52 protein-coding genes and 1 pseudogene (1 of these 53 running past the window's edge) are annotated in these 56324 nt (G+C 70.4%); 26 read left to right on the forward strand and 27 right to left on the reverse strand.

Features of this window, described 5'->3' with window-relative positions; genetic code table 11:
* Positions 1 to 1382: MmgE/PrpD family protein (locus BLQ39_RS05840; RefSeq protein ID WP_092322476.1), on the reverse strand; the 1382-nt coding region annotated here is incomplete at its 3' end.
* A 74-nt stretch (positions 1383 to 1456) separates the two neighbouring features.
* Here BLQ39_RS05840 and BLQ39_RS05845 point away from each other — a divergent pair.
* Positions 1457 to 2095: a LysE family translocator gene (locus BLQ39_RS05845; protein ID WP_092322477.1), complete on the forward strand. Its 639-nt coding sequence runs from the start codon at positions 1457 to 1459 to the stop codon at positions 2093 to 2095.
* A gap of 25 nt (positions 2096 to 2120) precedes the next feature.
* On the opposite strand, the gene BLQ39_RS05850 is transcribed toward BLQ39_RS05845, so the two are convergent.
* Positions 2121 to 3179, reverse strand: coding sequence for an alpha/beta hydrolase (locus BLQ39_RS05850; protein WP_241982841.1), 1059 nt, complete (start codon positions 3177 to 3179; stop codon positions 2121 to 2123).
* A gap of 70 nt (positions 3180 to 3249) precedes the next feature.
* Positions 3250 to 3774, reverse strand: coding sequence for a YbhB/YbcL family Raf kinase inhibitor-like protein (locus tag BLQ39_RS05855; protein WP_092322479.1), 525 nt, complete (start codon positions 3772 to 3774; stop codon positions 3250 to 3252).
* A 95-nt stretch (positions 3775 to 3869) separates the two neighbouring features.
* Here BLQ39_RS05855 and trhO point away from each other — a divergent pair, with 95 nt between their 5' ends.
* From trhO to BLQ39_RS05880, 5 genes are all read left to right on the forward strand, one after another.
* Positions 3870 to 4799, forward strand: a complete 930-nt coding sequence (gene trhO, locus BLQ39_RS05860; RefSeq protein ID WP_092322480.1) for an oxygen-dependent tRNA uridine(34) hydroxylase TrhO — start codon at positions 3870 to 3872, stop codon at positions 4797 to 4799.
* A 95-nt stretch (positions 4800 to 4894) separates the two neighbouring features.
* Entirely contained in the window at positions 4895 to 6121 is a 1227-nt protein-coding gene (locus tag BLQ39_RS05865) for a cysteine desulfurase-like protein (protein WP_092322482.1), read from the forward strand.
* A gap of 48 nt (positions 6122 to 6169) precedes the next feature.
* Positions 6170 to 7069 (forward strand): ATP-binding cassette domain-containing protein, encoded by a 900-nt coding sequence (locus tag BLQ39_RS05870; RefSeq protein ID WP_092322483.1) that lies wholly within the window; start codon positions 6170 to 6172, stop codon positions 7067 to 7069.
* Positions 7069 to 7911, forward strand: a complete 843-nt coding sequence (locus BLQ39_RS05875; protein WP_092322491.1) for an ABC transporter permease — start codon at positions 7069 to 7071, stop codon at positions 7909 to 7911. The genes BLQ39_RS05870 and BLQ39_RS05875 overlap by 1 nt, the downstream gene beginning before the upstream one ends.
* 106 nt (positions 7912 to 8017) lie before the next feature.
* The gene (locus tag BLQ39_RS05880) at positions 8018 to 8413 is read left to right on the forward strand and encodes a DUF1304 domain-containing protein (protein ID WP_092322492.1); all 396 of its coding nucleotides are present in this window, start codon (positions 8018 to 8020) and stop codon (positions 8411 to 8413) included.
* A 53-nt stretch (positions 8414 to 8466) separates the two neighbouring features.
* Here BLQ39_RS05880 and BLQ39_RS05885 read toward each other — a convergent pair whose 3' ends face one another.
* The 12 genes from BLQ39_RS05885 to hemE all read right to left on the reverse strand — a co-directional run bounded on the left by BLQ39_RS05885 (position 8467) and on the right by hemE (position 19061).
* Positions 8467 to 8811 carry a hypothetical protein gene (locus BLQ39_RS05885; protein WP_092322494.1) on the reverse strand — a complete coding sequence of 115 codons (345 nt, stop codon included), beginning with the start codon at positions 8809 to 8811 and terminating at the stop codon, positions 8467 to 8469.
* Positions 8812 to 8905: 94 nt separating this feature from the next.
* Positions 8906 to 10243: a glutamate-1-semialdehyde 2,1-aminomutase gene (hemL, locus tag BLQ39_RS05890; protein ID WP_092322495.1), complete on the reverse strand. Its 1338-nt coding sequence runs from the start codon at positions 10241 to 10243 to the stop codon at positions 8906 to 8908.
* Positions 10240 to 11229 carry a porphobilinogen synthase gene (hemB, locus tag BLQ39_RS05895; RefSeq protein ID WP_092322497.1) on the reverse strand — a complete coding sequence of 330 codons (990 nt, stop codon included), beginning with the start codon at positions 11227 to 11229 and terminating at the stop codon, positions 10240 to 10242. Before hemB ends, hemL begins: the two co-directional genes overlap by 4 nt.
* A gap of 104 nt (positions 11230 to 11333) precedes the next feature.
* Positions 11334 to 12128, reverse strand: a complete 795-nt coding sequence (locus BLQ39_RS05900; protein ID WP_241977244.1) for a uroporphyrinogen-III synthase — start codon at positions 12126 to 12128, stop codon at positions 11334 to 11336.
* On the reverse strand, positions 12125 to 13090 hold the full coding sequence (hemC, locus tag BLQ39_RS05905) for a hydroxymethylbilane synthase (protein WP_092322498.1): 966 nt from the start codon (positions 13088 to 13090) through the stop codon (positions 12125 to 12127). Before hemC ends, BLQ39_RS05900 begins: the two co-directional genes overlap by 4 nt.
* On the reverse strand, positions 13087 to 14199 hold the full coding sequence (locus tag BLQ39_RS05910) for a ferrochelatase (RefSeq protein ID WP_166804932.1): 1113 nt from the start codon (positions 14197 to 14199) through the stop codon (positions 13087 to 13089). The genes hemC and BLQ39_RS05910 overlap by 4 nt, the downstream gene beginning before the upstream one ends.
* Positions 14199 to 14951 carry a hydrogen peroxide-dependent heme synthase gene (gene hemQ, locus BLQ39_RS05915; protein WP_174775361.1) on the reverse strand — a complete coding sequence of 251 codons (753 nt, stop codon included), beginning with the start codon at positions 14949 to 14951 and terminating at the stop codon, positions 14199 to 14201. The genes BLQ39_RS05910 and hemQ overlap by 1 nt, the downstream gene beginning before the upstream one ends.
* A gap of 43 nt (positions 14952 to 14994) precedes the next feature.
* Complete coding sequence (locus tag BLQ39_RS05920; RefSeq protein ID WP_092322500.1) at positions 14995 to 15354, reverse strand: DUF3618 domain-containing protein; 360 nt, start codon at positions 15352 to 15354, stop codon at positions 14995 to 14997.
* Positions 15344 to 15760: a phage holin family protein gene (locus tag BLQ39_RS05925; protein ID WP_092322501.1), complete on the reverse strand. Its 417-nt coding sequence runs from the start codon at positions 15758 to 15760 to the stop codon at positions 15344 to 15346. The genes BLQ39_RS05920 and BLQ39_RS05925 overlap by 11 nt, the downstream gene beginning before the upstream one ends.
* 26 nt (positions 15761 to 15786) lie before the next feature.
* Positions 15787 to 16272 carry a hypothetical protein gene (locus tag BLQ39_RS05930; protein WP_092322503.1) on the reverse strand — a complete coding sequence of 162 codons (486 nt, stop codon included), beginning with the start codon at positions 16270 to 16272 and terminating at the stop codon, positions 15787 to 15789.
* A 69-nt stretch (positions 16273 to 16341) separates the two neighbouring features.
* Entirely contained in the window at positions 16342 to 17898 is a 1557-nt protein-coding gene (locus BLQ39_RS05935; protein WP_092322504.1) for a protoporphyrinogen/coproporphyrinogen oxidase, read from the reverse strand.
* Positions 17899 to 17903: 5 nt separating this feature from the next.
* Positions 17904 to 19061, reverse strand: coding sequence for a uroporphyrinogen decarboxylase (gene hemE / locus BLQ39_RS05940; protein ID WP_092322506.1), 1158 nt, complete (start codon positions 19059 to 19061; stop codon positions 17904 to 17906).
* Between the two features lie 52 nt (positions 19062 to 19113).
* On the opposite strand from hemE, the gene BLQ39_RS05945 reads away from it, so the two are divergent.
* The 3 genes from BLQ39_RS05945 to BLQ39_RS05955 all read left to right on the forward strand — a co-directional run bounded on the left by BLQ39_RS05945 (position 19114) and on the right by BLQ39_RS05955 (position 22329).
* Positions 19114 to 20565, forward strand: a complete 1452-nt coding sequence (locus tag BLQ39_RS05945; RefSeq protein ID WP_092322507.1) for a glutamyl-tRNA reductase — start codon at positions 19114 to 19116, stop codon at positions 20563 to 20565.
* Positions 20562 to 21158 (forward strand): GNAT family N-acetyltransferase, encoded by a 597-nt coding sequence (locus BLQ39_RS05950; protein ID WP_092322509.1) that lies wholly within the window; start codon positions 20562 to 20564, stop codon positions 21156 to 21158. Before BLQ39_RS05945 ends, BLQ39_RS05950 begins: the two co-directional genes overlap by 4 nt.
* 115 nt (positions 21159 to 21273) lie before the next feature.
* A complete protein-coding gene (locus BLQ39_RS05955) occupies positions 21274 to 22329 on the forward strand; it encodes an alcohol dehydrogenase catalytic domain-containing protein (RefSeq protein WP_092322510.1) in 1056 nt (351 codons plus the stop codon).
* 218 nt (positions 22330 to 22547) lie between these two features.
* Here BLQ39_RS05955 and BLQ39_RS05960 read toward each other — a convergent pair whose 3' ends face one another.
* Positions 22548 to 23933, reverse strand: a complete 1386-nt coding sequence (locus BLQ39_RS05960; protein ID WP_092322512.1) for a glycine--tRNA ligase — start codon at positions 23931 to 23933, stop codon at positions 22548 to 22550.
* Positions 23934 to 24064: 131 nt separating this feature from the next.
* Between BLQ39_RS05960 and BLQ39_RS05965 the strand changes: the two genes are divergently transcribed.
* The 4 genes from BLQ39_RS05965 to BLQ39_RS05980 all read left to right on the forward strand — a co-directional run bounded on the left by BLQ39_RS05965 (position 24065) and on the right by BLQ39_RS05980 (position 28417).
* Positions 24065 to 26365: a carbon starvation CstA family protein gene (locus tag BLQ39_RS05965; RefSeq protein WP_092322513.1), complete on the forward strand. Its 2301-nt coding sequence runs from the start codon at positions 24065 to 24067 to the stop codon at positions 26363 to 26365.
* Complete coding sequence (locus BLQ39_RS05970; protein ID WP_092322515.1) at positions 26362 to 26592, forward strand: YbdD/YjiX family protein; 231 nt, start codon at positions 26362 to 26364, stop codon at positions 26590 to 26592. The genes BLQ39_RS05965 and BLQ39_RS05970 overlap by 4 nt, the downstream gene beginning before the upstream one ends.
* Before the next feature lie 240 nt (positions 26593 to 26832).
* Positions 26833 to 27351: a pyridoxine/pyridoxamine 5'-phosphate oxidase gene (locus BLQ39_RS05975; RefSeq protein ID WP_092322516.1), complete on the forward strand. Its 519-nt coding sequence runs from the start codon at positions 26833 to 26835 to the stop codon at positions 27349 to 27351.
* A gap of 25 nt (positions 27352 to 27376) precedes the next feature.
* A complete protein-coding gene (locus BLQ39_RS05980) occupies positions 27377 to 28417 on the forward strand; it encodes an NAD-dependent epimerase/dehydratase family protein (protein WP_092322518.1) in 1041 nt (346 codons plus the stop codon).
* A 10-nt stretch (positions 28418 to 28427) separates the two neighbouring features.
* Here BLQ39_RS05980 and BLQ39_RS05985 read toward each other — a convergent pair whose 3' ends face one another.
* From BLQ39_RS05985 to BLQ39_RS06000, 4 genes are all read right to left on the reverse strand, one after another.
* Positions 28428 to 28769 (reverse strand): DUF5655 domain-containing protein, encoded by a 342-nt coding sequence (locus tag BLQ39_RS05985; protein ID WP_092322519.1) that lies wholly within the window; start codon positions 28767 to 28769, stop codon positions 28428 to 28430.
* A gap of 110 nt (positions 28770 to 28879) precedes the next feature.
* The gene (locus BLQ39_RS05990; RefSeq protein WP_092322521.1) at positions 28880 to 29788 is read right to left on the reverse strand and encodes a serine hydrolase; all 909 of its coding nucleotides are present in this window, start codon (positions 29786 to 29788) and stop codon (positions 28880 to 28882) included.
* Positions 29789 to 29875: 87 nt separating this feature from the next.
* Positions 29876 to 31840: a M13 family metallopeptidase gene (locus BLQ39_RS05995; protein ID WP_092322522.1), complete on the reverse strand. Its 1965-nt coding sequence runs from the start codon at positions 31838 to 31840 to the stop codon at positions 29876 to 29878.
* Positions 31841 to 31968: 128 nt separating this feature from the next.
* Positions 31969 to 32199, reverse strand: a complete 231-nt coding sequence (locus tag BLQ39_RS06000; RefSeq protein WP_134574941.1) for an efflux permease Rv1217c-related protein — start codon at positions 32197 to 32199, stop codon at positions 31969 to 31971.
* Between BLQ39_RS06000 and BLQ39_RS06005 the strand changes: the two genes are divergently transcribed.
* The 5 genes from BLQ39_RS06005 to BLQ39_RS06025 all read left to right on the forward strand — a co-directional run bounded on the left by BLQ39_RS06005 (position 32195) and on the right by BLQ39_RS06025 (position 37404).
* Positions 32195 to 33547, forward strand: a complete 1353-nt coding sequence (locus tag BLQ39_RS06005; RefSeq protein ID WP_256332714.1) for an MATE family efflux transporter — start codon at positions 32195 to 32197, stop codon at positions 33545 to 33547. The two genes, BLQ39_RS06000 and BLQ39_RS06005, sit on opposite strands and share 5 nt — an antisense overlap.
* Positions 33548 to 33601: 54 nt before the next feature.
* Positions 33602 to 34873, forward strand: a complete 1272-nt coding sequence (locus BLQ39_RS06010; protein WP_241982838.1) for an MFS transporter — start codon at positions 33602 to 33604, stop codon at positions 34871 to 34873.
* Positions 34874 to 35017: 144 nt separating this feature from the next.
* The gene (nucS, locus tag BLQ39_RS06015) at positions 35018 to 35713 is read left to right on the forward strand and encodes an endonuclease NucS (protein WP_092322525.1); all 696 of its coding nucleotides are present in this window, start codon (positions 35018 to 35020) and stop codon (positions 35711 to 35713) included.
* 103 nt (positions 35714 to 35816) lie between these two features.
* A complete protein-coding gene (locus tag BLQ39_RS06020; protein ID WP_134476275.1) occupies positions 35817 to 36485 on the forward strand; it encodes an HAD hydrolase-like protein in 669 nt (222 codons plus the stop codon).
* A gap of 163 nt (positions 36486 to 36648) precedes the next feature.
* The gene (locus tag BLQ39_RS06025; protein ID WP_198417099.1) at positions 36649 to 37404 is read left to right on the forward strand and encodes a class I SAM-dependent methyltransferase; all 756 of its coding nucleotides are present in this window, start codon (positions 36649 to 36651) and stop codon (positions 37402 to 37404) included.
* Positions 37405 to 37651: 247 nt separating this feature from the next.
* On the opposite strand, the gene BLQ39_RS06035 is transcribed toward BLQ39_RS06025, so the two are convergent.
* Positions 37652 to 39733: a hypothetical protein gene (locus BLQ39_RS06035; protein ID WP_092322528.1), complete on the reverse strand. Its 2082-nt coding sequence runs from the start codon at positions 39731 to 39733 to the stop codon at positions 37652 to 37654.
* Between the two features lie 327 nt (positions 39734 to 40060).
* Between BLQ39_RS06035 and BLQ39_RS06040 the strand changes: the two are divergent.
* Both BLQ39_RS06040 and BLQ39_RS06045 read left to right on the forward strand, forming a co-directional pair.
* Positions 40061 to 40387, forward strand: a pseudogene (locus BLQ39_RS06040) (GntT/GntP/DsdX family permease).
* 155 nt (positions 40388 to 40542) lie between these two features.
* Positions 40543 to 42195, forward strand: coding sequence for a peptide chain release factor 3 (locus tag BLQ39_RS06045; RefSeq protein ID WP_092322531.1), 1653 nt, complete (start codon positions 40543 to 40545; stop codon positions 42193 to 42195).
* Between the two features lie 153 nt (positions 42196 to 42348).
* On the opposite strand, the gene BLQ39_RS06050 is transcribed toward BLQ39_RS06045, so the two are convergent.
* Positions 42349 to 44049, reverse strand: coding sequence for a ribonuclease J (locus tag BLQ39_RS06050; RefSeq protein ID WP_422386370.1), 1701 nt, complete (start codon positions 44047 to 44049; stop codon positions 42349 to 42351).
* Between the two features lie 133 nt (positions 44050 to 44182).
* The gene (locus tag BLQ39_RS06055; RefSeq protein WP_241982837.1) at positions 44183 to 44596 is read right to left on the reverse strand and encodes a MerR family transcriptional regulator; all 414 of its coding nucleotides are present in this window, start codon (positions 44594 to 44596) and stop codon (positions 44183 to 44185) included.
* 113 nt (positions 44597 to 44709) lie between these two features.
* Here BLQ39_RS06055 and BLQ39_RS06060 point away from each other — a divergent pair, with 113 nt between their 5' ends.
* The 3 genes from BLQ39_RS06060 to BLQ39_RS06070 all read left to right on the forward strand — a co-directional run bounded on the left by BLQ39_RS06060 (position 44710) and on the right by BLQ39_RS06070 (position 50203).
* Positions 44710 to 46233, forward strand: a complete 1524-nt coding sequence (locus BLQ39_RS06060) for a SulP family inorganic anion transporter (protein ID WP_092322534.1) — start codon at positions 44710 to 44712, stop codon at positions 46231 to 46233.
* 64 nt (positions 46234 to 46297) lie between these two features.
* Entirely contained in the window at positions 46298 to 47581 is a 1284-nt protein-coding gene (locus tag BLQ39_RS06065) for an ATP-binding protein (RefSeq protein ID WP_092322536.1), read from the forward strand.
* 51 nt (positions 47582 to 47632) lie between these two features.
* Positions 47633 to 50203 (forward strand): excinuclease ABC subunit UvrA, encoded by a 2571-nt coding sequence (locus BLQ39_RS06070; RefSeq protein ID WP_092322537.1) that lies wholly within the window; start codon positions 47633 to 47635, stop codon positions 50201 to 50203.
* Positions 50204 to 50207: 4 nt separating this feature from the next.
* Here BLQ39_RS06070 and BLQ39_RS06075 read toward each other — a convergent pair whose 3' ends face one another.
* From BLQ39_RS06075 to BLQ39_RS06090, 4 genes are all read right to left on the reverse strand, one after another.
* On the reverse strand, positions 50208 to 50924 hold the full coding sequence (locus tag BLQ39_RS06075; RefSeq protein ID WP_167738551.1) for a M23 family metallopeptidase: 717 nt from the start codon (positions 50922 to 50924) through the stop codon (positions 50208 to 50210).
* 312 nt (positions 50925 to 51236) lie between these two features.
* A complete protein-coding gene (locus BLQ39_RS06080; protein WP_092322540.1) occupies positions 51237 to 51563 on the reverse strand; it encodes a DUF7882 family protein in 327 nt (108 codons plus the stop codon).
* Positions 51556 to 51930 carry a hypothetical protein gene (locus BLQ39_RS06085; RefSeq protein ID WP_092322541.1) on the reverse strand — a complete coding sequence of 125 codons (375 nt, stop codon included), beginning with the start codon at positions 51928 to 51930 and terminating at the stop codon, positions 51556 to 51558. Before BLQ39_RS06085 ends, BLQ39_RS06080 begins: the two co-directional genes overlap by 8 nt.
* Positions 51931 to 51939: 9 nt before the next feature.
* Positions 51940 to 53433 carry a hypothetical protein gene (locus BLQ39_RS06090; protein ID WP_198417100.1) on the reverse strand — a complete coding sequence of 498 codons (1494 nt, stop codon included), beginning with the start codon at positions 53431 to 53433 and terminating at the stop codon, positions 51940 to 51942.
* Between the two features lie 170 nt (positions 53434 to 53603).
* Between BLQ39_RS06090 and mvaD the strand changes: the two genes are divergently transcribed.
* The 3 genes in view from mvaD to BLQ39_RS06105 are tightly spaced (at most 2 nt apart) and all read left to right on the forward strand, a layout consistent with a single transcriptional unit that may run on beyond the window.
* Complete coding sequence (gene mvaD / locus BLQ39_RS06095) at positions 53604 to 54596, forward strand: diphosphomevalonate decarboxylase (RefSeq protein ID WP_092322544.1); 993 nt, start codon at positions 53604 to 53606, stop codon at positions 54594 to 54596.
* 2 nt (positions 54597 to 54598) lie between these two features.
* The gene (locus BLQ39_RS06100; RefSeq protein WP_092322545.1) at positions 54599 to 55618 is read left to right on the forward strand and encodes a mevalonate kinase family protein; all 1020 of its coding nucleotides are present in this window, start codon (positions 54599 to 54601) and stop codon (positions 55616 to 55618) included.
* Positions 55615 to 56324 carry the start of a hydroxymethylglutaryl-CoA reductase, degradative gene (locus BLQ39_RS06105; RefSeq protein ID WP_092322547.1) on the forward strand. The gene runs 1573 nt beyond the window's last position, so the window shows 710 of its 2283 coding nt (coding positions 1–710); its start codon is at positions 55615 to 55617; the stop codon falls past the right edge of the window. The genes BLQ39_RS06100 and BLQ39_RS06105 overlap by 4 nt, the downstream gene beginning before the upstream one ends.

Below are 56324 nucleotides of genomic sequence, written 5' to 3' on the forward strand. Positions count from 1 at the left end.
AGGGTGCGGAACTTGTTCACGTACTCCGCACGACCGAACGGACGGGCGCCCAGCGGATGCGCATCCGCGACCGCGATCTCGTCGGTGATGGTCTCGCCGGTGCTGAGCGTGATGACGACGCGGCCGCCGAAGGCCTTCTCGCTGACATCGAGCGAGTGGTACCGGCGGGTCCACTCGGGGTCTTCGACCGTGGTCACGCTGTGCCAGAGGGCGACGGTGTCGGCCCGGCCGGCGCGCTCGGGCGAGTAGGAGTCGACGTGGTGCCAGCTGCCGTCCTGCAGGGCGACCGTGAAGATATACGGGATCGAGTGGTCGAGCGTCTCCCGGCTCGCGGTCGGGTCGTACTTCTGCGGGTCGTTCGCGCCGGACCCGATCACGAAGTGCGTGTGATGGCTGGTGTGGATGACCACCGACGCGATCGCGCCGGGGGCGGCCAGCTCCGGGTGCTGGTTGTGCAGCTTCCGGGCGAGGTCGATCCAGGCCTGCGCCTGGTACTCGGCCGAGTGCTCCTTCGTGTAGCTGTCGAGGATGGCCCGCTTGGCTTCCCCGCGCTCGGGCAGCGGCACGCTGTACGCGGCATCCGCACCGTCGAGCAGCCAGGCGATCACGCCGTCCTCGCCCTCATAGATCGGGGTGGGGCTGGTCTCTCCGCGCACGGCCCGGTCGACGGCTTCGACCGCCAGCTTGCCGGCGAACGCCGGGGCATGCGCCTTCCAGCTGGAGATCTCGCCCTTCCGCGACTGCCGGGTGGCCGTCGTCGTGTGCAGCGCCTGGCCGACGGCCTGGAAGATGGTCTCGGCGTCGAGACCGAGCAGCGAACCGATGCCCGCGGCGGCCGACGGGCCGAGGTGGGCGACGTGGTCGATCTTGTGCTCGTGCAGGCTGATCGCCTTGACCAGGTCGATCTGGATCTCGTACCCGGTGGCGATCCCGCGCACGAGGTCGCGCCCGGTCAGCCCCCGCGACGCGGCGAGGTGCTGCGCCACGGCGGTGATCGGCGGGATGTTGTCGCCGGGGTGGGAGTACTCGGCCGAGAGAAACGTGTCGTGGTAGTCGAGCTCGCGCACGGCCACACCGTTGGCCCAGGCCGCCCATTCCGGGGAGACCCGGATGGCGGCATCCGTGCCGAAGGTGTTGGCTCCGTCGCCGCCGATGGACCGCGGGTGGGAGAGCGCCTGCGACCGGGCGGACACGACCGGACGCCGCGTGAGCGACGCCGCGGCCACGGAGGCGTTGTCGATCACCCGGTTGATCACCATCTCGGTGACCTCCGGGGTCACCTCTACCGGATCGGTTGCCACCTCGGCGATCTTCCAGGCAAGCTGGTCGCGGCGGGCAAGGTTCTCGTCGCTTCTGTGGACGCGCACATCATGGAGCTTCACAGGGGAAAACCTACCGGCTGCGGCTGTGAGTTGCGAAAGCGTCCGGCGGCGGCGCACTGGATTAGCATCGAAACATGGTCCCCCTGCCCAACCTGCTGACGTTCATGCTGGCCTCCGTCGCCCTGATCGCGCTGCCCGGCCCGTCGGTGCTTTTCGTCATCGGCCGCTCGCTCGCCCTCGGCCGGGTGGGCGGCTTCCTGAGCGTGCTCGGCAACGCGATCGGAATGGCGCCGGTGATCGCCGCGGTCGCCCTCGGGCTGGGCGCGCTCGTCACCAACTCGATCGTGTTGTTCACGATCATCAAGTTCGTCGGCGCGGGCTACATCGTCTTCCTGGGCGTCCAGGCCATCCGGCACCGGCGCACGGCCACCGCCGATATCGGGGTGAGCATGCGGGCGAAGTCCCGCTGGCGCCTGGTGAGCGAGGGGTTCGTCGTGGGACTGAGCAACCCGAAGTCGATCGTCTTCTTCGTGGCGGTGCTGCCGCAGTTCGTCGACTACCGGGCCGGGGCCGTGCCGCTGCAGATGGCGACCCTCGGCCTGGTCTTCCTCGTGCTCGCGCTGCTCGGTGACAGCGTGTGGGCACTGGCCGCCGGCTCGGCGCGGGACTGGTTCGCCAGCTCGCCCAAGCGGATGGAGCACCTCGCGATGACCGGCGGCGTCATGATGATCGGTCTGGGCGGCGTGCTGGCCGCCGCGGGCGCGAAGGCGTAGCCGGCCCGTGCGCGGCCGGGCCGGCTCAGGCCTGGGCGGCGGCCATCAGGGGCCGGGCGGGGGCGACCTTGCGCACGAAGGCGCCCAGCTGGCGGTAGACCTCCTGCGATTCCGGGTGCTTCGCATCCTGCTGCCAGGTGTGGTGCGTGTTGGCGCGCTTGCGGTCGTAGATGAGCGTGTCGACCTGGATCGACCGGCGCCGCAGTGCCGCGATGAAGTTGAGGTTCGCCCGGTAGAAGTAGTCCCGTTCCGAGGTGGTCACGAACACCGGCGGGAAGCCGCTGTCGAGCCACTCGATCGGCGACATGAAGCGGGCGGCGGCGCGGAGCGCGAGCCCGCGGCCGCGCTCGGGCAGCAGCATCTTCAGGAAGTTCAGGCTCAGCACGAACCCGCGCTCGAACATCACCGAGAAGTCGGCGATGCTGCAGTGCTGCACGAGTCCGCGGAGGTTCTCCGGGGCGACGTGGGGCTCGATCCCGTAGTAGGCGGCCAGCTCCGGTTCGTACGCGGATGCGGCGAGGAGCGCGGCGATGTGGCCGCCGGCGGAGTCGCCGCCGAGCACGATCCGGGCCGGGTCGCCCCCGAAGTCGGCGATGTTCTGCGCCACCCAGTCGAGCACCGCGTTACCGTCTTCGAGCATGTGCTTGAGCTGGAAGCGGGTGGCCATCCGGTAGTTCGCGTTGACGACGATCATGCCGTCCGCGGCCTGGCTGGCTGCGTACTTGGTCAGCGGAGCCTTGTCGCCGGAGGTCCAGCCGCCGCCGTGGAAGTAGATGTAGACCGGGAGGGGACGGTCCGCGTCGTGGGGGACCATGACGTCGAGGCGGTGCTCGCGGAGGCCGTCGCCGTCGTAGTCGATGTCGAAGGTGTAGTCGACGGTGTCGATCGGTTCGGCGTTGAACTTGTGCAGCTCGCCGGGGAGGATCCGGTGCATGATGGCCCGCCACATCCAGACCGGAACGCGGGCCAGCGCCGTTTCCTTGTGGGCCTTGCGCTTCTGCGGCCGGGGGGCGGTCACGGCCACGGTGTTGCGGGGAAGGGCGGTGTTGCGGGGAAGTGTGGTGTTGCGGGAAAGGGCGGTCATGCGGCGGAGCTGCGGTTCTTTATCACAGAATCACTGTAAACAATGCATCCGTGAGCAAGCTGGGAGCAGCTCAGGCCGGGCGCGCTGCGGAGGCGGCTCCCCCGTGCACACCGATGACCTGCAGCAGGGCGCGCGCGAGCGTATGGTCCCGCAGCGCCGCGCCCAGCTCGGCCGGCGTCGCACCCGGGGCCAGGCCGAGCTCGGCGACGTTGACGGCGTGCACGGCGAACTGGTAGCGGTGCGGTCCGGTGCCCGCCGGCGGCCCCGCGCCGAAGAAGGCCCGCTGCCCCGCGTCATTGGACAGGGTGCTCGCGCCGCCGGGCAGCCGGCCGCCCGCCGCGCCGGCACCGGCCCCGAGGGAGGTGACGGACGCCGGGAGGTCGGCGACGGCCCAGTGCCAGAACCCGGGACGGGCGGCATCCGGATCGAAGACGGTCACGGCGAAGCTCCTGGTCTCCGGCGGGAAACCCGACCAGGACAGCTGTGGGGATACGTTGGCACCCCCGGCACTGAGGTTGTACTGGGCGGTTCCGAGCGGGCCCCCGTCGGTCAGGTCGGCGCTCGACAGGGTGAACTGCGGGTCTGTCGTGGTCATGCCGGCAGCCTAGGCCCGCGTGGCCACTCCGCGAAGTGCTCGGCGGCCGCTCATCGTGCCTGCTCACTCGCAGGCGCGACGCGTAAAATGAGGCGGTGGCCATCCCGAAGATCCTCCTCTACTACGTTTTCACCCCGCTGGCCGACCCGGAAGCCGTTCGCCTCTGGCAGCGCGACCTCTGCGATTCGCTCGGCATCCGCGGCCGCATCCTCATCTCCCGGGACGGGCTCAACGGCACGGTGGGCGGCGACCTCAAGGCCCTCAAGCGCTACGTGCGCAAGACCCGCGACTACCCGGCGTTCAAGCAGATCGACTTCAAGTGGAGCGAGGGCACGGCGCTGGACGCCGACGGGCAGAGCCTCGACTTCCCCCGGCTGGTCGTCAAGGTGCGCGAGGAGATCGTGAGCTTCGGCGCACCGGGCGAACTGAGCGTGGATGCCGGCGGTGTGGTGGGCGGCGGCCGAAAGCTCGCCCCGGCGGAGCTGCACCAGCTGGTCGCCGAACGCGGCGACGACGTGGTGTTCTTCGACGGGCGCAACGCCTTCGAGGCCGAGATCGGCCGGTTCGCCGGCGCGGTGGTTCCGGATGTCGCCAACACCCGCGAATTCGTGGCCGAACTCGACAGCGGCAAGTACGACCACCTCAAGGGCAGGCCCGTCGTGACCTACTGCACCGGCGGCATCCGCTGCGAGGTGCTGAGCTCTCTGATGGCCTCGCGCGGCTTCGGCGAGGTCTACCAGCTCGACGGCGGCATCGTGCGCTACGGCGAGGCGTTCGGCGACGACGGCCTCTGGAACGGCTCGCTCTACGTCTTCGACCAGCGCATGTCGGTCGACTTCAGCGACCACACGAGCGTGATCGGCCACTGCGCGGCCTGCGGCGAGCCGACGAAGAACATGCTCAACTGCCTGGATCTGTCCTGCCGGGAGCAGCTCGTGGTCTGCCCGGGCTGCGTGGCCGAGGCCGCGCCGGCCTGCGCCGCGCACGCAACGTCCCTCTCCTCCCCCAGCTCAATCGCAGGGTGAGTCGCGGCCCTTCGTTCGCGTCGCGAAGGTACTTTGTCCGCAACTCACGGGGCGGGCCGGGACCCGCGCGGGCGGGGCTGTGATGTGATGCTGGGGTGACCTACGACGTCGAAGCCCTGCGCTCCCACTTTCCCTCCCTCGCCACGGGCCTGGCCCATTTCGACGGCCCCGGCGGCACGCAGACCCCGCTGCAGGTCGGCCAGGCGATTGCCAGGGCGCTCACCGGGCCGCTGTCCAACCGCGGCAGGGCCAGCCTGCCGGAGCGGAACGCGGATGACGCGGTCACCGGATTCCGCCAGGCGATGGCCGATCTGCTCGGCGCCGACCCGGGCGGCATCGTCTACGGACGCAGCGCCACGCAGCTGACTTATGACTTCTCCCGGGCGCTGTCGGCCGGCTGGGCCGTCGGCGACGAGGTCGTCGTCACCCGCCTCGACCACGATTCGAACATCCGGCCGTGGGTGCAGGCAGCCGAGCGGGCGGGGGCCGTGGTGCGCTGGGTGGACTTCGATCCGGAGACCGGGGAGCTTCCGGCCGCCGCAGTGGCCTCGGTGCTCAGCGAGCGCACACGCCTGGTCGCCGTCACCGCCGCATCCAACCTGATCGGCACGCGGCCTCCGATCGCCGAGATCGCCGCGGTCGTGCACGCAGCGGGGGCGCTGCTCTACGTGGACGGCGTTCATTACGCGGCGCACGCCTCCGTCGATCTGGGCGCCCTCGGCGCGGACTTCTTCGTCTGTTCGCCGTACAAGTTCCTCGGCCCGCACTGCGGTGTGCTCACCGCTGCGCCCGAACTGCTCGAGACGATCCACCCCGACAAGCTGCTCCCGTCGAGCAATCAGGTGCCCGAGCGGTTCGAGCTGGGAACGCTGCCCTACGAGCTGATGGCGGGCGCGACGGCCGCCGTCGACTTCCTCGCCGGGCCGGGAGCCGGCGCGACCGGAGCGGGGAGCCGGCGCGAACGCCTCGTGGCGTCGTCTATAGCCCTGGCGGAATATGAGGACGGGCTCCGGGCCGAGCTCGAACGAGGGCTGGCCGCGCTCCCGGGCGCGACCGTGCACTCGCGCGCCGCGGAACGCACGCCCACCCTGCTCGTCACCTTCGCGGACCGGGTAGCCGCGGACGCCTCGCGGTTCCTGGCCGACCGCGGCATCCTCGCCCCGGCCGGCTCGTTCTACGCCCTCGAGGCCTCCCGCCACCTCGGGCTCGGCGAAGCGGGAGGCTTGCGGATCGGCCTCGCCCCGTACAACACGGAAGGCGAGGTGTCGCGCCTCCTCGCGGCCCTCGGGGATTTCGCGCTGACCAGCCTGCCCTCCCGGTGATCACGGGCCGCCCGGCCTAATCTGGGGAGAGACAAAAGGAGAACCCGGATGCCCGTCGGTGCCGTGATCGAGTTCAGCAACATCACGAAGACGTTCGGCCCCGTCACGGCCGTGAACGACCTGTCGTTCACTGTGCAGCCGGGGCTGGTCACGGGCTTCCTCGGCCCCAATGGGGCCGGAAAGACCACGACGCTGCGGATCCTCCTCGGCCTGGTCGCCTCCACGCAGGGCACGGCGACCTTCGGCGGCATCCGCTACCGCGACCTGCCGAAACCGCTGGAGACGGTGGGAGCGGCGCTCGAGGCGGCCAGTTTCCATCCCGGCCGCACGGCGCGGAACCACCTCCGCGTGTACGCGATCGCCGCCGGGCTCCCCTCGGAGCGGGTGATGGCCGTGCTCGAAAAGGTCGGCCTCGCGGAGTTCGCCGACCGCCGCGTCGGCGGGTTCTCCCTGGGCATGCGCCAGCGCCTCGGCCTCGCGTTCACCCTGCTCGGCGAACCCGGCGTGCTCGTGCTCGACGAACCGATCAACGGCCTCGACCCCGAGGGCATCAAATGGATCCGCGGGTTCCTCCGCGACATGGCCGCCGAGGGCCGCACGGTCCTGGTCAGCTCCCACCTGCTCTCCGAGGTGCAGCAGAGCGTCGACGAGGTCGTCATCATCGCCAGGGGCTCGCTCGTGCACCGCGGGCCGCTGTCCAGCCTGGACGCGCACGCCACGCCTCACATCGTCGTCGACTCGCCCGACCGGGAAGCCCTCGCGGCCGCGCTCCGCGCCGCGGACGTGCCTTTCACGACCGGGCGAAGCGGCCTGGTCGCCGTGGCGGACGACCCGGCTCGGATCGGCCACATCGCATTCTCGGCCGGCGTCGAACTCAGCGCGCTTCACCGGCGGAAGTCGGGGCTCGAAGAGTCCTTCCTCGCCCTCGTCAACGGAGCGGACTCGTAATGGCCACCTTCATCCGGTCCGTCTCGGCGGAATTCGCCAAGCTCCTCACCACACGCATGTGGTGGGTGCTCGCGCTCGTGCTTTTCGGCTACATCGGCCTGCTCGCCGGAGGCCTCGCGGCCCTGTTCGCCGGCCTCCAGAGCGGCGCCATCGACCCGAGCGCCGCGGGCACCGGCGGCCAGGGCGCCCCGCCGCTCGGCAGCATCCCGCCACTGATCTACAGCTTCGCGTCCTCGGTCGGTTACGTGTTCCCCGTGCTCCTCGGCGCCCTGGCCACGACCAGCGAGTTCCGTCACCAGACGCTCACGCCGACCTTCCTGGCCACTCCGCGCCGGGCGGGCGTGCTCGGCGCGAAGAGCCTCACGCTGTTCGTGGTCGGCGTGGGCCTGGGCGTGGTCGCTCTGCTGGCATCCGTCGGCATCGGCGCCCTGGTGATGAACGCCTTCGGCGTCGATCCTCTGCTCGGCGACGGCGAAACCTGGACTCTCATCGGGCGCACCCTGCTCGCCATGGGGCTGTGGGCGATCATCGGCGTCGGGCTCGGCGCCCTCGTGCCCAGCCAGGTCGCCTCGATCGTGATCGTGTTGGCGTTCACCCAGTTCGTCGAGCCCCTGCTGCGGCTCGCCTCGTCCTTCCTCGACTGGACCGCGCAGATCGCGCAGTTCCTGCCGGGGGCCGCCTCCGACGCACTCGTCGGAGCCAGCATCTTCACCGGGATGAACCCCACGGCCACGGCGGCCGTGGCCCTCGACTGGTGGCAGGGCGGGCTCGTGCTGCTGGCCTACGCCGCCTGGGCCACCGCGGGCGGGTACTTCGTGAGCTGGAAGCGCGACGTCACCTAGAACGGAGCTATCGAGCACTGAGTTGCGGACAAACGACCTTCGCGGCGCTGGGGAAGGTACGTTGTCCGCATCTCAACTGCAGGCGCGACGGGTTTATGCTGCCCGCATGGTCATCGCCGCCGCGGTCTTCGTCGCCCTCGCCGCCGTGCTGCACGGCTTCATCTTCCTGCTGGAGAGCGTCTGGTGGACCCGGCCCTCCACCTGGCGGCGGTTCGGCCTGACCAGCCAGGCCGACGCGAACACGACCCGGCCGATGGCGTACAACCAGGGCTTCTACAACCTGTTCCTCGGCGTCGGCGCGGCGCTCGGCCTCTTCCTGTACTTCACCGGCGAGGCGGATGCCGGGGCCGTCCTCGTGCTCTTCTGCTGCGGCTCGATGGTGCTGGCGGCCATCGTGCTGCTGAGCACCGGCGGAGGGTACCTGCGGGCCGCGCTGATCCAGGGCACGCTGCCGCTGATCGGCTTCGCGCTGTTCCTGCTGGGTTCGGTCTCGACCGGCTAGGTCGAGGCGGCCAGGTCGACGCGGCTGCGAGAGACGCCCTGGCGGCAGACGCCCTAAATCTTGAGCGAGGCGATCAGGTCGCCGGCATGGCTGGTGGAGAGCACGACGCGGGCGAATTCTTCGTCCACGAGGTCGATCACCACGGCCTGGCGCTTGCCCTTGATCGCGAGGAAGTCCTTACCGCCGTGGAACTTCCAGGTACCCACCGCCAGGACGAGCGGCACCTCGATGCCCGGGGCACGGATGCCGCGGATCCAGATCCACGGGTCATCCGTGATGGCCACGGACCGGATGTTCTCCCGCTGCACGACGATGTCGTCGCGCCGAAGGGAGAGGGTCCTCTCCGCAGGGGTCAGGTGGATCTCCAGCCGGTCAGGGTGCACGCGCAGGGAAGCCATGCCCCCCAGTCTGCCCGGTCGCCGGGGGTTTCGGCTCGTAGAAACCTCACAAAGCCGTAACGCCCGGGCCGGCGATGGACGCGCTGCCTCGTGCTTACGCCTCCGGGCGCGCCGCAGCAGCGGCCTTCGCCGCGGCGGGAAGCGCGTCGAGAATGCGCCCGACGGCCGTGTCGTCGTGCGCGGCCGAGACGAACCAGGCCTCGAACACCGACGGCGGCAACGACACGCCGGAGTCCAGCATCGAGTGGAAGAACGGCGCGTACCGGAACGCATCCTGGCGCTGCACCTCGGCGTAGGTGCGGGGTGCCGTTCTCACCGCCTCCTCGCCGAAGACGAAGCTGAACAGGTTGCCCGCCCGCTGAACGCGGTGAGCGACGCCCTCGGCCCCGAGGGCCGCCGAGACCGCCTCCGAGATGATCGCGGATGCCGCGTCGAGGCGCGCGTACACGCCCGCGTCGGCCGCCTTCAGCGTGGCGATGCCGGCGGCAACGGCCACCGGGTTGCCGGAGAGCGTGCCCGCCTGGTAGACCGGGCCGGCTGGCGCGAGGTGGTCCATCACGTCGCCGCGTCCGCCGAGCGCGGCGACCGGCAGCCCGCCGCCGATCACCTTGCCGTAGGTGAACAGGTCCGGGGCGTAGCTGCCCTCGGCCTCGGCTGCGAGGCCCTCATTCTCGAGGCCCCAATAGCCGGCCGGGCCGACCCGGAACCCGGTCAGCACCTCGTCCAGGATGAGCAGCGCACCCTGCTCGCGCACGAGCGCTGCCAGCTCGGCGTTGAAGCCGGGGTCGGGGGCGACGACTCCCATGTTGGCGGCTGCTGCCTCCGTGATCACGGCGGCGATCCGGTCGGGGTGCTTCGCGAACGCGGCGCGCACGGCGCCGATGTCGTTGTAGGGCAGCACGAGGGTCTGGGCTGCGGTGGCCGCCGTCACGCCGGCCGAGCCGGGCATGGCGAGGGTGGCCAGGCCGGAGCCGGCCTCAGCCAGCAGCCCGTCCGAGTGCCCGTGGTAGTGCCCGGCGAACTTGATCAGCAGGTCACGACCCGTGAACCCGCGGGCCAGCCGAATGGCGCTCATGGTGGCCTCGGTCCCGGTCGAGACGAGCCGGAGCTTGTCGACGGCGCCGACACGGCCCTTGACCAGCTCGGCCAGTTCCGTTTCGGCCGGGGTCGAGGCGCCGAAGGAGAGACCGAGCGCCGCGGCATCCTGCACCGCCTTGACGACATCCGGATGCGCGTGGCCGAGGATCGCCGGGCCCCATGAGCAGACGAGGTCGACGTAGTCGCGCCCGTCCGAGTCGGTGACGTACGCGCCGGCCGCCCTGACCAGGAAGAGCGGGGTGCCGCCCACCGAGCGGAAGGCGCGCACGGGCGAGTTGACGCCGCCGGGGATGGACCGCTGGGCGCGGGCGAACAGCTCGTCGTTGTGGGTCATCGGGCGCCTCTTTCGTTCAGCCAGGTCGCCAGTTCGGCCGCCCAGTAGGTGAGCACGGCGTCGGCGCCGGCCCGTCGGATGCTGAGGATCGACTCTTCGACCGCGCGCCGGCGGTCGATCCAGCCGTTGGCCGCGGCGGCCTCGATCATCGCGTACTCGCCGGACACCTGGTATGCCCAGACGGGAATACTGCTCATCGCGGCGACATCGGCGAGCACGTCGAGGTAGCTGCCGGCGGGCTTGACCATGACGATGTCGGCGCCCTCGTCGATGTCGAGCTGCGCTTCTCGCACGCCCTCGCGGCGGTTGGCCGGGTCAAGCTGGTAGCTGCGGCGGTCGCCTTCGAGCGTGGACTCGACGGCGTCGCGGAAGGGACCGTAGAACGCCGAGGCGTACTTGGCCGAGTAGGCGAGCACCACGGTGTTGACGAAACCCGAGCCGTCCAGGGCGTCCCGGACCGCGGCGACCTGGCCGTCCATCATCCCGCTCAGGCCGAGCAGCTGCGAGCCGGAGGCTGCCTGCACGAGCGCCATCTCGCGGTAGCGCTCGAGGGTGGTGTCGTTGTCGACGCTGCCGTCGACGGAGACCACGCCGCAGTGGCCGTGATCGGTGAATTCGTCGAGGCACAGGTCGGTCTGCACGACCAGCGCGTCGCCCACCTCGTCGGCGATCGCGCGGGTGGCGACATTGAGGATGCCGTCGGGATCGGTCGCGCCGGATCCGACCGCGTCGCGGACCAGGGGCACTCCGAACAGCATGACTCCGCCGATGCCGGCGGCCGCGGCATCCGCCGCCGCACGCCGGGCGCTGTCGAGGCTGTGCTGCACGACGCCCGGCATAGACCGGATCGGCAGCGGCTCGGCCGCGCCCTCCCGGATGAACATCGGGAGCACGAGGTCGGCGGGGTGGAGGCGGGTTTCGCTGGCCAGGCGGCGGAGCGCGGGGTTGGCGCGCAGGCGTCGCGGGCGGATGACGGGGCTAATCACCCCTCAACCCTACGTCGCCCTACCCGCCGAACTGTGAGTTTGGCACCTTCCCGGAGTCCGGGAAGGTGCCAAACTCACAGTTCGGCGAGGGGAGGGGCGGGGTTTCAGTGGGAGCGCGCGGCGTGCACGAGCGCCTCGATGAGGGACTCGGCGCTGCGATGGTCGGCGACCACGTCGACGCGAAGGCCGAGGGCGGCGGCATCCTTCGCCGTGCGCGGGCCGATGCAGGCGACCAGGGTCTCCGCCGGGACCGGCCCGAGCTGCTCCTGGACCTGCTGGGCAACGCTGCCGGAGGTGACGAGCAAGGCCCGCACCCGTCCGGCCGCGACATCCGCGACCACACGTTCGTCGACCGGGACCCCGATGGTGCGGTAGGCCACGACCGACTCGACGTCGTGGCCGATGCGGCGCAGACCCACGCTGAGCAGGGGTTTGGCGATTTCGGAGCGCAGGGCCAGGATGCGCAGCGGGATCACGCCGTTGGTGGCGGCCTCCCACTCCTCGAGCAGTCCGCGCGCCGAGTTGTCTTCGGACGGGACGATGTCGACCCGGTAGCCGGCCGCGACCAGCGCGGCGGCCGTGGTCTCGCCGACCGCGGCGATGCGTGTGCCGGGGGCGACGACGGCGCGGTGCGAGGTGAGCACGTCGACGGTCGTCGCGCTCGTGACCGTCATCCAGTCGAAGCCGCCCTCCGCGAGGCGGGCGAGTGCGGCCTCGAGGGCGGGCGCGTCGTCGGTCGGCGCGAAGTTGATCATCGGGGCGACGATGGGTTGGGCGCCCTGCGCGCGCAGCTTCGCGGCGACCTGGTCGCCCCAGGGCCCGCCGCGGGGCACGAGCACTCGCCAGCCGGCGAGCGGCTTGACCTCGATCGGCCGGGTCGGGTGATGCCGGGTGATCACGATGTCCCCTTCAGCGGGGCGAACTCGGCCGCGCCGCCGGCCAGCAGCTCGCGGGACGCGCGTTCGGCCACGTCTTCCGCGGCCTCGACCAGGTGGTGGGCGGAGTGGGACTCGGGGGTCGCAGCGTGGGAACTGGTGACCTTCCGGGTGCCGTCGGGGCTGTAGACGGTGGCGGTGAGGAAGAGCAGTCCGTCGTCGACAACGGCCGTCGCGCCGATCGGAGCCGCGCAGCCGGCCTCGAGGCGGGCGAGCACGAGCCGCTCGGCGGCCGTCGTCGCCTGCGTTCCGCCGTGGTTGATCGCGGCGAGGGCTTCGGCGAGCCGGCGGTCGGCCTTGCCCTCCCGGACCTCGATGGCCAGGGCGCCCTGGCCGGGGGCGGTCGGCCACGCCGACAGCTCGAGGAACTCGGGGGCAAGCTGGTCGAGGCGGCCCAGGCGGCCGAGGCCCGCGGCGGCGAGCACGACGGCGTCGAGGTCACCCTCGGCGACCCGGGCAAGCCGGGTGTCCACGTTGCCGCGGATGTCGACGACCTCGAGGTCGGGCCGGAGCGACCGAAGCTGCGCGGCGCGGCGCGGCGAGCCGGTGCCGACCCTGGCGCCCACGGGCAGGGTGGCGAGGGTCAAGCCGTCGCGGGCGCAGAGCACGTCGCGGGCATCCGCTCGCTTCGGCGTGGCGCCGATGGCGAGGCCCGGGTGCGCGCCGGTGGGCAGGTCCTTGAGCGAGTGCACGATCAGGTCGCAGTCTCCGGCGAGCAGCGACTCCCGCAGGCCGCTGGCGAAGACGCCGGTTCCACCGAGGCTCGACAGGGATTCTCGGCTGGTGTCGCCGTGCGTGGTGATCGGGATGATGTCGACGGGCGCGCCGGCCAGGGCCCCGATGCGGTTCGCGATCGCCGTGGTCTGCGCCAGGGCGAGGGCGCTGCCGCGGGTTCCGACCCGGAGTGCGGCGTTCGCCGCGTTCACGGTGCCATCCCCGCGACGGCGGGCTTGAAGCCCAGCCGAACGTTCTCACAGCAGCCCGGCCGGCACACGTCGTACCAGGGACCGAGCTCCGTCAGCGCGGGCCGCTCGGCCACCGGCGCGTCATTCAGCCGTTCGAGCACGAGGTCGATCAGGCCGCTCACGAACGCGGGATCAACGCCGGGGGTCGGCACCCGAACCGAGAAAAGCCCGTGTTCCGCGGCCGACTCGGTGGCCTCGTTGTCGAGGTCCCACATGACCTCCATGTGGTCGCTCACGAAACCGAGCGGCACGATCACGACGGCGCGGATGCCCCGGGCCGGCAGCAGCGCGATGGCGTCGTTGATGTCGGGCTCCAGCCACGGCATGCTCGGCGGCCCGCTGCGGGACTGGTAGACGAGCTGCCAGGGGGTCTCGACGGGCTCGGCCACGGAGGCCCCGGCCATCACGGCGTGCGCGACGGCGAGGTGTTGCGCCGCGTAGGCGCCTTCCGGCCCGAAGCCGCGTTCGGCCGGCCCGCTCTTTGCGGCATCCGTCATCGGGATCGAGTGGGTCGAGAACAGCACTTCGACCTCGGTGACGAGGTCGATGCCGGGAATGGCCGCGGCGACATCCGCGAGGCCCTTGCGGACGCCGGTGATGAACGGTGTGACGAAACCGGGGTGGTCGAAGAACTGGCGCACCTTGTCGATGTGCACCGTGCCCTCGAGCCCGGTGACGGCCAGGGCCTCCGCGAAGTCTTCGCGGTACTGGCGGCAGCCGGAGTAGGAGCTGTACGCGCTGGTGGCGATGGCCAGCAGCCTGTTCCGGCCGTTGGCGTGCGCCTCGGCGATCACGTCGCGCAGGTACGGGTTCCAGTTGCGGTTGCCCCAGAGCACCGGCAGGTCGATCCCGCGGCGTGCCAGCTCGGCCTCGAGCGAGGCCTTGAGCACGCGGTTCTGGCTGTTGATCGGGCTGATGCCGTCGAAGTGGCGGTAGTGTTTGGCCACCTCTTCGAGGCGTTCCTCCGGGATGCCGCGGCCGCGCGTGACGTTGCGCAGGAACGGGATGACGTCGTCCTGGCCCTCCGGCCCGCCGAAACCGGCGAGCACAATGGCGTCGTAAGCGGTCACTACTGCAGCACCTCGACGAGCTCGGCCGTCGTGATGCGCCGACCCGTGTAGAACGGGACTTCCTCGCGGACATGGCGGCGCGCCTCGGTGTTGCGCAGCTCCCGCATCAGGTCCACCAGTTCGGTGAGCTCGTCGGATTCGATCGGCAGCAGCCACTCGTAGTCTCCGAGAGCGAAGGAGGAGACGGTGTTGGCGATGGCGCCGCGGAACGCAGCGCCCTTGCGCCCGTGGTCGGCGAGCATCTTGCTGCGCTCGGCCTCCGGCAGGAGGTACCACTCGTAGCTGCGCACGAACGGATAGACGGTGAGCCAGCCCTTGGGCTCGACCCCCCGCAGGAATCCGGGCACGTGGCTCTTGTTGAACTCGGCGTCGCGGTGAACGCCCATGGCGTTCCAGGTGGGGAGCAGGCTCTTGAGCAGGCGGCTGCGGCGCAGTTCCCGGTTGGCCCACTGCAGGGACTCCGCTTCGGCGGCGTGGGTCCACATCATCAGGTCCGCGTCGGCTCGAAGGCCCGACACGTCGTAGAACCCGCGCACGGTCACGCCCTCGGCTTCGACGAGCGCCACGACGTCGTCGAGTTCGTTCACGGCACGCGGAACGTCATGACCGTCGAGGTCGTCGGGGTTGCGCGGATCCTTCCGCAGCACCGTGAACAGGGTGAACCCCTGCGGTGATGCCACGGGGGCATCGCTCTCGGTGTGGGTGGCGGGCTGGGTCGTGTCTACTGCCTCTCCGGCAGCCGGGTGAGTCATAACCACTAGTCTCTACCGCTTTGCGGCCAGAGCCAAAAGCAGCTCAGCGCTTGAGGACCGACCTGGCCCCGATCCAGACCACGGCGCCGGCCACAGCGGCGGCTGCAGCGGCAAGGCCCAGCAGCGCGGCCGGGTTGTCTTCGCCCAGCTGGCGGAGGCGCTGCGCCATCCGCGCCTGGGCTCTGTGCGCCCGCTTAGGCAGGTTGAGCTTGTACTCGAGGGCGTCGAGCGTGGACGCCAACTCGGCGCGGGCGCGCACGGCCTCGGCGCGCAACTCGGTCTTGCCGTGGGCCGGGGGCGTGGCGTTTCCGGGGACAACCTTCGGTGCGGTGCTCGTGGACGGCCTCGCTGTCGGCCTCGCTGTCGGCCTCGCTGTCGGCCTCGCTGTCGGCTCAGTGCTCATAGTCGCCCACTCCCTTCAACGCATCGACGTCGGCTCGGATGCTCGCGGTCACGCCCTCCGGGTCGCTCTGCGTGCCCTTCTTGACCCGGTTCACGCCGATCAGGACAAGGACCACCGCGATCAACAGCAGCCCGAAGCCCACGATCAGCGTGGCCAGCCACAGCGGCAGGACGAGGGCCAGCGCGATCACCGCGAGCGCGATGAGCACGCCGGTCGCGAAGAAGGCGAAGACGCCCGCGACGGCGAAGAGTCCAAGCCCGATGCCGACGTTCCTGGCCTTGCCGGCCATCTCGGCCTTGAAGGCGTTGAGTTCCGCCCTGACCAGGCTGCTGATCTCTCCGGGCAGCTCTCCGAGCAGCACGAACACTGATTTTTTCGTCTTCGGGTTGAATCCACTGGTGCTCATGGAAGTCCCTCCCCCGCCGGTGGCGGCTAGTTGGCGGACGGCTCGGACGGCTTCGTAGCCGGCTTGGCTGCCGGCTTGGCCGGACGGGACTTGGCGCCCGTCGTGGGGCCCGCTGTTGCGTCCGTTGTTGCGCCCGCCTCGGCCACCTTGACCGCCGCGGCGGTGCGGGCGGCGGAGGCCGACTCGGACGGCGCCGGCTGAGCCCCGGCGGATCTGGCGGACTTGGCGGACTTGGCGGACCTCGCGGACTTGGCGGACTTGGCGGACTTCTCCTGGGCCTTGTCCTGGACCTGCGTGAAGACCTTCTTGCCGGCCTCGAAGAGCACCGACGGCACGTCGCCGATGGCCTCGAGGGCGAAATCGCGGACCTCGGTCACGCGGCGCTGCACCGGCTTGGCGTTCCACAGATCCTTCGCCGACGCGGCGATCTGCTCATAGCGCTGGCGCCCAGCACGCGCGCCCAGCACGTATCCGACCAGTCCGCCGGTGATGAACAGAAGCTTTCCCCGCATTGTCACTCCATTCGTCGACTTTCACGTGTGCACCAGCGTAGCCCGGTTGTCCAGCCCGGCCGCGGTGGATCAGAGACCGAGCGCGGCGTGCCGCACCCGGGAGGACGCGGCGAGGGCATCCGGGATCACGGAGGCCAGGCCCGTCCCGGCCAGCCAGGCGCCGGTGATGTCGATCCCCGGGATCGCCTCGAGGGTCTCGCGCACCCGGCGCACACGGCCGGCTGCGCCGATGGTCGCGGGTGAGAGGGCGTCACCCCAAACGGTTCGGGCGAACCCCCGCACCGCGGCGGGGTCGAGGTCGACGCCCAGCAGCGCCGAGGCGTCGCGCACGGCGAGGTCCCTGAGGTCGTCGTCGGAGAGGTGGGCGACGGGGCTCTCCTGCCCGGCCCGGCCGTAGGACAACCTCAGGACGTGCCGTCCGGGGCCGGCGGCCTCGGCCACCCAGGCCCACTTCGCGCTGACGTGGGTCAGCGCCTTCGCCGTGACACCGGGGGTACCCGCCCCCACGAGCACGCCGGTGCCGCGAGGGTGCTCGTCGAGGGCCGGGGCGTCGATGACGATCGTCGCAAGCTCGACGGCGGCCGGACGCGGCCAGTCGAGTTCGGCGAGCGCCAAGGCTTCGGGCGTGACGCCGGCGAGCAGGCGGAGGGCCTGCGCGCCGGGGGTCGCGATGATCACGAAGCGGCCCTCCAGGGTCGATCCGGTGGCAGTGGCAGCGCCGAGGAGAGCGGCGGCGGCCCCTTCGGCGGCCGGAGCGGCGGGGGCGGCCAGCGTCACCGTCCAGGTCGGCTCCTGCTCGCTTCCCGCCTCGCTTCCTTTCTCGCTTCCGACCGCGCCGCCGGTGCGTGCGAGGGCGGTGACCGGCGAGCCGGTGCGCACGTCGACTCCGTAGTGGTCGAGGTCGGCGAGCAACGCGTCGACGAGCCGCGACATCCCGCCGCGAAGCCCCCCGATGGCCGAGCCGGCCGGCGCCGCGGCGCGCATCGCGGTCACGGCCCCGGAGAGCGAGCCGGCGGTGGTGAGCGCCGCATTCAGGCCGGGGGCGACCAGATCGACCTCGAGGTCGGCGGCGGAGGCCGAATAGACCCCGCCCGCCACGGGCTCGACGAGCCGGTCGAGCACGCGTCGGCCCATCCGTTTCTCCACGAGCTCGCCGAGGCTGTGCTCGCGGCCGATCTTCAGCACGGGCATGAGCCGGTCGAGGTAGGCGCGCCAGGCGCCGCCCCAGCCGATCACCCGGCGCACGTCGTCGGCCAGCGGGGAGCCGGGGATGCCGAGCACGCCGGCCCGGGGCAGCGGCACGCTGACCGACCCGGGTGCCGAGCCGTTCGCGGGCAGGTGGAGCCAGGCGCCGGCCGGGTTCGGGGCGATGACCTCGCCGGACAGTCCCAGCCCGTCGATGAACTCGGCCACCGTGTTCCGCCGCACGGCGAAGCTTTCGGCACCGCTGTCGAGGGTCATCCCGGCAACCTCGTGGCCGGCGACCGCGCCGCCGACGGCATCCGTTGCCTCGAGCACGGTCACGCGCAGCCCGACGTGCGCGCAGGCCCGGGCCGCGACCAGGGCGGCCACTCCCCCGCCGATGACCAGGACGTCCCGCAGGCCGGCGCCTTCCGCTTCGCTCATGTCGGTCAGGCGGATGCTGCGCTGTGCTCGTGCACGAAGCCCACGATCCGGGTCAGCACGTCCGGGTCGGTTTCCGGCGGGACGCCGTGGCCGAGGTTGAGCACGTGCGCCGGCGCCAGGCGACCGCGCTCGAGCACGTCGCGCAGGTGAGCCTCGAGCACTGGCCACGGCGCTGCGAGGAGCGCGGGGTCGACGTTGCCCTGGATCGGAACGACGCCGCCGAGCCGGCGGTTAGCCTCGTCCAGCGGGATCCGGTAGTCGACGCCGACGACGTCAGCACCGATGCCGTGCATCTCCTTGAGCAGCTCGCCGGTGCCCACGCCGAAGTGCACGACGGGCACGTTGCGACGGATCTCGGTCGGGTCGGCGGCTGCGTCCGGCGTGCGCTCGATGTAGGTGAGGTCGCGCACGTGCGAGATCGCCTGCGCAGAGGCGGGGGCGACGTAGGCCGCGTAGTCCTCTCGCGACAGCGCGCCGGCCCAGGAGTCGAACAGCTGCGCGGCGCTGGCTCCGGCGAGCACCTGGGCGCGGAGGAACCGGCCGGTCACCTCGGCCGTCCAGTCCATCAGCGCCGCCCAGGCCTCGGGGTCCGCGTGCATGAGCGTGCGGGCGTGGATGTGATCCTTCGACGGCCCCCCCTCGACGAGGTAGGCGGCGAGGGTGAACGGCGCCCCGGCGAAACCGATCAGCGGGGTGCCGCCGAGCTCGGCGACCGTGCGGGCGACCGCCTCGGAGATCGGTGCCAGGGCGTCGTCGAGGATGGCCGGGTCGAGGGAGGTGAGCGCCGCGACATCCTTCGCCGTGCGCGTCGCCGTGCCGAGGACCGGGCCCTTGCCGGCCACGATCTCGACGTCGACGCCGACGAGCTTGAGCGGGACGACGATGTCGCTGAAGAAGATCCCCGCGTCGACGCCGTGGCGGCGCACCGGCTGCAGCGTGATTTCGCTGGCCAGCTCCGGGTCGAGGCAGACATCGAGCATCCGCGTGCCGACGCGAAGTTCGCGGTATTCGGGCAGCGAACGGCCCGCCTGGCGCATGAACCAGACCGGGGTCACATCGGGCCGGGTGCCCTGGTAGGCGCGGATGAGGCGGGAGTCGGCGGTCTGGCCGGAGGAGAGGGGATGCTGCGCGTCGAGGTTCACACCTTCGATTCTGTCAAACATCCATCGACGTAACGATTCGGGGGGTTCGGCGACCCGACGTAGAATCGAGGACGTGCTGATTTGTCTGTCCGCGAGTCACAAGAACTCCAGCTTCGATGTGCTGGAGAAATTGTCCGTCGGCGCCAGCGCCTCCGCGGACCGGATGCTCGAGCGCCACACCTCCCTCAGCGGAGCCGTCATCGTCGCCACCTGCAACCGGTTCGAGGCCTACCTCGACCTCGATGAGCCGTTCGGGGTCTCCCCACTGCCGGCCGTCTCCGCCGCCATCGAGGCGATCAGCGCCAGCACCGGCGTGGCCGCAGACACGCTCCGCGACACCCTCGACCTCGTGCACGGCAACGGCGTCGCCGAGCACCTGTTCGCCGTGACCAGCGGCCTTGAATCCGTCGTCGTCGGCGAGGGGGAGATTGCCGGGCAGGTGCGTCGCGCCCTCGAGCAGGCTCGCGCGCACGGCACCACCAGCGGTGAGCTGGAGCGCCTGTTCCAGCGCGCTTCGCAGACCTCCCGCGGTGTCAAGAACCGCACCGGCATCGGCGCGGCCGGGCGCTCTCTCGTGCGCCTCGCCCTCGAGCTGGCCGAAAGCCGAGTGAGCGACTGGGCAGAGACCCGGGTGCTTCTGGTCGGAACCGGACGCTACGCCGGCGCCTCGCTCGCCGCTTTGCGCGACCTCGGAGCCGAGAACGTTCGGGTCTACTCGCCGTCCGGCCGGGCCCTGAAGTTCGCCAGGTCGCACGGCATCGACGCCGTCCCCGAACTCGCGTTCGCCCGCGAAGCGGCCGAGTGCGACCTCATCCTCACCTGCACGACCGTCGACCACCACGTGATCGATGCCGCCCTTCTCGGCGCCGGACGGGCGCTCCTGGCCGAACGTGAGGCCCTGCAGGACGGCGTCACTCTCCTCGTGAGCCCGGCCGATGCCGCCGGGGTCGCCGCTGCGGATGCCGCTGCGGATGCCGTCGGGGACGCCGACCGGCCGGCTGCCGCGATCGACGCTCCGCGCCAGCTCATCATCGACCTCGGGCTGCCCCGCAACGTCGACCCTGACGTCAGCCTCGTACCCGGCATCGAACTCCTCGACCTCGAGACCATCCGCATCCATGCCCCGCTCGAAGAGCTGAACAGCACCAGCGAGGCACGACAACTCGTGACCAGGGCCGCCCGGAAGTTCACGGCCGTCACCGAGGAGCAGAGCCTGGCCCCGGCTGTCGTGGCGCTGCGCAGCTACGTCTTCGACATCCTCGACGCCGAAATCGGGCGGGCGCGCGGCCGCGGCGATGCGAGCGAGCAGACCGAAGCGGCGCTTCGACACCTTGCCGGGGTGCTGTTGCACACGCCGATGGTGCGATCGCGCTCCCTCGCCCGTGCCGGGGAGCAGGAGTCGTTCCTGACCGGCCTCGACGCCCTGTTCGGCATCCAGGTCTCCCTGCCGGCCGCGGGAACGGCGCAGGCCGGCCAGGAGGCCACGCCGGACTCCGCCCCGGACGCGGGCACCGCGGCCTCGTGACCAGGTCCGTCGGCGCCACACTGCCCGTCGACGCGCATGCGATCCGCACCGACCGCCTGCTGCTGCGCCCGCTGACCGAAGCCGACGCCGACGACGTCTTCTCCTACCAGTCCCTGCCGGAGGCGGTGCGCTACCTGCCGTGGCCGCTGCGCGACCGGGAGGAATCCCGCGAGCACACCCTGAAGCGGGCCGGTTTCACTCGCCTGGCCAACGACAAGGACGCGATCATCCTCGCGGCGGAGCTGCCGGGCCCGGACGGGGAGCCCGGCCCGGTGATCGGCGACCTGAGCATCTTCCTCCAGAGCGCCGTGAACGCCCAGGTGTCGATCGGCTGGGTGTTCCACCCGATCCTCCACGGCCGGGGCTACGCAACCGAGGCGGCCCGGGCCGTGCTCGAGTTCGTTTTCACCGAGATCGGTGCCCATCGGGTCTTCGCCGAGGTCGACCCCAGGAATACGCCATCCGTGGCGCTGTGCCGGCGGCTGGGCATGCGGCTGGAGGGGATCTTGGTCGAGAACGAGATCTTCAAGGGTGAGTGGAGCGACCTCGCCGTGTTCGCGATCCTGGATCGCGAGTGGGGTGACGCGCGCTAGCTGCGCCTGCTCGTCGCCGAGACTCGCCGTTTCTGCCGAGAATGGCCGTTGCACCGGCGACTCTCGGCAGGAACGGGGATTTTCGGCACGGGGCGCCGTCTGCGAGCATGGGCGGATGCGAGCGGTCTACTTCGAAGAATTCGGCACCCTGCCCGAGGTGCGCGAGGTGCCGGACCCGGTGCCGAGCCCGGCGGGCGTCATCGTGCGCGTCGAGGCGACGGGCCTGTGCCGCAGCGACTGGCACGGCTGGATGGGGCACGATTCCGACATCGCCCTGCCGCATGTCCCCGGGCACGAACTGGTCGGGGTGATCGAGGCGGTCGGCCCCGATGTGCGCCGCTTCTCGGTCGGCCAGCGGGTGACGGTGCCCTTCGTCTGCGCGTGCGGCGACTGCCCCGAGTGCGCGAGCGGCCAGGGCCAGGTCTGCCGGAACCAGACCCAGCCGGGGTTCACCCACTGGGGCTCGTACGCCGAGCTGGTCGCGCTGCACAACGCCGACGTCAACCTCGTTGCCCTGCCGGGCGACCTGGATGCCGGCGCGGCCGCCCTGCTCGGCTGCCGGTTCGCGACCTCCTACCGCGGGCTCGTGCACCAGGCCCGGCTGGCCGCCGGCGAGACGCTCGTGGTCGTCGGCTGCGGCGGGGTGGGACTCTCCGCCGTGATGATCGGCCGGGCCCTCGGCGCGGTCGTGATCGCCGTCGACATCAGCGCCGCGGCTCTCGACGCAGCGTCGCGGGTGGGAGCCGCGCACACCGTCAACTCCGCCGGACTCTCCGACGTCGAGGTCGTCGCGCGCATCCGCGCGCTCGCCCCCGACGGCGCGGAGGTCACGGTCGAGGCCCTCGGCCGGGAGAACACCGTGGGCATCGCCATCCGTTCGCTCGCCATCCGCGGACGGCACGTGCAGATCGGGCTGCTGGCCACAGACCCTCAGGTTCCTCTGGGCCTCGTCATCGCGCGGGAACTCACCGTGCTCGGCAGCCACGGGATGCCTGCCCACGACTACTCCGAGCTTCTCGCGCTCGTCGCCTACGGCCGGTTGCGACCGCAAGACCTGATCAGCACGAGAATCACCCTCGACGAGGCCCCCGCCGCCCTGGCCGCGATGTCGGCCGCGACCCCCGCCGCGGGCGTCACCCTGATCGAAGTGTCCCGCCCCGCCCGCTCCTGACTCCTCCGCTTCACCGCCGTCGCCGCGGTTCCGGCCCGCGGTTGTGGCAGTTGTGGGCAGTTGTGGTGGCGAACTCAGGAGAAACCGCACGGCCACGCGGATCGGCCGCGCCATTCCGCGGCGGCAGCCCACCGAACTACGGATTCTCCTGAGTTCGCCACCACGGAAGGGCTCAACGCCGCGGACGAGGCGCGGGGTTCAGGGTCGAGCGGGTCCTGCTAAGCGCCGCGGAGGCGCTCGGCGAGGTAGGCGTCGAGCTTGTCGAGCGGGATGCGCTCCTGCGCCATGGTGTCGCGGTCGCGCACGGTGACGGCCTGGTCCTCGAGCGAGTCGAAGTCGACCGTGACGCAGTACGGGGTGCCGATCTCGTCCTGCCGGCGGTAGCGGCGTCCGATCGCGCCGGCGTCGTCGAAGTCCACGTTCCAGGACTCGCGCAGCCGGGCCGCAAGGGTCTTGGCCATCGGCGAGAGGGCCTCGTTGCGCGACAGCGGGAGCACGGCGACCTTGACCGGAGCGAGGCGCGGGTCGAGCTTGAGCACGGTGCGCTTGTCCACGCCGCCCTTCGCGTTGGGCACTTCCTCCTCGTGGTACGCGTCCACGAGGAACGCCATCAGCGAGCGGGTCAGCCCGGCGGCCGGCTCGATCACGAAGGGAACCCAACGCTCGTTCTTCGTCTGGTCGAAGTACGAGAGGTCCTTGCCGGATGCCGCCGCGTGCGTCTTCAGGTCGAAGTCGGTGCGGTTCGCCACACCCTCGAGCTCGCCGAACTCGCTGCCGGTAAAACCGAAACGGTACTCGATGTCCACGGTGCGCTTGGAGTAGTGGGAGAGCTTCTCCTGCGGGTGCTCGAAGAGGCGCAGGTTCTCGGGATTGATGCCGAGACCGGTGTACCAGGCCAGCCGCGTGTCGATCCAGTACTGGTGCCATTCCTCGTCCGTGCCGGGCTCGACGAAGAATTCCATCTCCATCTGCTCGAACTCGCGGGTGCGGAAAATGAAGTTTCCGGGCGTGATCTCGTTGCGGAAGCTCTTGCCGGTCTGGCCGATCCCGAACGGCGGCTTCATCCGCGCCGCCTGCAGCACGTTGGCGAAGTTCACGAAGATGCCCTGCGCGGTCTCCGGGCGCAGGTAGTGCAGCCCGGATTCGTCGTCGACCGGGCCGAGGTAGGTCTTGAGCAGGCCGGAGAAGGCACGCGGCTCGGTCCAGGTGTTGCGGTTGCCGCAGTTCGGGCAGGGGATGCCGTCGAGTCCTCCCTCGGCGGCGCGGCCCTTCCTCTCCTCGAATTCCTCCTCGAGGTGGTCGGCGCGGAAGCGCTTGTGGCAGCTGGTGCACTCGACCAGCGGGTCGCTGAAGACCTCGACGTGGCCGGATGCCTCCCAGACCTGCTTGGGCAGGATGACGGATGAATCGAGCCCGACGACGTCCTCGCGCCCGGTGACCATGGTGCGCCACCACTGCCTCTTGATGTTCTCCTTGAGCTCAACCCCGAGCGGTCCGTAGTCCCAGGCGGACCGGGATCCGCCGTAGATTTCACCGGCCTGGAAGACGAACCCGCGGTGGCGGGCGAGGGCGATGACGGAATCAAGACGGGAGAGTGCGGCCACGGTGGCTCCAATGGTCGGGAAGGAAAAGGAGGGAAAGCCCCATTTTAGGCGCTCGTCCGGCGCCCGAACGCCCTGCTGCTAGCGTTGCCGAGGAAGTCCGCAGCCAGCCGCGGGTTCTCGAGGGAGCGAAAATGAGCACGACGCCGAGATCATCGAAGGATGCGAACGAGGATTCCACCGGTCTGCAACTGGTCCCGGATCGACTGCCCGTGGCCGTGGAGGAGAGCGTCCTCGAGGCCGAGCGCCGCAACTGGACTCCCGCGAAAATTGCACTCTGGGCAGGTATTTCCCTCGTCGGCGCCGTCAGCTGGGTCATGCTCGCCGTGGTTCGCGGCGAGACCGTCAACGCGGCCTGGTTCGTCTTCGCGGCCGTCGCCACCTACCTGATCGCCTACCGCTTCTACTCCCGCTTCATCGAGAAGCACCTGCTGCGGCCCGACGACCGCCGGGCGACCCCGGCCGAATACAAGGCCGACGGCAAGGACTACGCCGTCACCGACCGTCGGGTGCTCTTCGGGCACCACTTCGCCGCCATCGCCGGCGCCGGCCCGCTCGTCGGCCCGGTCCTGGCCGCCCAGATGGGCTACCTGCCCGGCACGATCTGGATCATCGTCGGCGTCATCCTCGCCGGAGCAGTGCAGGACTACCTGATCCTGTTCTTCTCCATGCGCCGCGGCGGCCGCTCCCTCGGCCAGATGGCCAGGGACGAGCTCGGCGTCATCGGCGGCACCGCCGCCCTCGTCGCGACCCTCGTGATCATGGTCATCATCGTGGCCATCCTCGCCCTCGTCGTCGTCAACGCGCTGGCGGAGAGCCCCTGGGGCGTCTTCTCGGTCTCGATGACCATCCCGATCGCCCTGCTGATGGGCGTCTACCTGCGTTTCTTCCGGCCGGGCAAGGTGACCGAGGTCTCGATCATCGGTTTCGTGCTGCTGATCGCCGCCATCATCGGCGGCGGGATGATCGCCGGCACCGAATGGGGTTCGGCCTTCTTCCTTCTCGACAAGGTCACGATCGCCTGGGGCATCATCATCTACGGCTTCATCGCCGCGATCCTGCCGGTCTGGCTGCTGCTGGCCCCGCGGGACTACCTCTCCACCTTCATGAAGATCGGCACGATCCTGATGCTGGCCGTCGCGATCGTCATCGTGCGGCCGGAGATCAACGTTCCCGCGGTCAGTGAGTTCGCGGCGGCCGGCGGTCCCGTGGTCAGCGGTTCGCTCTTCCCGTTCCTCTTCGTCACGATCGCCTGCGGCGCGCTGTCCGGATTCCACGCGCTGATCGCATCCGGCACCACGCCCAAGCTCGTCCAGAAGGAGCGCCAGACCCGGTTCATCGGCTACGGCGGCATGCTGATGGAGTCCTTCGTTGCGATCATGGCTCTCGTCGCCGCGCTGTCGATCGACCGCGGGATCTACTTCGCCATGAACTCCCCCGTCGCCCTCACCGGCGGTACGGTCGAGGGCGCCGTCGCCTTCGTCAACAGCCTGGGCCTGACCGGCGTCAACCTGACCCCCGACATGCTCACGCAGACGGCGAAGAATGTCGGCGAGGAATCGATCGTCTCCCGCACCGGTGGGGCGCCGACCCTCTCCGTCGGGCTGGCGCACATCATGCAGCAGGTGGCCGGCGGCACCGGGATGATGGCGTTCTGGTACCACTTCGCCATCATGTTCGAGGCGCTGTTCATCCTCACCGCCGTCGACGCCGGCACCCGGGTCGCCCGGTTCATGATGCAGGACAGCCTGGGCAACTTCTTCCCGAAGTTCAAGGACACCTCCTGGCGCGTGGGCGCCTGGCTCGCCACCGCGGTCATGGTGGGGGCGTGGGGCGCCGTGCTGCTGATGGGCGTGACCGACCCGCTGGGCGGGATCAACACGCTCTTCCCGCTGTTCGGCATCGCCAACCAGCTGCTGGCTGCGATCGCGCTGGCCGTCTCGATGGCCATCATCGCCAAGCGCGGCAACTTCCGCTACCTGTGGATCGTGGCCCTGCCCCTCTCGTTCGCCGCCGTCGTGACCATCTATGCGTCGTTCCTGAAGATCTTCTCGACCGTCCCGAACGTGGGCTACTTCGCGCAGAACAAGGCGTTCTCGGACGCCCTCGCGGCCGGGGAGACCAGCTTCGGCGCCGCCCCGACGGTGCAGGCTATGGAGGCCGTCGTGCGCAACACGATGGTGCAGGGGCTGCTCTCGATCCTCTTCGTCACACTCGCCATCATCGTCATCGCCACCGCGATCGTCGCCACCTGGAAGGCGTACCGCTCGGGCTCGAGCACGACCGACGAGGATCCGGCCGTGCAGTCCCGGATCTTCGGCCCGGCCGCGTTCGTGCCGACCGCAGCCGAGAAGGAGCTCGAGGTCCAGTGGGACGCACAGGCCGCTGAGCTGAAGGCGGCTCTTCCGCCGAGGGCAGCCCGGTCCGGCCGATGAGGGATGTCCTCGCCGCGGTACGCACCGGCGCCAGGGGAATCGCCTGGTTCGTCCGGGGCGTGCTCGGCGAGGACGCCTACGACAAGTACGTCGCGCACCACGCGGCGACCCACGGCGGGGCGGAGGCCGGAACCTGCGGCATCGGAGAGCCCGTGATGACAGAGCGCCAGTTCTGGCGCGACCAGACCGACCGGCAGCAGAAGAACCCGCAGAACCGCTGCTGCTGAGGGCGTCCCCGCCGTGCGCGGTCGGCCGGCCGGTCGGGAGGTCGGGAGGTCGGCCGGCCGGGAGTCCGGGAGCCCGGGAGTCCGGGAGTCCGGAGGCTAACTCAGGAGAATCCGTGATGTGGCCGACTGAGGCCGCTGAAAGACGGGGCGCGCGTTTGCCCGGTCCCGGTTTCTCCTGAATTAGCCGCAGGCGAGTGCGGCCAGGGCCGTGAGTCGCGGACCTCGGATTAGGCTCGGTCCATGAGCGAGTCCCTCCGTCGCATGCTTCGCGCCCTGCCGGATTTCCCCGCGGACCTTCCGGCTTTCGACCCGGCGAGTGCGCCGGCCGGCCCGGCCGCCCTGTTCGTGCAGTGGCTGCACGAGGCCCTGGCCGCCGGCGTGCCGCAACCGCACGCCTTCAGCCTGGCCACCGCGGATGCCGAGGGCAACCTGTCCTCCCGGATGCTCATCCTGAAGAACATCGACGACGAGGGCTGGCACTTCGCCACGGCGACCACCTCGCGGAAGGGCCGGGAACTGGCCGCCAACCCTCGGGCCGCCATGAACTTCTACTGGTCGCGGCTCGGCCGGCAGGTGCGGGTGAGCGGAACCGTGGCCCTGCTGTCGGCCGAGGCATCCGCCGCCGACTGGGCCGAACGCCCCGCGGCCGACGAGTCGGCCAATCCGAGCTGGCAGCTGTATGCCCTGCGGCCGACGGAGGTGGAGTTCTGGCAGGCCGGCGCCGACCGCAACCACATCCGGCACCGCTACAGCCTCTGACCGCTACAGCCCGTATGGTGGCCGGATGACGAAGACGGCACTCATCATCGGCGGAACCGGGCAGATCGGCCTGGCGGCCGCGGCCCGGCTGGCGACCTCCGACTGGGCTGTGACGGTCGCCCATCGCGGGCAGCACTCACCCGCGCTTTCGGCGGATGTTCGGAGCATCCGGTTCGACCGCGCCGACACGGCCGCGCTGCACGCAGCCGCCCGCGGCAACGACCTCGTGCTCGACACGGTTGCCTACGACACCGGCCACGCCGACCAGCTCGCCCGGCTGGCCGGCGACGTCGGCTCCCTCGTCGTCATCTCCACCGGATCCGTCTACCTCGGCCGGAACGGTTCCTACCTCGACGTGGCGACCGACGAGGTCTTCCCGGACTTCCCGGTGCCGCTCACCGAGGCCGACCCGACCGTGGACAATGCCGAGCAGAGCTATTCGCCGCTGAAGGCGGCGATGGAGCGCCGGCTGCTGGCCGCCGCCGACCTGCCGGTCAGCATCCTCCGGCCGGGCGCGATCCACGGGCCGCACAGCCCGGCGCTCCGCGAATGGTTCTTCATCAAGCGGGTGCTCGACGGCCGCCGCCGCGTGGTGCTCGCCTACGACGGCGCCAGCCGGTTCGCCACGTCGGCCACCGCGAACATCGCCGAGCTCGTGTCCCGGTGCGCCGAGCAGCCGGGCCGCCGCGTGCTCAACGCCGTCGACGACGAGGCGCTCACCGTGGCAGAGATCGGCCGGGCGGTGTTCGATGCGATGGGGCACGAGGCCGAGATCCTCTGTTTCGCCGGTCCGCCTCGGGACGGACTCGGATCGAGTCCCTGGGGCCTGGCGAACCCGATCGTGCTCAGCATGGCCGCCGCCCGCGAGCAGCTCGGCTACGCGCCGGTCGTGAGCTACGCGGAGGGCCTGGCCGACGACATCCGCTGGGTGACGGATGCCGTCGCCGCGGCCGAGCGCCGCGGCGAGTCCTGGCAGCAGCTCTTCCCGTCCATCGTCAAGCGCTACGGCGCGAACGGCTGGTTCCCCTACGCTGCCGAGGACGCGCACGCCGGCTCACCGGGCTGAGCGGCCGACCTCAGGTCGTCAGCGCGTAGGCCTGCCGCAGCCAGCCCGCGAGCTCGGCGTCGACCTCCGCCGTCGTGCGGATCACGATCTCGTTGTGCCAGCGGTTCTTTGAGACCTGCTCGGTCTTACGGATGCGCTCGCTCACGATCGGTTCGGACGTCACGAGGTTCAGCAGCACGGCGCCCGATCGCGGGTGGATTGCGAGGAACGCGCGACCGTTCGTCACGTGCAGGGAGCCCTGCTTCTCCTCGATCTCGTGTCCGCCGAGCTGGGCCAGGGCGCCCTGGAGGATCTCGAAGATCTCGCGGGCCGTGTCATCCGCCTGGATTCGTTCGATCGCCGTCGCCGCCATGCCCCCATAATCCCCCACACCCCCGCGAAACTGCAGTTGTGCGCGCTAAAACGCCCTCAGAACGCGCACAACTGCGGTTTCGCGGGAGGTGACGGGAGGTGGCGCGAGGGTCAGTGCACGTATTCGAGCAGGTCGAGGCCGATGGCCCGCATGCCGTCGAGCACGGAGAGGCGGGCGGAGAGCTTCGTGTCGGCAAACGACATCGACACTGCGTAGGTCACGCCGGCCCGCGGGCCGCGGAGGATGCCGACCTCGCTGCGCACGCCGGCATCCGTGCCCGTCTTGTTGACCAGCAGGATGCCGTGGTCGCCGTCCCGGTGCGACAGCGGGTCGAGCCCGAACGCACTGGCCACCATCGACAGGTCGGTGTTCAGGGACAGCCAGCCGATGACGCGTTCACTGGCCTCGGCGTCGACGATCTCGCCGCGGGCGAGCGCCGTGAGCAGCCAGGTGAGTTCCTTCGCGCTGCCGACCGAGAGCTGTGGGGCATCGTCCGGGCCGCGCTGGTCGCGGACGAGGTCGAGCAGGGCCGTGCGGGAGAGGCCGAGCTGCTCGGTGCGCGCCCGCACCGCGTCGAGTCCGACGGCGCGGATGAGCACGTTCGTGGCCAGGTTGTCGCTCGTGGCGCCGACGAGGGCGGCGAGGTCCGCGACCGGCAGCGAGGGCGCCTGCAGGTGCTGCCAGATTCCGGGGCCGCTCACCGCGTCCGCGGCGGTGCGATCGAGGATCGTGTAGACGCCGAAGTCGGCGTCGCGGAGGCGCGCGGCCACCTCGATCAGGAGGAGGATCTTGCCGATGCCCGCCGTCGGCATTTCGACGTGGTCGTCGACCGAGAACAGCACCCGGCCGGTCGTCAGGTCGGTCGCGCGCGCGGACACCTGCACGCCGTCCATCGCCAGTTCGCCGAGGGCCTGGAAGCCCCGGGCGAAGTTCTCGTGCGTCTCCGGACCCTTGTGCTTGCCTTTGCGCTCGGCGGAGTGCCTGGAGCGTCGCTCTGCATCCTGGATCGGCTTGGACAATTCGCGCGCGCTTTCTCTCGGTGCGGGCAAGAATACCCCGCGATCACCCTATGTCACAGGCCGGCGGGGGACCTCACCCGGCCGGCCTCACCAGATGGTGACGCGCTTCTCCGGGTCGAGCCAGAGCGCATCCGCCTCGGTGACCCCGAACGCCTCGTAGAACTCGTCGATGTTGCTGACGATCTGGTTGCAGCGGAACTCGTTGGGCGAGTGCGGGTCGATCGCCAGCAGGCGGATGACTTCCTCGTCGCGACCCTTCATCTGCCACGCCTGCGCCCAGGAGAGGAAGAAGCGCCGGGCACCGGTCATCCCGTCGATCACCGGCGGCTCCTGGCCGGCCAGCGACAGGAGGTAGGCCTTCCAGGCGATCGACAGGCCGCCCAGGTCGCCGATGTTTTCGCCGATGGTCAGGGCTCCGTTGACGTGGTGCTCGGGCACCTGCTTCGGGGCGAGGGCGTTGAACTGCTCGATCAGCGACCTGGTGCGCTCCTGGAACGCGGCCTTGTCTGCCTCGGTCCACCAGTCGATCAGCAGCCCGTCGCCGTCGTACTTGGAGCCCTGGTCGTCGAAGCCGTGGCCGATCTCGTGCCCGATGACGGCGCCGATGGCCCCGTAGTTGGCGGCCGAATCGCGGGCCTCGTCGAAGAAGGGGAACTGCAGGATGGCGGCCGGGAAGACGATCTCGTTGAAACCCGGGTTGTAGTACGCGTTGATCGTCTGCGGCGTCATGAACCACTCGTCACGGTCGAGCGGGTTGCCGATCTTGCCGAGTTCCCGGTGGAACTCGAACTCGCTGGCCGCCCGCACGTTCGCGATGAGGTCGCCGGCGTCGATCGTCAGGGTCGAGTAGTCGCGCCACTTCACCGGGTAGCCGATCTTGGGCGTGAACTTGTCGAGCTTCTCGAGAGCGCGGGTGCGCGTCTCGTCGGTCATCCATTCGAGCCCGGTGATGCTCTGCCGGTAGGCCTCGACGAGGTGGCCGACGAGCACGTCCATGCCGGCCTTGGCGCTGGGCTTGAAGTGCCGCTCCACGTAGATGCGGCCGACAGCCTCGCCGAGCGCGCCCTCGACGAGCGAGACGCCGCGCTTCCAGCGGTCGCGGATCTGCGGGGTGCCGCTGAGGGTGCGCCCGTAGAACTCGAAGTTGGCGGCGACGAAATCGCTCGAGAGGTACGCGGCGCTCGAACGGATGACCTGCCAGCGCAGCCAGTCCCGCCAGTCGTCGAGCCTGTCCTCGGTGAGCATCTCGGCGAGCCCGCTCACGAAGCTGGGCTGGCGCACGACGAGCTCCTCAAAGGCGGCCTCGGGGGCGTCGAGCCCCTCGAGCCAGAGGTGGAGGTCGGCCCCCGCGGCGAGCGCGGACACCTGCCCCCAGGTCTTGAGGTTGTAGGCGAGCTCGCTGTCGCGGGACTTCACGTTGTCCCAGTGGTGGCGGGCGAGCTCGGTCTCGAGGTCGAAGACGCGCTTGGCACGGGTCTCGGCGTCGCTGATGCCGGCGAGTCCGAACATCCGCGCCTGGAGGGTCAGGTAGGCGTCGCGGACGGAGGCGAACTTCTCCTCGCGGTAGTAGGACTCGTCGGGCAGGCCGATGCCGCCCTGCTCGACGAAGACGAGGTAGCGCTCGGGGTTGCCCGGATCGTTGTCGACGTAGAGGTGGAAAGCGCTGGCGACGCCCTTGCGCTCGAGCCGGCCGAGCGTGCCGAGCAGGATCGGAATCGAGGTGACGGCGTCGACCGTGGCGAGGTCGGCCTGAAGCGGCGTCGCGCCCAGCTTCTCCACGCGATCCTCGTCGAGGAAGCTGGCGTACAGGTCGCCGAACTTGCGTTCCTCGGTGCCTTCCGGGGCGGACTGGGCCTCGAGGATGATCTCCCGCACGGACTTCTCGGACTCCTCGGCGAGGAGGTAGAACGACCCCCACCGGGCCTTGTCGGCCGGAATCTCGCTGCGGGCGATCCATTTGCCGTTCACGTGTCGGAACAGATCGTCCTGCGGGCGGATGCCCGGGTCGAGTTCTGAAGTGTCGATTCCGGATGCGAGCCCCTGGTCAGTCATGCGCCCCAGCCTATTCGGTCCCTCCCCCGCCGAACTGTGAGTTCGGCACCTTCGCGGGCCCCGGGAAGGTGCCAAACTCACAGTTCGGCGGGATGGACGGGGGGATTGGGGGGCGGGATGGGCGGGGGTCAGAGGGCCAGGTCGCGGCGCCGGATGGCGGCGAGGGAGAGGGCGGCCAGGAGGGCGGCGAGGGCGAGCATCCACCAGGCGCCGGTCCAGTCGACGTCGACGGTGCCGAGGGCGGGGGTGTGGGTGAACGGCGAGAGGGCGCGCAGCCCGTCGGGGCCAGGGCTGGCCTGGCTTTCCTTCGACTGGTGCCCGGGCCTGACTACCCGCTGAACTAAAGTCGTGAGAATCACTATCACCCTGTTCCGCCGCCAGCCCGTGGACCGCGAGATCCTCCGTCTCGCCGTGCCCGCCGTCGGCGCGCTCATCGCCGAACCGCTGTTCCTGCTCGCCGACGCCGCCATGGTCGGCCACCTCGGCACGACACCCCTGGCCGGCCTCGGCCTGGCCAGCGCGGTGCTGCAGACGATCATCGGGCTGATGGTCTTCCTCGCCTACAGCACGACGCCGGCCGTGGCCCGGTGGCTGGGCGCGGGCGATCGGCGCCGGGCGGTCTCCGTCGGAATCGACGGGCTCTGGCTCGCCCTGGGCCTGGGTGTCGTGCTGGCCGTGGCCGGCTGGTTCGCCACGCCGGTGCTGGTCGGCGCCTTCGGCGCAGAGCCGGCCGTCACCGCGGCCGCCGCGACCTACCTCGCCATCTCGATGCTCGGCCTGCCCGCGATGCTGCTCGTCTTCGCCGCGACCGGCCTGCTCCGCGGCCTGCAGGACACCCGCACCCCGCTCTGGGTGGCCGGCCTCGGCTTCGCCGCGAACATCGTGCTCAACCTGTTGTTCATCTACGGCCTCGGCCTCGGGATCGCCGGCTCCGCGATCGGCACGGTCATCGCCCAGTGGGGCATGGTGGCGGTATACCTCATCGTCATCGTGCGGCAGGCGAGGCTGGACGGCGCGCGGCTCCGCCCGTACCGGGCCGGGATGCTGCTGGGCGCGGCATCCGGCGGCTGGCTGTTCCTGCGCACGGTCAGCCTGCGCGCGGCCATGCTGCTCGCGGTGTTCGTGGCGACGCGGCTCGGCTCCCCGGAACTGGCGGCCTTCCAGATCGCGATGACGCTGTTCGCGACGCTCGCGTTCGCCCTCGACGCCCTTGCGATCGCCGCGCAGGCGCTCGTCGGGCGCGGCCTCGGCGCCGGCGACCTGGCCGGCGTGCGCGCGGTGCTCCGCCGGTGCCTCGAGTGGGGCGTGCTCAGCGGGGCCGCGCTGGGCCTGCTCGTGATCGCGTTATCCGGCGTGCTCGGCGGGCTCTTCACCGGGGCCGGGGAGGTCAGCGACCTCCTGCCCCCGACGCTGATCGTGCTCGGGGCATCCGTTCCGCTCGGCGGGATCGTGTTCGTGCTCGACGGCGTGCTCATCGGCGCCGGGGACGCGCGCTACCTCGCCCTGACCGGCCTGGCGAACCTGGCCGCGTTCGTGCCGCTGGCCGTCGCCGTGCTGTGGGCGCCCCCGGGGTCCGCCGGCCTCGCGCTGCTCATGGCCGCGTTCGCGTTCGGCTACCTCGGCGCCCGCGCGGTCACCCTCGGCCTTCGCGCCCGCACCGTCCGCTGGATGGTCGTCGGCGCGCATCCGTCTGCCGGCGTCGGTTAGTTTGGTCAGGTCGCTTCGATCGAATCGGCTCGTTCTCCAGCATCAGGACCCCCAGTGACCCAGCCCGCCAACGCGTCCGGAGCCAACGCACCCAGGCCCGCCGTGCCAACGGACGGCCGCGTCCTGCTCGGCTGGCGCAACGCGGTCTTCGTCCTGTTCTTCGTCAGCGGTCTCAGCCTCGCCACCTGGTTCTCCCGGGTCCCCGTGATCCGCGACGGCCTCCAGCTCGATACCGCGCAGGTGGGCCTCGTGATCTTCGGGCTGTCGGGCGGCTCGGTCCTCGGCCTCCTGGTCGCAGCCTGGCTGCTCGCACGCTTCGGCGCCCGCCGGGCGATGCTGCTGGGCATGTCGGTCACGGCCGCCGGCCTCGCCCTGGTCGGAGTGGGTTCGAGCCTGCTTCCGTCCGCGCCGTTCGTGTTCATCGCCCTCGCACTCGTGGGCCTCGGGATGGGATCCGTCGACGTCATGATGAACGTCGAGGGCGCGGCGGCCGAACGGGAGATCGGCAAGACGCTCATGCCGCTGATGCACGCCTGCTTCAGCCTCGGCACGGTTGTGGGCGCGCTTGTCGGAAGCGGCGCATCGTTCGTGGGCCTGTCGGTCTTCTGGCACCTGTCCGGGACGGCGCTGCTCGTGCTCGCCACCACGGTCGCAGCCGTGCGCTTCATCCCCACGCGCGCCGACCTCGGCGACGACGCCGTGCTGCCCCACCCGACCGGTGTGGCGGTGCCGTGGCGGGCGCGCCTGCGCGAGAACCTGGCGGTCTGGAAGGACTCGACGGTGCTCCTGATCGGGGTGATCGTTTTCGGGATGACGTTCGCCGAGGGCTCCGCGAACGACTGGCTGGCGATCGCCGCCGTCGATGGGCACGGCTTCAGCAACTCAGCGGCCGCGATCGTCTTCGGCGTGTTCGTGACCGCGATGACTCTCGGCCGCGTGCTCGGCGGGCCGGTGCTCGACCGCTTTGGACGCGTGCCGGTGCTGCGCGCCTGCGCCGCACTGGGAATCGTCGGCCTGCTCGTCTTCATCCTCGCGCCGACCGGTTGGCTCGTCTTCGTCGGGGCGGCTCTCTGGGGGCTCGGCGCCTCCCTCGGCTTTCCGGTTGGCATGTCGGCCGCCGCCGACGGGTCGAAGAGCGCGGCGGCCCGGGTGAGCGCGGTCGCCATGATCGGCTACTTCGCATTCCTCGTCGGCCCGCCGGTTCTCGGCCTGCTCGGCGAGGCGGTCGGCATCCTGAACGCCCTCTACGTGATCCTCGCGCTCATGGTGCTGGCCGGCATCGTGGCGCCAGCCGCGCGGGAGTCGAGCAGGCCCGAAGCGCGCTGAGCGCGAACCCGAGGCACGAATTCGACGGGAGTTTCACGGGAAACGGGCCGGTCACGGGGCAGGCGGGCGGCGGCATCCGGAATCTCCGTCGAATTCGGAAGTGTTTCGGGAGAACGGGCCCCGCGGCGCGATTAGGCTCGACGGGTGCGCCTTGTGATAGCCAAATGCTCCGTCGATTACGCCGGGAGACTCAGCGCGCACCTGCCGCTGGCCACCCGCCTGCTCATGCTCAAATCGGACGGCAGCATCCTCGTGCACTCCGACGGCGGCTCGTACAAGCCGCTCAACTGGATGAGCCCGCCGTGCAGCCTGTCCGAATCCGAGCCCGACGAGTACCAGACGGATGCCGGCGTCACCGCCCTCTGGACGGTCACCCACGGCAAGACCGACGACCAGCTCATCGTCAGCATCTACGAGGTGCTGCACGACTCGGCGCATGAGCTCGGCATCGACCCCGGCCTGATCAAGGACGGCGTCGAGGCCCACCTGCAGAAGCTGCTGGCCGAGCACATCCACCTCCTCGGCGACGGTCACACCCTCGTGCGCCGCGAGTACATGACCGCCATCGGCCCGGTCGACATCCTGGCCCGGGATGCCGCGGGCGGCTCGGTCGCGGTCGAGCTCAAGCGGCGCGGTGACATCGACGGCGTGGAGCAGCTCACCCGCTACCTCGAGCTGATGAACCGCGACCCGCACCTGGCCCCCGTGGCCGGGGTCTTCGCCGCCCAGGAGATCAAACCGCAGGCGCGCATGCTCGCCGAGGATCGGGGCATCCGGTGCCTGCTGCTGGATTACGACGCGATGCGCGGGCTCGACGACACCCAGTCCCGCCTCTTCTAAAGTCCCGTTCACTTCCCCTTTCTCCCCCGAGAACGGCCCCGGACCGGGGCCCGTTCGGTGCATGGTGTGCACAGTCCCATCCGTGCACGCCTAGGATTGACGCGTGAATCCGACATTGACGCGCACCTGGAGCGCCATCCTCTTCGACCTCGACGGAACGATCACCGATTCCGCCCCGGCCATCACCAGCTCCCTCGCCCGCACCTTCGCCGCGCTGGGCCGCCCCGTCCCCTCCGACGCCGCACTCCTCGCCTACGTTGGGCCGCCCATGCTGGCCGCATTCCGCGAATACGCCGGGATGACGCCGGACGAAGCGACCGAGGCCCTCGCCGTCTACCGCGCGGACTACAAGGGCGCGTCGTCGCTCGACACCGCCGTCTACCCCGGTATCGCCGGCCTGCTCGAGCGGATCTACGCCATGGGCATCCCGCTCGCCCTGGCCACCAGCAAGCCCGAGCGCAGTGCGATCGATATCCTCGAACACTTCGGCCTCGACAAGTACTTCACCGTTGTGGTCGGCGCCTCCGAGAGCGAGACCCGCAGCGCCAAGGCCGACATCGTCGCCGAGGCCCTGCGCCGCCTCGAGGCGTCCGGGGCGAGCATCACCGCGCCGGTCATGGTCGGCGATCGCAGCTACGACGCCGAGGGTGCCGCCGCGAACGGCGTCCCCACGATCATGGTCGAGTGGGGCTACGGTTCCCCGGCCGAAGCTGCCGCGGCCACCGCGACCGTGTACTCGGTCGACCAGCTGGCCAAGCTGTTGCTGGGCTAGCGCCCCGCCTGGCGCGCCGCCTGGCGCGCCGCACCTCGCACCTCCCACCTCCCACCTCCCACCTCCCACCTCAGTTGCGGAAAAAGTACCTTCGTTTCAACAATGAGGGTACTTTTTCCGCATCTCAACCGCGCGGGGGCGCGGGGCGGGCGGGGATACTGGGATGAGACGAGCGGAAGGACACGCCATGGCCGCGGACACCCGGAATCCGAGCGCAGTTGAATCGAGTGCGACGGGCGCGAGCGCAGCCGAATCGAGCGCAATGGGCGCGAGCGCGTGGGACGCACGCTACCGCGAGGCGGGCAGGGGCGCTGGGACCCGGCTCTGGTCGGCGCTGCCGCCCGGGATCGTCCTCGACACGGTGTCCGGCTGGGCGCCGGGCCGGGCGCTCGACCTGGCGACGGGTGACGGCCGCACCGCGATCTGGCTGGCGACGCAGGGCTGGAGCGTGACCGGCGTCGACTTCTCGGCCGAGGCAATCGGCCTCGCCCGGACGCACGCCGACGACGCAGGAGCCGAGGTGACCTGGCTGGTCGCGGATGCCGTCAGCTGGGCCCCCGAGGATCGCTTCGACCTCGTCACGGTGATGTACCTGCACCTGCCGGAGGCGGACATCCGGCGCGTCCTCGCCCGGGCCGCGGGCTGGATCGCTCCCGGCGGGCACCTGCTCGTCGTCGGGCACGACCGGTTGAACCTGGGAACGGGGGCGCCCGGGCCGGGCAACCCGGACATCCTGTACACCCCCGAAATCCTGAGCTCGTCGGCCGGCGACCTGGACGTGCTGCGCTGCGAGACGGTCCCCCGCGACCTCGCCACGGATCCCGAGGGGCCGGATGAAGCGCACGGCACGGATGCCGCCCCCCGCGTCGCCCTCGACACCATCCTCGTCGCCTCTGCCCGGCCCCGGATCCAGTCCTGAAGCGCCAGCCCGCCGATTGAGATGCGGACAAAGTACCTTCCGTGCGCCCGGGAAGGTACTTTGTCCGCAACTCAGCGCCGCGAGGGGCCAGCGCAGAGAGGCCAGCGCAGAGAGGCCAGCGCAGAGAGGCCAGCGCAGAGAGGCCAGCGCAGAGAGGCCGCCGCCCCGGGCGGGGCGACGGCCTCAGGATCTGCCGGACCTGCCGGACCTGCCGGACCTGCCGGACCTGCAGGACCTGCCGGACCGCCTACTTACGCACGAGCGTCGCCACGGTGAAGCCGCCGGCGGCGATCGTAACTCGTCCGGCGCTGGTGATCGTGTCGCCCCGGGTCGGGACGAGTCGGCCGCTGGAGTCGTAGGCCCGCTGAACGAGCTTGTAGCCTTTCGGCACCACGACCGTGCGCAGGCTCGACACGGTGGCCGCGCTGACGTAGAGGGTCGAGTCCCCGGCCGGCCCGGAAACGGACACGGTCGAGACCAGCGGCTGGATCAACAGCGCGTCGAGCGATGCGTCGCCGTTGCTCGTGCCGACGACGCTGGTGGCGCCGGCCGGCAGGGTGCGGCCCAGTGCGAACGGGAACAGCTTGCCCGGGGCATCCGTGATGCCCTGGTCACCCGCGCCGCCGTTGGGCGTGCTGCCCAGGGCGGTCGTGCCGGCGGCCCAGCGCGTGGCCCCGGCGGGTGCCACGGCCTGGTTCACGATCGGGTAGACGTTGCGAGCCTGGTCGGCGGCGGGAACGGGGATGCTCACTGAGCCGCCGGCGCCGAGCGCCACGTACGCGCCCTTCGACCAGTTGGCCTCGCCCGTCCAGGCGGACGGGGGCGTCACAACGGATCCGGCGCCGCTGACGGCTCCGGATTCGGCCTCGACCACGCTCAGTCCCTTCGTGGCGACGGTCTCGTCGATGCCCAGCGCCTTCGTCTTCAGCGCCGGGTTCGCGTCCAGCACGAGCATGGAGAGCAGCGCGTGGATGGTCGATTCGGCACCCGAGTTGTGGTTCACCCGGCCGTCGTATTCGATCCCGTCGACCGTGGTTCCGGTGGTCGGGTCGTAGGCCGGGGCACCGCTGCGGTTCGCACCGAAGTACCAGCCGGCCGTGATCGCTGCCACGTCGAGGAGTCCGGGGGCCTTCGCGGCCTTCGCGGTCGCCACCAGCCCCTGCAGCCTCGAGTCGACGCCATAGGCGATCTGCGCCTCGCCCGGCGTGGGCGTCCAGGCGTTGTCCGGTCCGCCGGCGGCGAGCAGTTGCGGCGTGAACTGGGCGGCATCCTTGATGGCCGCGGTCAGCAGGTCGCTGCGGCCGAGCACGTCGGCGGCCGTGGCGACGGCGGCCGGGGCCATCCCGCCCCAGGCGTGCCAGAGCGTCTGCGACTTGTTCCACGGCAGCATCGCGCCGTACGGCCACTGGTTCACGGAGCCGGACGACATCCCGGCGACGCCCTCGGTCAGCTGGGTGAGTGCGGTGGTGGCGAGGTCGTCGCCGGGTTCGACCTGGGAGTAGGCGGCAAGCCCGAGCACGGCCTCGGCGGAGGCATCGGCCCCGCCGGCGATGAGCCAGGCCGGAACCTGCACGCCGTCGGCCACATCGAAGGTGCCGTACTTGCCGAGCGACTGCCGGTTCAGCGCGTCGAGGGACAGGTGGAGGCGATCCTGGAGGAAGGCGGCGAAGTCCGGATCGGCATCCTTGAAGGCCGCGTAGCCCTCGCCGAGTGCCCAGACGGTGCGGGCCACCCAGTACGACTCCGCGGAGTCGCTCGGATCCGGCAGCTCTTTCGGCGTGGCGCTGGGGGTCAGCGTGCCGTCGGCCTGCTGCCAGAGAATCACGTTGCCGGCGTTGGGGCCGGACGCGGTCTGCAGGTACGTCAGCGAGCGCAGGGTCTCGAAGGCGTGCTCGCGACTGCCGGCGTCGCCGGTCTGCTGCCAGTGGCGCAGGTAGACCACGGCCGTGCGGGCGATGTCGTCCGCGTTGTAGGCGCCCTGGCTCCAGTAGCCGGTCGCGGGGTCGAGCGATCCGCCTCCGACGCGACCGTAGCTGCCGTCGGGCTTCTTGTCGGCATACGTCCACGGGGCCTGCGCCGTGGGCCTGGTGTCGAGCTGGTACGTCGTGTGGCCCGGGGCCTCGGCCAGCGGAACGGTGTCGAGCAGGAAGTTCAGGTGGTTCAGGTTGGTCAGCGCCGGCGCCGACTGAACGGCGCCGGGAACAACGGATGCCACCGGTGCGGCGAGCGCGGCGGTGGCCGTTCCAGCTCCCAGCAGCAGCATCGACACCGCGGCGACGAGCGCCACCGGCCTCGTCAGTGATCGTGAGCGAACATCTTTGTACGTCATTTGTCTCTCCTGGTTCGGGCATCATTGCCGGCCTCCGCGCGGGCAAATCACTCGGACCCGCGTCCCTGAACCGGTTCAGCCTCCTCAACTAAACCGGTTAAGAGAACCGATGTCAAGGAATCCCGGCGCGTCGGATCGGGCCGCGCGGGAGGCCCCGGCAGCGCGCTGGGGCCCGCCGGACCCGCGGCCCGTCAGTCGTTGAGTTGCGGAGAAAGTACCTTCCGCGGGCCGACGAAGGTACTTTCTCCGCGACTCAACCCGAAAACGGCGCGAGCCCTGGAGGGTCGCGGCCAGGCCGGCGGCTGTGGCCAAACTCGCTCCTACGCGATGCTCGCTTTTGGCCGCGGCGGCGGCATCGACCGCAACGCCGTCTCCACGTCCCTCGCCGATTCCTTGCCGCCCATCGCGGGTATCCTGCTCATCGTGGGCGCCGGCGGAGGGTCCAAGCAGGTTCTCATCGACACCGGGATCGGAACCGTCATCGCCGACGCCGTCAACGGCAGCAGCGTCTCCGTGCTCGTGCTGGCCTGAATCGTGGCCGCCCTCGTGCGCGTGGCCACCGGCTCCGCCACGGTCGCGACCGTGACCGCCGCCGGCATCCGCGCGCCGGGTCGTCGAGCTTCGGCGCGGCGGGACCCGGCAGGTCGTCGGTGAGGCGAGGGAGTGCGGGCAGGGTGGCGCGGAGCCCCCTCGCTGATCTCACCCGGCTGAGCCGGGGCGGGGCCGGGGCCGGGGGCCGGCCGGGCATCAGAACCTACCCTCACGTTAGGGTAGAGTGGTAAGTCTGGAATCCCGCGGAAGGAGAATCCATGACTCAGCTCACTGACGTCTCCAAGCCACAGGTGCAGAGCTCCCCGGCGCACAACCCGGAGGCACAGAACCCCCAGGTGCAGGCGGAAGCCACCCGCCGGCGCACCTTCGCCGTGATCTCCCACCCCGACGCCGGCAAGTCAACGCTCACCGAGGCGCTGTTGCTGCACGCCCGCGCGATCACCAGCGCAGGCGCGACCCACGGCAAGGCCGGCCGACGCGGAACCGTGTCGGACTGGATGGCCATGGAACAGGCCAGAGGCATCTCGATCACCTCCGCGGCCATCCAGTTCGAGTACCGCAACAGCGTGATCAACCTGGTCGACACCCCCGGCCACGCCGACTTCTCCGAGGACACCTTCCGCGTGCTCTCGGCCGTCGACGCCGCGGTCATGCTCGTGGACGCGAGCAAGGGCCTCGAGGTGCAGACCATGAAACTCTTCGCCGTCTGCAAGCAGCGCGGCATCCCGGTGATCACGGTGATCAACAAGTGGGACCGGCCCGGATCCGCCGCGCTCGACCTGATGGACGAGATCCGCACCCGCACCGGCCTGGTGCCCACCCCGCTGACCTGGCCCGTCGGCATCGCCGGCGACTTCCGAGGCGTGATCGAACGCTCCACCGACGAGTTCATCCGCTTCACCCGCACCGCGGGCGGCGCGACCACGGCGGACTCCGAGCGGATCAGCGCCGCCGTCGCGGCCACCGAAGAGGGCGATGCCTGGGTCGCCGCCGCCGAGGAATCCGAGCTGCTGGCCGAGGAAGACCAGAACCACGACCAGGCCCGGTTCCTGGCCGGCGAAACGACCCCGGTGCTCTTCTCCGCGGCCGTGCTCAACTTCGGCGTGCAGCACATCCTCGACACGCTCGTCGACTTCGCCCCGGCCGCCGAGGCCAGGGAGGATGCCGGCGGCGGCCACCGGGCGGTGAGCTCGGAGTTCTCCGGCTTCGTCTTCAAGGTGCAGTCCGGCATGAACTCGTCGCACCGCGATTACGTCGCGTTCGTTCGGGTCTGCTCCGGACAGTTCCGCCGTGGCATGATCGTCACCCACGCCGCCTCCGGCCGGCCGTTCGCGACGAAATACGCGCAGCACCTGTTCGGCAAGGAACGCGAGGTGGCCGACGAGGCCTGGCCCGGCGACATCGTCGGACTGGTCAACGCCTCCGCGCTCCGCGTCGGCGACACCATCTTCGAGGGCGATGCCGTCACCTTCCCGCCGCTGCCGATCTTCGCCCCCGAGCATTTCCGGGTCGTGCGCCCCGCGGACACGAGCAAGCACAAGCAGTTCCGCCGCGGTATCGACCAGCTGGACCACGAGGGCGTCATCCAGGTCATGCGCTCGGAGCTCCGCGGCGACCAGGCTCCCGTGCTCGGCGCGGTCGGCCCGATGCAGTTCGAGGTCGTCGAAGAGCGGATGACCCACGACTTCGGCGCGGCCATCCGGATGGAGGCCCTGCCTTACCAGCTGGCCCGCCGCACCGACAAGGAAAGCGCCCTCATCCTCGGCCACGACCGGCAGGTCGAGGTGCTGATGCGCACCGACGGCACCCTGCTCGCCCTCTTCAGCACGCCCTGGCGCCTGCGCAACACCGAGCGGGACCACCCGGAGATCCTCCTGGAAGACCTCGCCGCCGGCGCCCCGACTCCCTAACCTCCGCTCAACCCCGCCATCCTCTTCGCCGAACCGTGAGTTTGGCACCTTCGTGGGGCCCGGGAAGGTGCCAAACTCACAGTTCGGCGGATGGGTTAAGCGACAAACGGCGAGGCCCCCGTGGGGGCCTCGCCGTTTGTTTCGCCGCGTGGGTTAGGCGTCGACGACGATCGAGGTGATGACGGGGTGGCGGCGGTACTTGCGCTGCATCCACCGGGTCACGCTGTCGCTGAAGATGTGCTCGAGTGCCGGGCCATCGACGATCTTGATCTTGTTGGCGACCCGCATCGCGTCGTCGATCGCCTTGGTCGCGCCGCGAACCCACTCGGCGTCGTGCACGAAACCGCGGGAGATGAACTCCACCGGCTCGGCCAGCAGCCCGGTCTTCGTGTTGAGGATGCCGAGGATGGTGATCGCGCCCTCTTCGGCGAGCTTCACCCGGTGCGCCATGGCCTCCTGCGAGACCTTCTGCGCGTCCTCGCCGCCGACGGTCATGCCGTCGACGAAGACGAGCTCGACCGGCACGCGGCCGGTGATCCGGGCCTTGCCGTCGATCAGGTCCACGACAACGCCGTCTTCCACGATCAGCACACGGTCGGCGTCGACGCCGGTGCGGATGGCGAGGTCCGCGTTGGCCTTGAGGTGGCGCCATTCACCGTGCACCGGCATGACGTTGGTCGGCTTCACGAGGTTGTAGCAGTAGACGAGTTCGCCGGCGCTGGCGTGGCCGGACACGTGCACCCGGGCGTTGCCCTTGTGCACCACGTTGGCGCCCCAGCGGGTCAGTCCGTTGATCACGCGGTAAATCGCGTTCTCGTTGCCGGGGATCAGCGAACTGGCCAGCAGTACCGTGTCGCCCTCGCCGATCTTGATCACGTGCTCGCGGTTGGCCATGCGGGACAGCGCGGCCATGGGCTCGCCCTGCGAGCCGGTGCAGATGAGCACGACCTTGTCGTCCTTCATCCGTTCGAGCGCCTTCATGTCCACGATGAGGCCCTTCGGGATGTTGAGGAAGCCCAGGTCGCCGGCGATGCCCATGTTGCGCACCATCGAGCGGCCGACGAACGCGACCTTGCGGTTGCTGCGGACCGCGGCGTCGATGACCTGCTGGATGCGGTGCACGTGGCTGGCGAAGCTCGAGACGATGATGCGGCGCGGGGCGGTTCGGAACACCGCGTCGATGGCGGGTCGGATCTCTTCCTCGGTCACCGTGAAACCGGGAACCTCGGCGTTGGTCGAGTCGGTCAGGAACAGGTCGACGCCCTCTTCACCGAGCCGGGCGAATCCGGGGAGGTCGGTGAGGCGCTTGTCGAGCGGGAACTGGTCCATCTTGAAGTCGCCGGTGTGCAGCACGAGGCCGGCCTCGGTGCGGATCGCGATCGCGAGTCCGTCGGGGATGGAGTGGTTCACGGCCAGGAACTCGAGGTCGAACGGTCCGGCGCTGCGGCGCTGGCCTTCCTCGACCTGCACCAGGCGCGGCGTGATGCGGTGCTCCTGCAGCTTGGCGCTGAGGAAGGCGAGGGTGAGCTCGGATCCGATGACGGGGATGTCCGACCGCTCACGCAGCAGGTACGGCACGCCGCCGATGTGGTCTTCGTGCCCGTGCGTGAGCACGATCGCTTCGATGTCCTGGAGGCGGTCCCGGATGGCCGAGAAGTCAGGCAGGATCACGTTGATGCCGGGCTGGTTCTCTTCGGGGAAGAGCACGCCGCAGTCGACGATGAGGAGCTTGCCCTTGTGCTCGAACACGGTCATGTTGCGACCGATTTCGCCCAGTCCTCCGAGCGCGATGACGCGGAGGCCGCGCTTCGGCAGGGGCGGCGGCGTGGACAGGTCGAGTTCGTGGTTACTCATGGATCTCATTTCTCAAATGTGAGACCGCGCGTCTGAGCGGGTCTCGATAGTCGGTGCCCACGGGAGCGGGCGATCCGTCGTGCATGTCTGGGGCGGCCCGGTCGGCGTTCGCCGGTCGGGCCGGGGTGGATTGCTATTGGTGACGCAAAAGTTCGAGGAACTCGTCGGCCATGTGGAGCTGCTCCTGGAGCTTCTCCCGCCGCGAGACGGCCTGCCCGATGAATTCTTCCAGTTCCAGGCGGACATCGGCATTGTCAGTGCCGGCGGCGCCGTTTTGCAGGGTGCCGATCACCCGCAGCAGTTCGATCATCTCGTCGAGGGTGAAGCTGAGCGGCTTCATCCGTCGGATGAGGTTCAGCCGGGAGAGGTCGTCCTGGGAGTAGAGGCGGAACCCGCCGTGGGTGCGACCGGAAGCCTTGAGGAGACCGATCTCGTCATAGTGACGGATGGTGCGCAGCGACAGTCCGGTCTTCTCGGCGAGTTCGCCGATGTGCATCGTCATTGCCACCGTGCCCGTGGGCGCGTCCGGCGCCGTGTTTCCCGTCATTCCGCACCCCCTCTTCATCGCTGAGTAACACACTACCCTAACGTTAGGGTAGTGTTCAGCGCATTCCACCCTCGCTCCGTGCCCGGAGCCCCGAGCCCTCCCCGGAGCCACGCATGGCCATCGCCCAGAAGTCCGCCGCGCCGAGCCGCTACGCCGCGGAACCGTCCGTCCTGACGGCGCTCCGCACCCCGCGCATCCTCACCCGCGAGGTGCTCGCCGGACTCGTCGTGGCCATGGCGCTCATCCCCGAGGCGATCTCGTTCTCGATCATCGCCGGCGTCGACCCGCGCGTGGGCTTGTTCTCCTCCTTCGTGATGGCGGTGTCCATCGCCTTCCTCGGCGGCCGTCCGGCCATGATCACCGCGGCAACCGGGGCCGTCGCGCTCGTGATCGCCCCAGTGGCACGCGACTACGGCATGGACTACTTCATCGCCACCGTCATCCTGGCCGGCATCTTCCAGGTCGTCCTCGGCGTCGTCGGGGTCGCGAAGCTCATGCGCTTCATCCCGCGCAGCGTCATGGTCGGGTTCGTCAATTCGCTGGCGATCCTGATCTTCCTCGCGCAGTTGCCGCATCTGCTCGACGTGCCGTTCATGGTCTATCCACTGGTCGCGATCGGCATCATCATCATGGTGGTCATGCCGCGTGTGACCCGGGTGGTGCCAGCCCCGCTGGTCGCGATCGTCGTGCTCACGATCGCCACCGTCACCCTCGCGATCAACGTGCCGACCGTCGGCGACCAGGGCGAGCTGCCCAGGAGCCTGCCGGAACTGTTCATCCCCAACGTGCCGCTGAGCGGGGAAACCTTCACGATCATCGCCCCGTTCGCGCTGGCGATGGCGATGGTGGGCATCCTCGAATCACTGATGACGGCCAAGCTCGTCGACGAGGTCACCGACACCCACTCCAACAAGACCCGCGAAACCTGGGGCCAGGGCGTCGCCAACATGCTGTCGGGCCTGTTCGGCGGCATGGGCGGCTGCGCGATGATCGGCCAGACCATGATCAACGTCAAGGCCTCCGGCGCCCGCACCCGCATCTCCACCTTCCTCGCCGGCATCTTCCTGCTCATCCTCGTCGTCGTGCTCGGCGACATGGTCGCCATCATGCCGATGGCAGCCCTGGTCGCCGTGATGATCATCGTCGCCATGCTCACCTTCGACTGGCACAGCATCCGTCCGGCCACGCTCAAACGGATGCCCCGGAGCGAGACCACGGTCATGGTCGCCACGGTCGCGGTCGTCGTCGTCAGCCACAACCTGGCCCTCGGCGTGATCGTGGGTGTGATCGTGGCGATGGTCGCCTTCGCCCGCCGCGTCGCCCACATCGTGAACGTGGACCGTGTCGTCGCCACCGACGAGCCGGTCCCGACGGCGTATTACACCGTCACCGGTGAGCTCTTCTTCGCCTCGAGCAACGACCTCACGACCCAGTTCGAGTACGCGGACGACCCGGAGCGCGTCGTGATCGACATGTCGAACTCCCACATCTGGGACGCATCAACGGTCGCCGCCCTCGACGCCATCACGAACAAGTACGAGCGCCACGGCAAACGCGCCGTGATCGAGGGCCTCAACGAATCCAGCACCGCCATGCACACCCGGCTCGCCGGAAAGATGGGCGCCGCCGACCACTAGCGACATCTCCCGGACGCCTCGGCCCCCGGTGCCCTAGATTTGTTCCCCTAGCAAGGGAGCACTCATGACGAGTTGGCGGATCCGGGACTTCCACGCGGACGACCTCGACGGCATCCTGGGCCTGTGGGAGGAAATCAAGGCCTCCAGGGCGGAGCCGGTCTACGGGCTCTCCGAGGTGCTGGCGTCCTGCCAGAAGGACCACGCCGTCGTCGCGGTGCACGGCGACCAGGTCATCGGTGCGGCCGTGGGCCGCGCGGCGCACGCCCAGGGCTGGATCGTCTTCCTGGCCACCACCGAGTCCTGGCAAAGCCAGGGCATCGGCACCGCCCTCCTGGCGGCCCTCGAGCGACGGATGGCCCCGGCCGGCCTGACGAAGTTGTCCGCGCTGATGCCGGAAACGCCGACCCGGGTCGACGCGTTCCTCAATCGCGGCTTCGAGGTCAAGAAGAACCTCCGCTACTTCGAGCGGCACATCCCGGTGCAGCGGGAGGAGCTGAAGTCGCTCAGCGAGCTGGGCGGGCGCGTGCTGCCGCGGGACCTCTGGGCCGCCGTCGGCGGGATGGCCAGGGAGAAGGAACTGCTCGAGCGGCGCCTGGTGATGCCGCTGGCCAAGCCGGACATGGCCGAGCAGTACGGCGTCGTCCCCCCGAAGGCCGTGGTGCTCTTCGGCCCTCCCGGCACCGGCAAGACGACGTTCGCGAAGGCGATCGCCTCGCGCCTGGAGTGGCCGTTCGTCGAGGTCTTCCCGTCCCGGCTCGCCGCCGATCCACTGGGCCTGGCCGGGGCGCTCCGGGAGACGTTCCGGAAGATCTCCGAGCTCGAACACGTGGTCGTCTTCATCGACGAGGTCGAAGAGATCGCGGCCCAGCGCGGGGGCGAGCCGCCCTCGGCGCTGCAGGGCGTCACCAACGAGCTGCTCAAGATCATCCCCGCCTTCCGGGAACAGTCCGGCCGGCTCCTGGTCTGCGCCACAAACTTCGTCCGGGCCCTCGACTCGGCGTTCCTGCGGCACGGGCGGTTCGACTATGTGATCCCGATCGGCCTGCCGGACGAGGCCGCCCGCCAGGCCATCTGGGAGCGGTACGTCCCGCCGACCGTGGCGGACACCGTCGACCTGGGCGCGCTCGTGGCCGCCAGCGCCGGATTCTCACCGGCCGACATCGAATACGCCGCCCGGAGGGCCTCCCAGGAGGCGCTGGAACAGGCGCTCTTCGGCGGCGAGGAGTCCCCGCCGGAGGGCCCCGGCACCCGGCACTACCTCTCGGCCATCGATGCCACCCGCACGACGGTCTCGTCGCAGGTCGCCGCGGAGTTCCTCGAGGACATCGAGCGGCTCGCCCGGCTCTGAGCCGGCGCAGGGCCCTGGCAGCGCGCAGGCAGCTCGGCTAGAGTCGGCCGGATGCGCTCACCATTGCCCGATGCCGGCCTGGCCCAGGACGAACCGATTCGCGGCGGAGGATTCGTGCGGGTGCGCGGCGCCCGTGAGAACAACCTGCGGAGCGTCGACCTCGACGTGCCCCGCGACGCGATCGTCGCCTTCACGGGCGTCTCCGGCTCCGGCAAGTCCTCCCTGGCGTTCGGGACCATCTTCGCCGAGGCCCAGCGGCGTTTCTTCGAGTCCGTGGCTCCCTACGCCCGCCGGCTCATCCAGCAGGGCCATACCCCCCAGGTCGACGAGATCACCGGCCTTCCGCCCGCGGTCGCCCTCCAGCAGCGTCGGGGCACACCGAGTTCGCGCTCCACCGTCGGCACGCTCACCACCCTCTCCAACTCCCTGCGAATGCTCTATTCCCGCGCCGGCACATATCCCCCGGATGCCGCCGGGCGGCTGGAATCCGACTCCTTCTCGCCCAACACCGCGATGGGCGCCTGCCCGGATTGTCACGGCCTCGGCACCATGCACACCGTCAGCGAGTCCTCGCTCGTGCCCGACCCGAGCCTGAGCGTTCGCGACGGAGCCATCGCGGCCTGGCCGGGCGCCTGGCAGGGCAAGAACCTGCGGGACATCCTGATCGCCCTCGGCTACGACGTGGACACGGCCTGGCGCGACCTGCCCCGCCAGGCGCGGGACTGGATCCTCTTCACCGACGAGCAGCCCGTCGTGCAGATCACCCCGCAGCGGGACCGGGTGGCCAAGCCGTACCAGGGCAGGTTCTGGAGCGCGAAGAGCTACGTCCTGCACACGCTGGCCGATTCGAAGAGCCAGACGATGCGGCAGCGCGTGCTCCGTTTCGTCGAAACCGGACCCTGCCCCCTCTGCGGAGGCAGCGGCCTGAAGCCCGAGGCCCTCGCGGTCACCTTCGCCGGGCGCACCATCGCGGAGGTGAACGCACTGCCGCTCACGGCGCTGGCCGACGTCATCCGCCCCACCGCCGAGCTGAAAGAGGCCTCCGCTGCGAGCAGTTCGGCGTCATCCGGCGAGCTGACCGAGGTCGCCGTGACGCTCACCCGGGATCTGCTTCGCCGGGTCGAGGTGCTGGTCGAGCTGGGGCTGGGCTACCTCAGCCTCGGCCGGGCCACCCCCACCCTGTCGCCGGGCGAAATGCAGCGCCTGCGCATCGCCACCCAGCTGCGCTCCGGACTCTTCGGCGTCATCTATGTGCTGGATGAGCCCTCGGCCGGCCTGCACCCCGCCGACGCCGAGCCCCTGTTGCTCGTTCTCGAACAGCTGAGGAGCGCCGGCAACTCCGTCTTCGTCGTCGAGCACAATATGGATGTCGTCCGGCGGGCCGACTGGGTCGTCGACGTCGGGCCCCACGCGGGCGAGGGCGGCGGCGCCGTGCTCTACAGCGGCCCGGCGGCCGGCCTGGCCGAGGTGACCGCGTCGGTGACCCGCCGGTTCCTGTTCCCCGGCGGCTCCCCGTCGACTCCGGCCCGCGCCCTCCGGGAGCCGCAGGATTGGCTGCGCCTGCGCGGGATCACCCGGCACAATCTCCAGGGCCTCGACGCGGACATCCCGATCGGGGTGCTCACCGCCGTGACCGGCGTCTCGGGGTCGGGCAAGTCCACGCTGGTCAGCCAGGTGCTCGCCGACGCGGTCGGCAGCCGACTGCGCTCCGCGCCCGACGACACGGATGCCGCGGAGCAGGGCTCCGACGCGGACGCCGATGCCGGCGGCGGTGACCGGCCGAGGATCGACGAGGTCACCGGCCACGGCGCGTTCGACCGGCTGGTGCGGGTGGACCAGAAACCCATCGGTCGCACGCCGCGCTCGAACCTGGCCACCTACACGGGCCTGTTCGACGCCGTTCGCGCGGCCTTCGCGGCCACCGAGACCGCCCGCGCCCGCGGCTACGGCGCCGGCCGGTTCTCGTTCAACGTCGCCGGCGGTCGCTGCGAAACCTGCCTGGGTGAGGGTTTCGTCGCCGTCGAGCTCCTGTTCCTGCCGGGCAGCTACGCGCCCTGCCCGGCCTGCCTCGGCTCGCGCTATAACGCCGAAACGCTCGAGGTCACGTACCGGGGCAAGACCATCGCGGAGCTGCTGGGGCTCACGGTCACCGCCGCGGCCGCGTTCCTGGCCGACGTGGCCCCCGCCGCCCGAAGCCTGGCCACCCTCGAGGAAGTGGGGCTCGGCTACCTGCGGCTGGGCCAGCCGGCCACCGAGCTCTCCGGCGGCGAGGCGCAGCGGATCAAGCTCGCCACCGAACTGCAGCGGGCGTCCCGCGGGCACACGCTCTACTTGCTCGACGAACCGACGACCGGGCTGCACCCGGCGGATGTCGAGCTGCTGCTGACCCAGCTGGGCCGGCTGGTCGAGGCGGGCAACACCGTCGTCGTCGTCGAACACGAGATGGACGTCGTGGCGGCCGCGGACTGGGTCATCGACCTCGGCCCGGCCGGCGGGGACGCGGGCGGACGCATCATCGTCGCCGGCGTCCCCGCGACCGTCGCGGAGCATCCGACCAGCAGGACCGCGCCGTACCTCGCCGCCCGGATGGCCGCCTCGGCCCCGGGCGAATCGACCGCCTGAGGCGCTAGGGCTGGCCGGCCCGCTGGACCAGCCAGGAATACGGGTCAGTGGGCGTCGTTCCGTCGAGGAGGATCTCGAAGTGCAGGTGCGGACCCGTGCTCTGGCCGGTGGTGCCGACCTGGCCGAGCGTCTGCCCGACAGCGACGGATTGTCCCTGGCTGACGGCGAGGCTGCCCTCCTGCATGTGGCCGTACAGGCTGCTCACGAGCCGGCCGTCCACCTTGTGGTCGAGGATGACGTGCACGCCGAGGCCGCCGTTGTCATAGGCGACGGCGAAGCGCACGGTGCCGGCGGCGACCGCGTGGATCGGCGTGCCGGCGCCGGGATTCATGTCCAGTCCCTTGTGGAACGTGGAGCAGCCGGAGCAGGGGGCTTCGCGGGGGCCGTAACCTCCCGCGATCGGGACGTTGCCGGGGAACGGCCAGCGGACTGCGGCCCCGCTGGTGGCAGCCGAGGCGACCGCGGCCCTGGGCTTCGGCTTCGGCGGCGCGGCCTTGGTGGTGAACCCGTCGCGCACGATCGTGACGGTCGACGCGTTGCTGACCGGCAGGGTCTGGGCCCCGACCCGGGTCGCGGGGGACGCAGTCCCGAGCACGTCGACCGAGTCGGCATTCACGGCGTGTGCCGGCAGGGACACGCTCACGGTGAGGAGCGCGGTGAGAACCATGGCGGCGGTGCCGGCAGCGCTCTGGCGTAGTGTCGCCGGAATCCCGCTACTCATGGGCACCCAGCATCGGGGCGCCCTGCGTGGGGGCATGGTTCAGCAGCAGAATAGTTGGCATGGGCGTCATCTCTCATGTCGCGACAGGCGCGCGCGAACGCGATCAGGTCAGGTCAGGTGGCCGAGGACCCTCGCGCCGAACAGAAGGCAGTTTCAGCCGGGACCGGGGCCGGAAGACTGCGCGAACTGACGGGGAAGATGTCCTTCAATGCGACCGGCAGGTCTCCATGACGCCAAGCGCATATTCATCGAGGTTACGCGCCGACCCTGAGAGAACGGTGATTCCTGCTCACTTTCCCGCGAGCGACCCGCCTAGGACGTGCGCGAGGCGCCTTCGGGCTCGATGGGTTCGGGAGTGATCCGAAGCCCGGCCGGCGTATTCGAGAGCCGCACGAGTTCCTCCAGCCACGCTCGGTTCAGGCTGGGCTCCTTGCCGCCGAAGAACTCGAACTGCAGCGGGATGGCCGGGTGCAGCCAGATGGAACTGTGTCCGCTCCCCGACGCGGCCGAGTTGTCCCAGGAGAAGGTGAAACTCTCGCCTCGGCGCAACTTGGCCACGATCACGACCTTGAGGTGCGCCAGGACGCGATCGTCGAAGTCGACGGTGATCGACGGCGTTCCGTAAATGAACTTACCCACGGGATTCCTCCTCGTTGAGGCCATTCTCGATGTTGGCCACCTCGCGGTTGAAGGCTGCGGCATCCTTCTCGGCCTGGGGCGACGGCTTCGACACGGCCACGATCCCGATCTGCGGCAGGTCGGGCACCGGGAAGAGCCGGGCCTCCTCGTCTTCCGCCGAGAGGGGATCGGCGTCCGACACGTCGATTTGGGTGCCGGGGCCGAGAAGAAGAGTGTGCGTGGTCGTTGTGCCGTCCGACTCGAGCACGGGGATCTCCACTGCCACGCTGCCGGCGTCGCCGGCGACGCCGGTCGCGAACGTGAGAAGCGCCTCGGCGACCGCGCTGCCGGTGATGAGCGACCCGCCCGCGTAGGTTATGCGTTTCATGCTTAGACCCTAGCGCCGTGATCCGGCCCGGGGGTCGGGTTCGACATAGCGGTAGTACTCGATGCCCTCGTCGTGGAAGTCCGGCCCGGTCGATGTTCCCAGCCGGTCGACCACGAACTCGTCGCCGGAGAGCACGGCGACGAGGTCGGAGCGGTGTCCGTCATGCACGGCGATGTATTGCGCCTCGGTCAGGTCGACCGGGGCGGCCAGGGCGCTCTCGAAGTTGATCCGGGCCGCCGCGGCCTGCCAGCCCGGAACGACTCGCATCGGCAGGGCCTCCGCCGCGTCGCCGCTGCCATACCCGAGGGCGAGCCACTCCTGGCCGGCGAGTTCGAGCCCGTCGGCCCTCGCCTCCCGCAGACCGGAGGCGAGCCACGCCGGGAGTGCCGCCGTGTACAGGTTGCCGAGGTCACGCATGGCTTCGGAGCCGAGGCCGAGCTTGTCGTCCACCAGGGTTCCCCAGATCGCGGTGGTCCTCAGGTGCTTCCGCAGACGCCGGCTCAGCGGGAAGGCGTCGCCCAGGAAGCCGGCGGGGTCCGACGCGCCGCCGAGGACCGGTGCGGGGTCCCGGAGCTCGGCGATCAGGAGCTCCGCATCGATGCCGGCGTCGGCGCAGTGGGCGCGCAGCTCACCCTGGCCCGACTCCTCGTCGTCCGCGAGCGCGAACAGCCAGGCCATCACCCACCCGGTCACGGGCATCTGGTGGTACGGACGGTGCATGAAGACCGCGTCGACCTCGCGGAAGTAGTCGAGGCTGCGACCGGGGCGCTTCCGCAGCATGGCCGTCACGGCGTGATGGGTGGCGTCGATGTAGCAGCTGGTGGAGTAGCGCCCGTTGAACACCGGAAGGTCCTGGACCCGGCCGTCCTCGCGCGGCGGCTGGTCGCGAAAACGCGCGAACGGTTTGCGGAAATCGGCCACGCGGTAGGCGGAATCGCTGCCCGCGCCGGCCAGGTCAACCTCCAGCAGGCGGGCCTCGCCTTCCAGGAGCAGGGCGACGGCTCCGGCACCCTGGGTGGGCTCGCCGGTGCCCCCGCGGGCGTATTCGGCGATATCGGCGCAGACGACGATCGCCCGGCGACCCGCGCCGTCGGCGGCCAGGTAGCGCACGGCCGCCTTGATCCCGTACACGCCGCCGAGGCAGGCGTGCTTGAATTCGGGCACTTCGCAGTCGCGCGCCAGCTCCGGCATCCCGTTGGCCCGGAGGGCCTCGTTGACCATGCCCTTGATGATGACCGCCCCGGCGGAGTTGTCGCTGCTGGATTCGGTACCGAGGGCCAGAAGGCCGATGCCGGCCGGGTCGATGTCGTAGTCCCGGATCAGCCGCCAGACCGCGTTGGCCGCGAGCGTGTAGATGCTCTGCCCGGGGCCGCGCATCCGGAAACTGCGACCGACCACGTCCCGGATCTTGTCCCAGGGCTGGCCGTTCCACTCGCACCAGGCGTCCAGCCGTACCCGGTACGGCGGGACGTACAGGGAGATTCCACTAATTCCAGGCGTCAACTGTTTCCACTTCACGTTTCGGGTGGTTCGCGTCCGCGTCGGGTCGCGAGCGCTCCCCTCCATTATTCAGCGATCGGTTTGCGAAGTGTGGACCACAATCCATTTCGACGGCGACACCGGCGGCGGCGAGCCACCGGCTAAAATCAAGGGAATCCGATCGGAGCATCACTGTGGATCAACCCCTCGGCGGTGGCGCCACCGCCGTGGCCCGCGCGCACAGCAACATTGCCCTGGTCAAATACTGGGGCAAGCGAGACGCCGCGCTGAACACTCCTGCCGTTGGTTCGATCTCGGTCACCCTGGCTGCGCTGTACACCGATACGAGGGTGACGTTTCGCCCCGATCTCTCCGGCGATGAGTTCTGGCTGGACGGATCCCGCAGCGACGCCACGCGGGTCAGCCGCGTGCTCGACCTGGTGCGCCGGCGGGCCGCCACCGACCGGTACGCCGTCGTCTCGTCGACGAACAACTTCCCGACCGGAGCCGGCCTGGCCTCGTCGGCATCCGGCTTCGCCGCCCTTGCTGTGGCCGCGGCCGGCGCAAGCGGCCTCACGCTGGCCGACCGGGAACTGTCGATCCTGGCGCGCCACGGCTCCGGGTCGGCGGCCCGGTCCATCTTCGGGGGATTCGCCGAGATGCACGCCGGCGTCGCCGCCGATGGGTCGGACGCGTACGCGGAACAACTGCTCGAGCCGGCCGATTGGCCGTTGTCGGTCGCCGTGGCCATCACCGAGCGCGGCGAGAAGTCGATCAATTCCACAATCGGAATGGGTGAAAGCGCGACCACGTCGCCGTTCTACCAAGCCTGGCAGGACTCCGCCGCCGACGATCTCGCCGAGATGCGGGCCGCCATCGCAGCCCGGGACTTCGCCCGGCTCGGCGAGTTGTCCGAGTACAACTGCCTCAAGTTGCACGCGCTGATGCTGTCCACCCGGCCCGCCCTCATCTATTGGAATGCCGCCACCGTCGCCGCCATGCACGTCGTGCGCGGGCTGCGCGCCGACGGCGTGCCGGCCTACTTCACGATCGACGCCGGACCGCAGGTGAAGGTGCTCTGCCTCCCGGCCGACTCCGCGGCCGTCCGGGGCGCGCTGGCACTCGTCCCCGGGGTGCACGAGGTGCGGATGAGCGCACTCGGCCCGGGCGCGCACCGGCTGGAGTGAGCATGGCGGCCATCAGTACGTCCGCGCCCGGCAAGCTCTTCCTGCTCGGCGAGTACGCCGTTCTTGACGGGGCCCCGGCGCTCCTGGCGGCCGTGGACCGCCGCGCCCGGGTGACGATCGGCGACTCGGAATCCGGCTCCTGGCAGGTGAGCGCGCCGAACCTGGGCATCGTGAACCTCGCCCTCGGCGGCGACGGCGGCCTGCCGGCGGGCCTCGATGCCGCCGGGCGCTCGAAGCTTCGGGTGTTCGACGCGGTGCGTGAGGCCGTCCTGGCCCGCGCTCCTCGCCCGGCCCGGCCGCTCGCGATCACGATGGACAGCGGCGCGCTCTCGCGGGGCGGCCACAAACTGGGGCTGGGCTCGAGCGCCGCCGTTGCCGTCGCTCTGACCGCCGCACTGGCCACCGCGCTCGACCTCGACCTCGACCGGGAGGCGCTGTTCCGCCTGGCCGAGCAGGCTCATCGGCGCGCGCAAGGCGGCGTCGGCAGCGGCGGGGATGTCGCGGCGAGCGTGTACGGCGGGCTGATCCGGTATTCCCGCGGCGCCGTTCCCGTGCCTCTCCGGTGGCCGGAGGAGCTGAGCGTCCTGGCCGTGGTTACCGGCGAGGGCGCCCTGACCACCCGGCTGGTGGGCCGCGTGGCCGACTATGCCGCAGAGGATCCCGCCCGGTACCGGGCGGATATCGCCCGCCTGGCCGGCCTGGCCGAGCGCGCCGAGGCGTCGCTCGGCGATCCGGACGCATTCCTGCGCCTGGCCGGCGACTATTTCTCGGCGCTCACCGTGCTCGACACCCATGCCCGGGCGGGCATCGTCAGCGAGCGCCACCACGAGCTGCACGCGGTGGCGCGGCGAGAAGGCGGTGTCTTCAAGACCTCGGGGGCCGGCGGCGGCGACGTCGGCCTCGCCTTCAGCCACAGCGGGGAGCCCGCCGAACGGCTGGCCGCAGCCCTCGCCGGCGCCGGGGCCGCGGTCGTCCCGCTCGGCTTCTTCACCGCCGGCGTCCACGGAGGTTCCAGATCATGAGCCGGTCCCGCATCCCCGGGTTCTACCAGTTGTCGGTCGAGGACCGGCTGAAGCTCCTGCACGAACGCGGGGTACTGGATAACGCCCACTTCGCGGCACTGCGGGGCGGAACCGCCGCCCTCGATGTGGGCGCCGCGGACCGGCTGATCGAGAACGTCATCGGCGTGTTCTCCCTGCCCATGGGCCTCGGCCTCAACTTCCAGGTCAACGAACGCGACTACCTCGTGCCGATGGTGGTCGAGGAACCGTCGATCATCGCGGCGGTGAGCTCCACGGCGAAGCTGGTTCGGCAGGCCGGCGGTTTCTCCAGCGTCGCGGATGAGCCCCTGCTCATCGGCCAGGTCCAGGTGGTGGATGTCCCCGAGCCCGAACGCGCGCGGCTGGCCGTGCTCGCGCAGACACCGGAGATCCTGCGGCTGGCCAACAGCGGGCATCCGAACATGCTGGCGCGCGGCGGAGGCGCCCGGGACGTTGAGGTATTCCTCCGCGGGACGACGGCGTACAACGGCGAGCTGCTGGTCGTGCACCTCATGGTGGACACCCGGGACGCGATGGGCGCCAATCTCGTCAACTCGATGTGCGAGCGCATCGCGCCGCTGATCGAGGAGATCAGCCAGGGGCGGGTCTTCCTTCGCATCCTCTCGAACCTCACCGACCGGGCGCTGGTGCGTGCCCGCGCCGTGATTCCCCCCGGGCTGCTGGAGAC

It is taken from the genome of Cryobacterium psychrotolerans (assembly GCF_900101115.1).
Classification (GTDB): domain Bacteria; phylum Actinomycetota; class Actinomycetes; order Actinomycetales; family Microbacteriaceae; genus Cryobacterium; species Cryobacterium psychrotolerans.

Excerpts from the sequence above, each read along its gene's own strand:
- BLQ39_RS05845 (WP_092322477.1), top strand. The coding sequence starts at position 1,457 with ATGGTCCCCCTGCCCAACCTGCTGACGTTCATGCTGGCCTCCGTCGCC.
- BLQ39_RS05850 (WP_241982841.1), bottom strand. The coding sequence starts at position 3,179 with ATGACCGCCCTTTCCCGCAACACCACACTTCCCCGCAACACCGCCCTT.
- BLQ39_RS05855 (WP_092322479.1), bottom strand. The coding sequence starts at position 3,774 with ATGACCACGACAGACCCGCAGTTCACCCTGTCGAGCGCCGACCTGACC.
- BLQ39_RS05870 (WP_092322483.1), top strand. The coding sequence starts at position 6,170 with ATGCCCGTCGGTGCCGTGATCGAGTTCAGCAACATCACGAAGACGTTC.
- BLQ39_RS05875 (WP_092322491.1), top strand. The coding sequence starts at position 7,069 with ATGGCCACCTTCATCCGGTCCGTCTCGGCGGAATTCGCCAAGCTCCTC.
- BLQ39_RS05880 (WP_092322492.1), top strand. The coding sequence starts at position 8,018 with ATGGTCATCGCCGCCGCGGTCTTCGTCGCCCTCGCCGCCGTGCTGCAC.
- BLQ39_RS05885 (WP_092322494.1), bottom strand. The coding sequence starts at position 8,811 with ATGGCTTCCCTGCGCGTGCACCCTGACCGGCTGGAGATCCACCTGACC.
- hemL (WP_092322495.1), bottom strand. The coding sequence starts at position 10,243 with ATGACCCACAACGACGAGCTGTTCGCCCGCGCCCAGCGGTCCATCCCC.
- hemQ (WP_174775361.1), bottom strand. The coding sequence starts at position 14,951 with ATGACTCACCCGGCTGCCGGAGAGGCAGTAGACACGACCCAGCCCGCC.
- BLQ39_RS05920 (WP_092322500.1), bottom strand. The coding sequence starts at position 15,354 with ATGAGCACTGAGCCGACAGCGAGGCCGACAGCGAGGCCGACAGCGAGG.
- BLQ39_RS05925 (WP_092322501.1), bottom strand. The coding sequence starts at position 15,760 with ATGAGCACCAGTGGATTCAACCCGAAGACGAAAAAATCAGTGTTCGTG.
- BLQ39_RS05930 (WP_092322503.1), bottom strand. The coding sequence starts at position 16,272 with ATGCGGGGAAAGCTTCTGTTCATCACCGGCGGACTGGTCGGATACGTG.
- BLQ39_RS05935 (WP_092322504.1), bottom strand. The coding sequence starts at position 17,898 with ATGAGCGAAGCGGAAGGCGCCGGCCTGCGGGACGTCCTGGTCATCGGC.
- hemE (WP_092322506.1), bottom strand. The coding sequence starts at position 19,061 with ATGTTTGACAGAATCGAAGGTGTGAACCTCGACGCGCAGCATCCCCTC.
- BLQ39_RS05955 (WP_092322510.1), top strand. The coding sequence starts at position 21,274 with ATGCGAGCGGTCTACTTCGAAGAATTCGGCACCCTGCCCGAGGTGCGC.
- BLQ39_RS05965 (WP_092322513.1), top strand. The coding sequence starts at position 24,065 with ATGAGCACGACGCCGAGATCATCGAAGGATGCGAACGAGGATTCCACC.
- BLQ39_RS05970 (WP_092322515.1), top strand. The coding sequence starts at position 26,362 with ATGAGGGATGTCCTCGCCGCGGTACGCACCGGCGCCAGGGGAATCGCC.
- BLQ39_RS05975 (WP_092322516.1), top strand. The coding sequence starts at position 26,833 with ATGAGCGAGTCCCTCCGTCGCATGCTTCGCGCCCTGCCGGATTTCCCC.
- BLQ39_RS05980 (WP_092322518.1), top strand. The coding sequence starts at position 27,377 with ATGACGAAGACGGCACTCATCATCGGCGGAACCGGGCAGATCGGCCTG.
- BLQ39_RS05985 (WP_092322519.1), bottom strand. The coding sequence starts at position 28,769 with ATGGCGGCGACGGCGATCGAACGAATCCAGGCGGATGACACGGCCCGC.
- BLQ39_RS05995 (WP_092322522.1), bottom strand. The coding sequence starts at position 31,840 with ATGACTGACCAGGGGCTCGCATCCGGAATCGACACTTCAGAACTCGAC.
- BLQ39_RS06025 (WP_198417099.1), top strand. The coding sequence starts at position 36,649 with ATGAGACGAGCGGAAGGACACGCCATGGCCGCGGACACCCGGAATCCG.
- BLQ39_RS06035 (WP_092322528.1), bottom strand. The coding sequence starts at position 39,733 with ATGACGTACAAAGATGTTCGCTCACGATCACTGACGAGGCCGGTGGCG.
- BLQ39_RS06045 (WP_092322531.1), top strand. The coding sequence starts at position 40,543 with ATGACTCAGCTCACTGACGTCTCCAAGCCACAGGTGCAGAGCTCCCCG.
- BLQ39_RS06050 (WP_422386370.1), bottom strand. The coding sequence starts at position 44,049 with ATGAGTAACCACGAACTCGACCTGTCCACGCCGCCGCCCCTGCCGAAG.
- BLQ39_RS06055 (WP_241982837.1), bottom strand. The coding sequence starts at position 44,596 with ATGACGGGAAACACGGCGCCGGACGCGCCCACGGGCACGGTGGCAATG.
- BLQ39_RS06060 (WP_092322534.1), top strand. The coding sequence starts at position 44,710 with ATGGCCATCGCCCAGAAGTCCGCCGCGCCGAGCCGCTACGCCGCGGAA.
- BLQ39_RS06065 (WP_092322536.1), top strand. The coding sequence starts at position 46,298 with ATGACGAGTTGGCGGATCCGGGACTTCCACGCGGACGACCTCGACGGC.
- BLQ39_RS06070 (WP_092322537.1), top strand. The coding sequence starts at position 47,633 with ATGCGCTCACCATTGCCCGATGCCGGCCTGGCCCAGGACGAACCGATT.
- BLQ39_RS06075 (WP_167738551.1), bottom strand. The coding sequence starts at position 50,924 with ATGAGTAGCGGGATTCCGGCGACACTACGCCAGAGCGCTGCCGGCACC.
- BLQ39_RS06085 (WP_092322541.1), bottom strand. The coding sequence starts at position 51,930 with ATGAAACGCATAACCTACGCGGGCGGGTCGCTCATCACCGGCAGCGCG.
- BLQ39_RS06100 (WP_092322545.1), top strand. The coding sequence starts at position 54,599 with ATGGCGGCCATCAGTACGTCCGCGCCCGGCAAGCTCTTCCTGCTCGGC.